The 57671-nt window shown below is 41.8% G+C and carries 44 protein-coding genes (1 of these 44 running past the window's edge); 27 read left to right on the plus strand and 17 right to left on the minus strand.

What is annotated here, in order from left to right; genetic code table 11:
* Nucleotides 1-212: 212 nt before the first annotated feature.
* From tkt to H6G18_RS13875, 4 genes are all read right to left on the minus strand, one after another.
* Complete coding sequence (gene tkt, locus H6G18_RS13860) at nt 213-2225, minus strand: transketolase (RefSeq protein ID WP_190407683.1); 2013 nt, start codon at nt 2223-2225, stop codon at nt 213-215.
* A gap of 249 nt (nt 2226-2474) precedes the next feature.
* A complete protein-coding gene (gene fabF / locus H6G18_RS13865; RefSeq protein WP_190407684.1) occupies nt 2475-3725 on the minus strand; it encodes a beta-ketoacyl-ACP synthase II in 1251 nt (416 codons plus the stop codon).
* Between the two features lie 174 nt (nt 3726-3899).
* The gene (locus H6G18_RS13870) at nt 3900-4154 is read right to left on the minus strand and encodes an acyl carrier protein (protein WP_190407685.1); all 255 of its coding nucleotides are present in this window, start codon (nt 4152-4154) and stop codon (nt 3900-3902) included.
* Between the two features lie 23 nt (nt 4155-4177).
* On the minus strand, nt 4178-4513 hold the full coding sequence (locus H6G18_RS13875; protein WP_190407686.1) for a hypothetical protein: 336 nt from the start codon (nt 4511-4513) through the stop codon (nt 4178-4180).
* A gap of 78 nt (nt 4514-4591) precedes the next feature.
* On the opposite strand from H6G18_RS13875, the gene H6G18_RS13880 reads away from it, so the two are divergent.
* Nucleotides 4592-5497 carry a CoB--CoM heterodisulfide reductase iron-sulfur subunit B family protein gene (locus tag H6G18_RS13880; protein ID WP_190407687.1) on the plus strand — a complete coding sequence of 302 codons (906 nt, stop codon included), beginning with the start codon at nt 4592-4594 and terminating at the stop codon, nt 5495-5497.
* Nucleotides 5498-5667: 170 nt separating this feature from the next.
* Here H6G18_RS13880 and H6G18_RS13885 read toward each other — a convergent pair whose 3' ends face one another.
* From H6G18_RS13885 to H6G18_RS13895, 3 genes are all read right to left on the minus strand, one after another.
* On the minus strand, nt 5668-6741 hold the full coding sequence (locus H6G18_RS13885; protein ID WP_190407688.1) for an anthranilate phosphoribosyltransferase family protein: 1074 nt from the start codon (nt 6739-6741) through the stop codon (nt 5668-5670).
* A 98-nt stretch (nt 6742-6839) separates the two neighbouring features.
* A complete protein-coding gene (locus H6G18_RS13890) occupies nt 6840-7778 on the minus strand; it encodes a LysR family transcriptional regulator (protein WP_190407689.1) in 939 nt (312 codons plus the stop codon).
* A gap of 285 nt (nt 7779-8063) precedes the next feature.
* Nucleotides 8064-9932, minus strand: coding sequence for an aspartate kinase (locus tag H6G18_RS13895; protein ID WP_190407690.1), 1869 nt, complete (start codon nt 9930-9932; stop codon nt 8064-8066).
* Nucleotides 9933-10250: 318 nt separating this feature from the next.
* On the opposite strand from H6G18_RS13895, the gene H6G18_RS13900 reads away from it, so the two are divergent.
* The 6 genes from H6G18_RS13900 (at nt 10251) to H6G18_RS13925 (ending at nt 16495) form a co-directional block, all read left to right on the plus strand.
* Entirely contained in the window at nt 10251-10919 is a 669-nt protein-coding gene (locus H6G18_RS13900) for an AIM24 family protein (RefSeq protein ID WP_190407691.1), read from the plus strand.
* A 177-nt stretch (nt 10920-11096) separates the two neighbouring features.
* Nucleotides 11097-11999: a hypothetical protein gene (locus H6G18_RS13905; protein ID WP_190407692.1), complete on the plus strand. Its 903-nt coding sequence runs from the start codon at nt 11097-11099 to the stop codon at nt 11997-11999.
* A gap of 9 nt (nt 12000-12008) precedes the next feature.
* The gene (locus H6G18_RS13910) at nt 12009-13931 is read left to right on the plus strand and encodes an Hsp70 family protein (RefSeq protein ID WP_190407693.1); all 1923 of its coding nucleotides are present in this window, start codon (nt 12009-12011) and stop codon (nt 13929-13931) included.
* Nucleotides 13932-14382: 451 nt separating this feature from the next.
* Nucleotides 14383-14940 carry a WGxxGxxG-CTERM domain-containing protein gene (locus H6G18_RS25260; protein WP_190407694.1) on the plus strand — a complete coding sequence of 186 codons (558 nt, stop codon included), beginning with the start codon at nt 14383-14385 and terminating at the stop codon, nt 14938-14940.
* 193 nt (nt 14941-15133) lie between these two features.
* Nucleotides 15134-16099: an acetamidase/formamidase family protein gene (locus tag H6G18_RS13920; protein WP_190407695.1), complete on the plus strand. Its 966-nt coding sequence runs from the start codon at nt 15134-15136 to the stop codon at nt 16097-16099.
* A gap of 24 nt (nt 16100-16123) precedes the next feature.
* Entirely contained in the window at nt 16124-16495 is a 372-nt protein-coding gene (locus H6G18_RS13925) for a sulfite exporter TauE/SafE family protein (RefSeq protein WP_190407696.1), read from the plus strand.
* A 47-nt stretch (nt 16496-16542) separates the two neighbouring features.
* Here the strand turns inward: H6G18_RS13925 and H6G18_RS13930 are convergent, their stop codons facing one another.
* Together H6G18_RS13930 and H6G18_RS13935 are read right to left on the minus strand one after the other, a co-directional pair.
* Entirely contained in the window at nt 16543-17352 is an 810-nt protein-coding gene (locus tag H6G18_RS13930; protein ID WP_190407746.1) for a type 1 glutamine amidotransferase, read from the minus strand.
* Nucleotides 17353-17406: 54 nt separating this feature from the next.
* Complete coding sequence (locus H6G18_RS13935) at nt 17407-18750, minus strand: Mur ligase family protein (protein ID WP_190407697.1); 1344 nt, start codon at nt 18748-18750, stop codon at nt 17407-17409.
* A gap of 116 nt (nt 18751-18866) precedes the next feature.
* Here H6G18_RS13935 and H6G18_RS13940 point away from each other — a divergent pair, with 116 nt between their 5' ends.
* Entirely contained in the window at nt 18867-19454 is a 588-nt protein-coding gene (locus H6G18_RS13940) for a thylakoid membrane photosystem I accumulation factor (protein WP_190407698.1), read from the plus strand.
* 186 nt (nt 19455-19640) lie between these two features.
* A complete protein-coding gene (locus H6G18_RS13945; protein WP_190407699.1) occupies nt 19641-20249 on the plus strand; it encodes a hypothetical protein in 609 nt (202 codons plus the stop codon).
* A gap of 141 nt (nt 20250-20390) precedes the next feature.
* On the opposite strand, the gene egtD is transcribed toward H6G18_RS13945, so the two are convergent.
* The 3 genes from egtD to egtC all read right to left on the minus strand — a co-directional run bounded on the left by egtD (nt 20391) and on the right by egtC (nt 23629).
* Nucleotides 20391-21404, minus strand: a complete 1014-nt coding sequence (gene egtD, locus H6G18_RS13950) for an L-histidine N(alpha)-methyltransferase (RefSeq protein WP_190407700.1) — start codon at nt 21402-21404, stop codon at nt 20391-20393.
* A gap of 178 nt (nt 21405-21582) precedes the next feature.
* The gene (gene egtB, locus H6G18_RS13955) at nt 21583-22866 is read right to left on the minus strand and encodes an ergothioneine biosynthesis protein EgtB (protein WP_190407701.1); all 1284 of its coding nucleotides are present in this window, start codon (nt 22864-22866) and stop codon (nt 21583-21585) included.
* Nucleotides 22841-23629 carry an ergothioneine biosynthesis protein EgtC gene (gene egtC / locus H6G18_RS13960; RefSeq protein WP_190407702.1) on the minus strand — a complete coding sequence of 263 codons (789 nt, stop codon included), beginning with the start codon at nt 23627-23629 and terminating at the stop codon, nt 22841-22843. Before egtC ends, egtB begins: the two co-directional genes overlap by 26 nt.
* Nucleotides 23630-23950: 321 nt before the next feature.
* On the opposite strand from egtC, the gene H6G18_RS13965 reads away from it, so the two are divergent.
* Nucleotides 23951-25192 (plus strand): HhoA/HhoB/HtrA family serine endopeptidase, encoded by a 1242-nt coding sequence (locus H6G18_RS13965; RefSeq protein ID WP_190407703.1) that lies wholly within the window; start codon nt 23951-23953, stop codon nt 25190-25192.
* A 90-nt stretch (nt 25193-25282) separates the two neighbouring features.
* Here H6G18_RS13965 and H6G18_RS13970 read toward each other — a convergent pair whose 3' ends face one another.
* The 3 genes from H6G18_RS13970 to H6G18_RS13980 form a co-directional block, all read right to left on the minus strand.
* The gene (locus H6G18_RS13970; protein WP_190407704.1) at nt 25283-27016 is read right to left on the minus strand and encodes a peptide ABC transporter substrate-binding protein; all 1734 of its coding nucleotides are present in this window, start codon (nt 27014-27016) and stop codon (nt 25283-25285) included.
* 36 nt (nt 27017-27052) lie between these two features.
* A complete protein-coding gene (locus H6G18_RS13975) occupies nt 27053-32800 on the minus strand; it encodes a HAMP domain-containing protein (protein ID WP_190407705.1) in 5748 nt (1915 codons plus the stop codon).
* Nucleotides 32801-33555: 755 nt separating this feature from the next.
* Nucleotides 33556-35145 carry a helix-turn-helix domain-containing protein gene (locus H6G18_RS13980; RefSeq protein WP_190407747.1) on the minus strand — a complete coding sequence of 530 codons (1590 nt, stop codon included), beginning with the start codon at nt 35143-35145 and terminating at the stop codon, nt 33556-33558.
* Nucleotides 35146-35866: 721 nt separating this feature from the next.
* On the opposite strand from H6G18_RS13980, the gene fdxB reads away from it, so the two are divergent.
* From fdxB to H6G18_RS14015, 7 genes are all read left to right on the plus strand, one after another.
* Nucleotides 35867-36160: a ferredoxin III, nif-specific gene (fdxB, locus tag H6G18_RS13985; RefSeq protein ID WP_190407706.1), complete on the plus strand. Its 294-nt coding sequence runs from the start codon at nt 35867-35869 to the stop codon at nt 36158-36160.
* A 599-nt stretch (nt 36161-36759) separates the two neighbouring features.
* Nucleotides 36760-37737: a cytochrome c oxidase subunit II gene (locus tag H6G18_RS13990; RefSeq protein ID WP_190407707.1), complete on the plus strand. Its 978-nt coding sequence runs from the start codon at nt 36760-36762 to the stop codon at nt 37735-37737.
* A gap of 52 nt (nt 37738-37789) precedes the next feature.
* Nucleotides 37790-39463, plus strand: a complete 1674-nt coding sequence (gene ctaD, locus H6G18_RS13995) for a cytochrome c oxidase subunit I (protein ID WP_190407708.1) — start codon at nt 37790-37792, stop codon at nt 39461-39463.
* Nucleotides 39464-39605: 142 nt separating this feature from the next.
* Entirely contained in the window at nt 39606-40190 is a 585-nt protein-coding gene (locus H6G18_RS14000; protein ID WP_190407709.1) for a cytochrome c oxidase subunit 3, read from the plus strand.
* A 68-nt stretch (nt 40191-40258) separates the two neighbouring features.
* The gene (locus H6G18_RS14005) at nt 40259-40744 is read left to right on the plus strand and encodes a hypothetical protein (RefSeq protein ID WP_190407710.1); all 486 of its coding nucleotides are present in this window, start codon (nt 40259-40261) and stop codon (nt 40742-40744) included.
* Nucleotides 40745-40965: 221 nt separating this feature from the next.
* Nucleotides 40966-41577, plus strand: a complete 612-nt coding sequence (locus H6G18_RS14010; protein ID WP_190407711.1) for a cysteine dioxygenase family protein — start codon at nt 40966-40968, stop codon at nt 41575-41577.
* Nucleotides 41578-41682: 105 nt separating this feature from the next.
* Nucleotides 41683-42183: an ArsC/Spx/MgsR family protein gene (locus H6G18_RS14015; protein ID WP_190407712.1), complete on the plus strand. Its 501-nt coding sequence runs from the start codon at nt 41683-41685 to the stop codon at nt 42181-42183.
* Between the two features lie 77 nt (nt 42184-42260).
* On the opposite strand, the gene cysK is transcribed toward H6G18_RS14015, so the two are convergent.
* Nucleotides 42261-43220, minus strand: coding sequence for a cysteine synthase A (gene cysK / locus H6G18_RS14020; RefSeq protein WP_190407713.1), 960 nt, complete (start codon nt 43218-43220; stop codon nt 42261-42263).
* A gap of 1124 nt (nt 43221-44344) precedes the next feature.
* Here cysK and H6G18_RS14025 point away from each other — a divergent pair.
* From H6G18_RS14025 to H6G18_RS14050, 6 genes are all read left to right on the plus strand, one after another.
* The gene (locus tag H6G18_RS14025; RefSeq protein WP_190407714.1) at nt 44345-44770 is read left to right on the plus strand and encodes a hypothetical protein; all 426 of its coding nucleotides are present in this window, start codon (nt 44345-44347) and stop codon (nt 44768-44770) included.
* A gap of 111 nt (nt 44771-44881) precedes the next feature.
* The gene (locus tag H6G18_RS14030) at nt 44882-45157 is read left to right on the plus strand and encodes a hypothetical protein (RefSeq protein WP_190407715.1); all 276 of its coding nucleotides are present in this window, start codon (nt 44882-44884) and stop codon (nt 45155-45157) included.
* Nucleotides 45158-45159: 2 nt separating this feature from the next.
* Nucleotides 45160-45471, plus strand: a complete 312-nt coding sequence (locus H6G18_RS14035; protein WP_190407716.1) for a hypothetical protein — start codon at nt 45160-45162, stop codon at nt 45469-45471.
* A 378-nt stretch (nt 45472-45849) separates the two neighbouring features.
* Nucleotides 45850-46212 carry a hypothetical protein gene (locus H6G18_RS14040; RefSeq protein WP_190407717.1) on the plus strand — a complete coding sequence of 121 codons (363 nt, stop codon included), beginning with the start codon at nt 45850-45852 and terminating at the stop codon, nt 46210-46212.
* 21 nt (nt 46213-46233) lie between these two features.
* Nucleotides 46234-47235: an LLM class flavin-dependent oxidoreductase gene (locus H6G18_RS14045; RefSeq protein ID WP_190407718.1), complete on the plus strand. Its 1002-nt coding sequence runs from the start codon at nt 46234-46236 to the stop codon at nt 47233-47235.
* Nucleotides 47228-47599 carry a hypothetical protein gene (locus H6G18_RS14050; RefSeq protein WP_190407719.1) on the plus strand — a complete coding sequence of 124 codons (372 nt, stop codon included), beginning with the start codon at nt 47228-47230 and terminating at the stop codon, nt 47597-47599. Before H6G18_RS14045 ends, H6G18_RS14050 begins: the two co-directional genes overlap by 8 nt.
* 175 nt (nt 47600-47774) lie before the next feature.
* On the opposite strand, the gene H6G18_RS14055 is transcribed toward H6G18_RS14050, so the two are convergent.
* Nucleotides 47775-51461, minus strand: a complete 3687-nt coding sequence (locus H6G18_RS14055; RefSeq protein ID WP_190407720.1) for a WD40 repeat domain-containing protein — start codon at nt 51459-51461, stop codon at nt 47775-47777.
* A gap of 442 nt (nt 51462-51903) precedes the next feature.
* On the opposite strand from H6G18_RS14055, the gene H6G18_RS14060 reads away from it, so the two are divergent.
* From H6G18_RS14060 to H6G18_RS14075, 4 genes are all read left to right on the plus strand, one after another.
* Nucleotides 51904-53757 carry an adenylate/guanylate cyclase domain-containing protein gene (locus tag H6G18_RS14060; RefSeq protein WP_190407721.1) on the plus strand — a complete coding sequence of 618 codons (1854 nt, stop codon included), beginning with the start codon at nt 51904-51906 and terminating at the stop codon, nt 53755-53757.
* Between the two features lie 44 nt (nt 53758-53801).
* Nucleotides 53802-54617: a PD-(D/E)XK nuclease family protein gene (locus tag H6G18_RS14065; RefSeq protein WP_190407722.1), complete on the plus strand. Its 816-nt coding sequence runs from the start codon at nt 53802-53804 to the stop codon at nt 54615-54617.
* A gap of 60 nt (nt 54618-54677) precedes the next feature.
* Complete coding sequence (locus tag H6G18_RS14070; RefSeq protein ID WP_190407723.1) at nt 54678-55319, plus strand: GNAT family N-acetyltransferase; 642 nt, start codon at nt 54678-54680, stop codon at nt 55317-55319.
* Between the two features lie 108 nt (nt 55320-55427).
* Nucleotides 55428-57671 carry the 5' portion of a single-stranded-DNA-specific exonuclease RecJ gene (locus tag H6G18_RS14075; RefSeq protein WP_190407724.1) on the plus strand. 165 nt of this gene lie beyond the right edge of the window, so only the first 2244 of its 2409 coding nucleotides appear in the window; its start codon is at nt 55428-55430; its stop codon lies beyond the right edge, outside the window.

Genomic DNA, 57671 nt, shown 5'->3' on the forward strand with positions numbered 1-57671 from the left:
ATAGCGTTCCAAAGTTTATGCTAGTCATGGGGGAAGTTTGATTTGAGAAGCTGGTAACTTTCATCTTCTTACTTCTCCCGCCTTTTTTCTTAATTCACATTAGGCGTAATTTTGAATTTTGAATTGGTATAATCTCTCTCCTCCCTCTAAATAAAAAAAGGGCAGGCATCATGCCCACCCTAAAAGTAATGTAAGAGAATATTCTGTTGCTATTAACCCAACAATTGTTTAGCTTTAGCTAATACATTATCAACGCTAAAACCAAATTTCTCCAAACAAATACCACCAGGAGCCGAAGCACCAAAGCGATCAATCGTTACAGTATCACCTTCACTACCAACGTATTTGTGCCAGCCAAAGCTACTAGCAGCTTCTACCGCCAAACGCTTGGTGACAGCTTTAGGTAGAACAGATTCTTTGTAAGCTGCATCTTGTGCATCAAAAAGATCCCAAGCAGCTAAGGAGACAACACGGACTTTCTTACCTTCAGCTTTGAGTTTCTCGGCTGCGGTGACGCAGAGGTTCAATTCTGAACCAGTACCAATCAGAATTAAATCTGGAGTGCCATCAGAATCTACAACGATGTATCCACCCTTCGCTACATTCTCAATCGATGTACCCGCCAAGTTGGGAACATTTTGACGAGTGAAAGCCAACAAGGTGGGAGCGTTATTTTTGGCTCTTTCAATTGCCACTTTGTAAGCACCGGAGGTTTCGTTACCGTCGGCGGGGCGAATTACTGTCAGGTTAGGGATAGCGCGGAGGGAAGCCAGGGTTTCGATTGGTTGGTGAGTGGGACCGTCTTCACCTTGACCAATGGAGTCGTGGGTCATTACCCAAATCGCGCCAGCTTGAGACAGGGCAGATAAGCGGATGGGAGCGCGCATATAATCGGTAAAGATTAAGAAGGTAGCGCCGTAGGGAATTAATCCCGAACCATGCAAGGCAATACCATTACAGATTGCGCCCATACCGTGTTCCCGAACACCAAAGTGAATGTTAGGGTTTTGGTATTGTCCTTTTTGGAAGTCGCCCTTGCCCTTGATTTCGGTGAGGTTGGAGTGGGTTAGGTCAGCTGAACCACCGATGAGTTCAGGTATAACCGCCGCCAACTTATTGAGGCAGGTTTCTGAGTGCTTCCGGGTGGGCAATCCTTTATCTTCAGGAGTGTAGGATGGTAGTACTTTATCCCAACCGTCAGCCAGTTTACCGCTCAGATAACGCTCAAATTCAGCCGCTTCTTGGGGATACTTAGCTTTGTAGTCGCTAAAGGTTTTGTTCCAGTCAGATTCGTAGCCTGCACCGCGCTCTACAGCTTTGCGGGTGTAGTCGAGGACATCTTGAGGAACCACAAAAGGCTCATGTTCCCAACCGAGTGTTTCACGAGTCAGTTTTACCTCGTCTGCACCCAAAGCTGCACCGTGAACACCAGCAGTATTAGATTTATTGGGAGAACCGTAACCGATAGTGGTTGTCACCTTAATCATGGTTGGTTTATCGGTGACAGCTTTTGCTTCTTCAATAGCTTTGTGGATGGCTTCTAAATCGGTGTTACCATCTTTGACGTGGAGGACGTGCCAGCCATAAGCTTCAAACCGCTTAGAAACATCTTCGGTAAATGCTACATCTGTAGAACCATCAATGGAGATGTGGTTGTCGTCGTACAGAGCGATTAGTTTACCTAATCCCAGGTGTCCAGCGAAGGAAGCGGCTTCACCGGAAACGCCTTCCATGTTGCAACCATCACCTAGAATTACATAGGTGTAATGATCAACAATCTTGGCATCGGGTTTGTTGTATTTTGCTGCTAAATGAGCTTCGGCGATCGCTAAACCAACACCATTGGCAATACCTTGCCCTAATGGCCCGGTGGTAACTTCTACACCTGCGGTCATGAAGTTTTCTGGGTGTCCAGGGGTTTGGGATTCCCACTGCCGAAATTGCTTGATATCCTCAATGCTGACGCTGTCGTAGCCTGTCAGGTAGAGCAGGGCATACTGCAACATCGAACCATGACCGGCTGATAAGACAAAGCGATCGCGGTTAAACCACTTGGGATTTTTCGGGTTATACCGCATAAAGCGATTCCATAGCACAAAAGCCATTGGAGCCGCGCCCATCGGTAGTCCTGGGTGTCCTGATTTTGCCTTTTCTATAGCATCAACAGCCAAGAAACGGATCGCATTAATAGAAAGTTCTTCGAGGGATTGGGTTGCAACAGCCATAATCTCTTGTTCTTAACGACGGGTTAGCACTCTTCGAGCTACTCTTATCGGGGTTATTTAATTCCCCTACGTTATCCTCATCATCCCATTCCCGATTGTCGATGGACAAGCGGGATCTCCTGAGTTTGTGGTAATTTATCCAGCCAAGAATTAGGTCACGCCGAACCCTTGGCTGAGTCGGGAATGATGTCTATGATACTTTTAGCTGGTTGATTTCAGGAGAGCCGAGAAGCGGCATAATTAAGGATTTTAGACGTACTTTTTGAAGGCTAGCGTGACATTATGACCACCAAATCCAAAAGAATTGGATAGGGCTACCTGGACTTTGTGAGCGCGGCTAGAGTCAGGCACGTAATCTAGGTCACACTCTGGGTCAAGGTTTTCAATATTAATTGTAGGTGGAATTTGGTCATTAGCAGTTGCTAATACTGTGGCTACAGCTTCAATGCCTCCAGAACCGCCTAAAAGATGACCTGTCATCGATTTGGTGGAGCTGACTGCTATTTTATAAGCATGGTCTCCCAGCGCTCGTTTAATCGCTGCGGTTTCAGTGGTATCGTTAGCTGACGTGCTGGTACCGTGAGCATTAATGTAGCTGACTTGTTCCGGAGTGATGTTTGCGTCTTTGAGTGCCAGTTGGATGGCTCTGGAGGCTCCTTCACCACCGGGAACTGGCGAGGTCATGTGGTAGGCATCACAGGTCATACCATAACCAACAATTTCGGCATAAATGCGAGCGCCGCGACTTATGGCGTGTTGCAGCTCTTCCAGAATTAGGACTCCCGCACCTTCACCCATGACAAATCCATCGCGATCGCGGTCAAAGGGACGACAAGCATGAGCCGGGTCATCATTACGAGTTGACAATGCCCTTGCAGCTGCAAATCCTGCCACACCCAAAGGTGTAATTGCTGCTTCAGCCCCACCGCAAATCATCGCTTGGGCATAACCTCCTTGAATCAGGCGGAAAGCATCTCCGATCGCATTAGAGCCTGCGGCGCAAGCAGTGACTGTACAGTTATTTGGCCCTTTAGCACCAGTGTGAATTGCCGTTAGTCCAGCCGCCATGTTGGCGATCATCATGGGAATCATGAAGGGACTACAGCGATCGGGGCCACGATTGAGGTAAATGGTTTGCTGATCTTCCATGACCTTGAGTCCGCCTACCCCAGAACCAATAATAACCCCTACCTGTTCGGCGTTCAGTTCATTAATGACTAACTGGGAATCCGCAAGTGCTTGTTTGGCTGCTGCGACTGCAAATTGGGAAAATCGATCCATGCGCTTGGCTTCTTTGCGCTCCAAGTACTCATGGGGGTCGAAGTTTTTCACTTCTCCTGCAATACGACAATCATGGCTAGACGCATCAAAATGAGTGATGTAGTCAATGCCATTGCGTCCGCTTAACAATCCTTCCCAATATTCAGTTGCCGTGTTACCAATAGGTGTAATCGCGCCAACACCCGTGACAACAACGCGTTTACGATTATGATCTGTCATGACTCAGTTAAAGGTGGCGAGAAAGCTGCAAATTAAAGTACCGAGTACTGAATACTGAGTAGTGAGTTAAGGAAGAGAGAGGGATCAGGAGATAGAGAGAAGAACTCTAGACTCTAGACTCTTGTCTTTTAACTCTTGTCTCTCAGCACTCATAACTCAACACTCAGCATTTTCTTAAGCTGATGCGGCAACTTGGTTATTGATGTAATCCACCGCATCTTGAACGGTTGTGATTTTTTCTGCGGCTTCATCGGGAATTTCGATATCAAATTCTTCTTCCAAAGCCATTACTAGTTCTACTGTATCGAGGGAATCAGCCTGTAAATCGTTGGCAAAACTAGCTTGTGGTACTACTTTTTCAGGGTCATCCACACTCAGTTGTTCGACAACAATTTTCTTGACTTTTTCAAAAGTTTCTGATTGGCTCATAGATAAACGTCCTTAACCAGTTGCTATTGTCCGCGCTTTATGGGCGACATGGTTTTGAGCATATACATCTTATCGGAAAGCGCGATCGTCCGTATAGCTTCCCAGTTCCAAATATAGAACAGGGTGGGATCATTGCGGAGTAGTAAGTACTGAGTTTTGAGTAAATGTTTTAACTCAGCACTTATTTTTGCTACTTGGCATTCTTCATACACCCTCTGGGAGCAAATTTTCTTGCTAGTCCAGACAATGCTTTGTGCAGTGGACTTTGCTACGTCGTAGTCGATTGCGCTTACGTTCTGTAAATGCTGTTGTTGATCAATTTTTACTAAATTTTTGGCGAATGTCCAAAAAAAATACAATCCTTTTTCCGTATTACCTGTGAGGGGTAACTAGAAAAGTTATCATCGGGGCAGTTGCCCTAAAATAAACCTACTTTTATGCTACATCAGACATTAAAATACGCTTACTTTCCTGGTTGTGTTGCCCAAGGTGCTTGTCGAGAATTGTATCAGTCTACTCAAGCCCTGACTCAAGCTTTGGGCATTCAACTAATTGAATTGAAAAAAGCTGCCTGCTGTGGTTCCGGTACGTTTAAAGAAGATTCCCAATTGCTAGAAGATACAGTCAATGCTCGAAATATTGCTCTAGCAGAAGAATTAAATTTACCGCTACTGACTCATTGTAGTACTTGTCAAGGTGTGATTGGTCACGTTAATGAGCGTTTGCAAGCATCTCAGACAAGTAATCCTGCTTATCTGGAACAAGTAAATAGTCTGTTACACAAAGAAGGTTGTTCACCCTATCAGGGTAGTACAGAAGTTAAACATCTGCTTTACGCTTTAGTGACAGATTACGGCTTAGAGGAAATTACCAAACGTGTCACCCGTAAGCTATCTGGCTTGAAATGTGCCGCTTTTTATGGCTGTTATCTACTCCGCGCCCAAAAGTTAATGCCTTATGACGATCCTTTCAACCCACAAGCGATGGAAAATGTTTTTCAGGCAGTGGGTGCAACACCAATTTATTATCGTGGACGGACACAATGTTGTGGCTGGCCTCTTGCTAGTTATGCCACTACCCAATCTTTTAAGATGGCAGGGATGCACATTCAAGATGCTTTAGCAGCAGGGGCGGATTGTTTAGTTACGCCTTGTCCTTTATGCCATCTCAATTTAGATTCTCGCCAACCGGAGGTGGAAAAAGTTATAGGTCATAAACTGGGTTTGCCAGTGTTGCACCTACCACAGTTAATTGCTTTGGCTTTAGGCGTTAGTCCTGAAGAATTAGGATTAGAACGCCACATTGTTTCTACAACATCAGTGCTAGAAAAATTAGGTTTTTAACTGTCATACCATTTTGGATTGACAACCGTTTGTTGTATCTGGTTTTTGTCTGCCCATTTGTCGCGATCATTTTTCAAATTGGTGTCAGTTTGTTAAATCATTAACTAGGCTCTTGCAGCTTAAATTATCATCTCATCTGTAAGAGCTTTGCTCATTTTGAAGTTGTATGCTTAGTGCGTGTGTTGAAATGTTTTTTCTGATAATGAATTAACTACTTGAATCAGTTCTTGCAATTTGATAGCTATTACTCCACTAGTTAATAATTCTTCCGCCTGGGCAATACCCGATCGCATATCCGCACAAATCCCACTCCGCCAGAGGTAAAATCCCCCATTCCACAAGGCTGTTTGCTGTAATTCACTTGATTTGCCAACAAGTACATCCTTGATCTGGGTGAGCAATTCTTCAGTGCTACCCAAGGGTACATTCTTCGTAGTAAAACCATAGTCATGGGGTGAAAGTAATACTCTTTCTAGGTCTGGAGATGCGTGGGATAGACTAATGATAGCTGTGCGATCGCGTGGTAAATCACAACTCCCTTCTAATCCCTTCACCAAGGTAAATTTAGTTACTCCCCGCATTTGCAATGCAATCTGGAACATTGCTTCTGTTGGTGGATGAACGTACCCAGCAATTACATGAGCATCTCCAGCATAAGGACACCAAATTAATTCCATTGTGGCAAAGGGTGGGCGCTTGCCAAGTTGATCCCGGTATTCCCAAATACTATTAGTTAAGGGAAAGTGCTGTGGTGTATAAACAAAGCCAATTCCTGTTTGCTTAAATACTTCTTGAGTCTTTTCTAGTGGTAAGGTAGCCCAATTAACCCCTAATCCTTGCCAAATCTCTATCAAGGGTAATCCATATTTTGTAGGCAAGCGATCGCTTCCGTGCATTACCACTGGTTGTCCCACTGCTGACAGGATTAAGGCTGTGACGGGGCTGATTGGTGCAGTGCGTGTTCTGCCATCATAAGGTAGACCAAAAACTATGACTGGACTTGCAGACGAGACTGGTTGCAGTTTTGGCCCCAGTTCATCGAAAGCGTCCAACATACCCGCTAACTCTTCTCCCGTAGGACGCTTAATCCGGTGGGCAATCAAAAATGCTCCAATCTGGGCTGGGGTGGCTTCACCCAATAACATCATCTTAGTAGCGGTGGCAGCTTCAGCACGAGTTAAATTCTCTCCCGTGTGGTTCCCACTCCCTACTTTTTTTAGCAGTTCCCTGAATAAAATGCTCATAGAAGTCAATGTTCAATGGTCATTAGTCATTAGTCTTTAGTCAACACAACTTTAGTTTCTGGACTTTGGACTCTGGACTTTGAACTCTAATCCTAACTCTATGATGCCGATCGCTGCTGCTCCATTAGTGGCGGGATATTTTCTCTGACTAGTTGCCAAAAATGCTTGATGGGAGGAATTTGTAGACGGTCTTGGGTTGTTACCATGACTACCCGACGAGTTAAGCCAGCATTTTCTGGTAATGCGCTGTTAGCTAAGGGTCGCACTGCTAAGGTAGGGTCGAGGCGTGCTTCTACTAATGCGGAAGTAGGGAGGAGAGCGATTAATTCTCCTTGGCGTACCACTCCCCGGAAGGCATCTAAAGTATTAACTTCTAAAGCTGCTTGCAGTGTGGCTTCCAGTCGCTCAAATTTTTCTTGGACTAGGCGTTGCATTCCATACCCATCTTTAAAAACCACTTGGGGATAACGTACCAACTCCGACCAAGGGACACGTTCATATTCAGCTAAGGGATGATTAGCTGCGGTTAAGACTTCTATTGGTTCATCATAAAGGACTTCCACTACCATCTCTCTACCAGTGGTGAGAAAGCGATTATTCATCACAATTGCCAAATCTACCAAGCCATCTTTAAGGACTTTGAGAGCGCGATCGCTACCTAATGATGTGACTCGCAATTGGACTTCAGGATATTCATGACAAAACTTTTGTAACACTGGTGGCAAGTAAGAACCACATAGGGAATGAATGGCGGCAATGCACAATTCTGGCTGCTTACCGGCGATTAAATCTGCTAACTCTTGTGTAGCAGTGTGCCACTCTTGACAAATTTTCCGGGCGCGAGGCAGCAAGCGTTCACCCCCCAGGGTCAGCTTGGCATGATTTGTTCTATGAAATAGTTCTACCCCCAAATCAGCCTCTAATGACTGAATTTGCCGACTGATTGTTGATTGGGTGACACCACATTTGCCGGCGGCTTTTTGAAAGCTGCCGGTTTCCGCGATCGCCAAAAAAGCTTGCAACTGCTCTAGCCGCATTTGTATGTAGCCTGAATTACATTTATGGCATTCAATTAAGTTAGCTGATTTTGTTACACAATTTCGTAGATTTTGTTACAGGTTTAGCTATTTGATCAAATTTCATGAAAATTTTTCAGTAGTGCGTTGCTTCTTAGCGGGTGACAAGGCAACTCTAAGCTAAAGAATATTACTGAAAATACTAGCTTTTCGATCTGTATGGACAACAAATGTAGTTACACCCATTTATCGTTTAGTGCAGATAGTGCAATGCCATAGATCAGGTCAAAACGTCCCACTCGTCAGCTATGCAGGTACGACAAATTTTTCGGTACCGGCTAACTCAAAAGCAGAGTGAATAACTTGTAAAGCTTGTACACCTTGCTCTTGTGTAACAACACAGCTAATTTTAATTTCGGAAGTAGCAATCATTTGAATGTTGATTTGGTGTTTAGCTAATGCTTCAAACATTTTTGCAGCTACACCTGGTTGTCCTACCATACCTGCACCGACAATACTAACTTTAGCGATCGCACTATCCAAGACAACATCGCCCCAACCTAAATCTACAGCTACTTGGCAAAGTAATTGTTGGGCAGTTTCCCCATCCATGCGGGGGACTGTAAAGGCAATATCCCGCCGAGGAACGCCATCAATGATGCGACAACGTTGAGACTGAATAATCATATCCACGCTGATATTGTGTTTTGCGAGGATACCGAACAATCGCGCCGCCATCCCCGGACGATCTGGTACTTGACGAATAGCCAAACGGGCTTGGTTTAAGTCCAAGGCGACACCACGCACGGGGGGGGTGGGGAGATATGGGGGAGATAAATAAACTACTCTATCTTCCCCCACTTCCCCTGCTCCCCCTGCTTCCCCTGCTCCCCCTGCTTTCCCCACTTCCCCTGCTTCTACTTCAAAGGCTTTTCGGAGTGCGGTAATGGCGCGATCGCCATCTAGAGCATCAATGACGCAACTGACTTTAACTTCGCTGGTGGAAATCATTTGGATGTTTACCCCGGCTTCAGCTAGGGTGGCGAACATTTTGGCGGCTACCCCAGGGCGGCCAATCATCCCTGCACCAGCAATACTTACCTTGGCAATATTTTGTTCTACCATCACCTCGGCTTCGTCTGAGTTGGGGTGAGATGGACTACGTAGGGATGGGGCGATGGCGGCGGCTACGGCTTCTGCTCGTTTTAATATGGGTGTGGTGACAGTAAAGGCAATGTCATTACTGTTACCTTCATGGATTGATTGAATAATTAAATCTACGTCTACTTTTTGCCTGGCAATTTCCCCAAATAATCTAGCTGCCACGCCTGGTTTATCGGGTACACGTAACAGAGCTACTTTGGCTTGGTCTGTATCCAGTTCTACCTCATCCACAGGACGGGCTAGTTCTAAATTAATGAGCGATCGCCCTTGGGGTTTGGGTGTTGTTACCCAAGTACCAGGGTCATCTGTCCAGCTAGACTTGACGACTAAAGGCATACCATAGTTACGGGCAATTTCCACAGCACGGGGATGTAACACTTTTGCCCCTAAACTTGCCAATTCCAGCATTTCATTACAGGTGATTTCACCCATTAATTGGGCTTCGGGAACTAGGCGGGGGTCTGTAGTTAAAATTCCTGGTACGTCTGTATAAATTTCACAAAAATTTGCTTTTAATGCTGCCGCCAAAGCTACGGCTGATGTATCGGAACCACCACGTCCCAGAGTAGTAATTTCCAGTTTTCCATTGCTGGATATACCTTGAAACCCAGCTACAACAACTACTTTCCCGTCATGAAGATGGTGTTCTACGCGTTCAGTTTCGATGTGTAAAATTCTAGCGCGGGTGTGTTCAGCTTCAGTAACAATCCCTACTTGAGCGCCAGTCATGGAAATCGCTGATTGTCCAAGTTCTTGCAATGCCATACTGAGTAGAGCAATTGTCACTTGTTCGCCTGTGGAAAGTAACATATCCATTTCCCGGCGGTTAGGATTGCGAGAAATTTCATTAGCTAGTTTGACGAGTCCATCGGTAGTTTTGCCCATTGCGGAAACCACTACAACCAGTGAATTTCCGGCTTTTACCGTTTGATTGACACGCTGTGCTACTGCTTGAATACGTTCGACTGAACCGACAGATGAACCACCGAACTTCTGAACTATGAGCGCCATAACTTTTATTTAATCAATTTGCCTGCTTCTTTCAATGCTTCCGCCGCGTTAGGAAGCTTTGAAGGCTTATTAGTTACTTAGTTTACTAAATATTGAGCAGGATGCTTAATCATAAGTAATTCAAATTTTACTGATTATTGGTAGCAAAACCTCCAACAGTACTCCTTTTTTAGGGCAAGACTGTTTCATTTCCGAAAAAAAAGCTGATTTACCAGCGCATTAGCTTTACTTTGTCAGGAGGTGACTTGCCATTTGTAAAAACCAGTGCCAACAATATGGATAAATTCTGCGTATTTAGATACAAATAGGGTAAACAAAATGGCAAATTTTGAAATTATTGAAAGAGAAAGTTTACACTTAGTTAAAGTAACGTTGCAAAACGAAACAATACGTACTGAATCTGGTGCTATGTACTATATGCGTGGCAAGATTACAATGCAATCTCAAGCCCCTTCGGCTGGTGGATTTTTGAAATCTTTAGCCACAGGTGAAAATATTTTTCGCCCCACTTATACAGGCACAGGTGAGTTATATTTAGAGCCTTCCTTGTCAGGATATTACATTCTAGAATTAGATGGGAGTGAATGGATTTTAGATAGTGGCGCTTACTGGGCAAGTGATGGCAGCGTTGAAGTGGGAATTGAGCGTAATAAAATGATATCTGGCTTAATTGGTGGCGAAGGTTTGTTTCAAACCAAAGTCAAAGGCAGAGGTAAAGTAGTTATGGTAACGCAAGGGCCTGTAGAGGTAATAAATTTGCAAAACGACAGATTAGTAGTTGATGGTAATTTTGCGATCGCTCGTACAGGTGCAATCAATTATCGTGTGGAAAAAGCTACTAAATCTCTATTAGGTTCCATGACTTCTGGTGAGTTTTTAGTTAACACTTTTGAAGGAACTGGTACAGTTTTATTAGCTCCTGTTCCTTATTGGCAAGTTATGATGTTACGCCAAATTACAGCATCAATTCCTAAAACTTCTAGATGATCATTATTGCTCAATAGTCAATAATCAACGAGATAAATTTCTTGTGTTCAAGCTCGTAGTAAGGACTTCAGTCCTTCTTTTAGGACTAAAGTCCTTACTACAAACATTGAATTATTTATTTTGAATTTTGAATTGATTTATGCTGTTCCAGAAAAAAATTAAATTTTAAGCAAGCTAATGAAAACAATAATTTCAATTTTTAGCGAAGGACGTAAAGAACTACAAACAGAAATTGATAATTTAACTAATATTGAAGATGTCGTAAAATTATTGCAAAATCACATTGATAATCTCGAAAGAATTTATATTAACGAACTCAACATAACTCAAGTAAGGTTAGCTGCGTTCTTTTTAGATATTCTGCGTCAGTCAGTTGGCAATATTACAGCAATTAAAATTGCTCAGATTGCTTCAAAAGAACACAAAAAAAATATTACTAATCAATATTTTAAATCTTCTCCCAATAGGTTAATTTTAAAACTACTAAAAATACTACTTTATGTAGGTATTTTAGGCTGGTTATTCTATCTAACAGAAGCTACTCCTAGTGCATGGATGGGTGTTTTGCTGGCTTTTGTACTGCTAGGATTAGAAGTTGTGCTGCAACTTGACAAAAATGATTCAACCTCACCAGAGATTATAGAAGTAGCTCAACCTGTCCTGAAAATTGATAGCACAATTCTTTTAGATAACTTGGCTGATGCACTCAACACCATAGATTTAGTAGTTGCTAGATTTGCAGAATCCGACAAATACAAAGATGAGCGCAACATGGAAGAATTGCCAGAACTATTGAATTTTCTGCAAAGGCTCATGGGCGCATCATTTCTGAATAAACCCCAGATGATGATTGAACTAACGAAACTTCTGCCACAAATTTTAATGTCTCAGGGGATTCGCGCTCAAATTTACCAACCACAAGCACCCCATAACGATCGCACTTACTTCGACTTTGAGCCAAGTATCGACCCTGATACTCAAGATTATGTCACGATTGCGCCAGCTTTGTTAAAAGGCGATCGCTTGCTCAGACGCGGTAGGGTAATTGAGCCAGCCTACTCGGAAGTCAGAGAATCATAGATAAATAGTATGGAAATTTTAGAAACAGTCGGTTTTGATTTGGGACATGGTGAAACGGCAGTAGCTAAAGCCATTGTAGAGAGCATCGAACCGCCCCAAATGTTGGAGGTTAATCACAAAAAGAACCAAATCACAGCCCTTGGTTGGCATCCCCAACTAGGCTATTTAGTCGGAGAACAAGCCTTAATTCAAGCTGGCGTTACCCAATTAGCAATTACTTTTAAGCAAAAACCAAATAATGACCCTAAATATCGTAAAACAATTAGTACTTTTATTGCCACTTACTACCACCTATTAAAAGAAAGTAGACAAATTGAAGCTCAGGAAACCACTTACTTTTACGTTGGTTGTCCTTCAGGATGGTCAGTTAAAGAACGTTCCGAATATCAAAGACTGCTACAAGAGGCGGGGATTCCTTTACTCAATGTTGTACCCGAATCACGGGCGGCTTTTATGCAGGCGAAGGAAGCCGGAAAATTGGAATATGACAAACTACTTTCGTCTGTGCTAATTGTCGATATCGGCTCATCGACTACAGATTTTACCTTAGTTAAAAGCTTACAAGAAATTCCGCTAGATTTTGGCAGTAACACCTTAGGCGCATCTTTAATTGATAAGGCTATTTTTGCTCATACTCTCGCCAAGCACGAACAAAAGTCATTACTCGAAAAAGTATTTCAGGAATATCCCCATCATCAAGCACGTTGTGAATTAGCCTGTCGCAAAGCCAAGGAAGATTATTTTTCCAATGAACAGCTTTATAGTGACCCTCAATCCTTTGCTCGTGGTTTTGAATCTATCAACGAACAGATTTATTTTATTCCCCAAGTCAACAAATTGATGATGGAGGAAATATTAAACCAACCTCTACCAGAGCTTGAGCAGAAAAGTTGGATGCAATCATTTCACATAGCTTTAAGCGAAGCTAAACAACAGCTAAACAAGCAAGGTGCTATCCCGAAACTAGTACTAATGACTGGTGGTGCATCCCGGATGAAATTTACCCACCAACTGTGTCAGGAATTATTCCCTGAACCAGAAACTCTACTGCGTCCAGACCCAGAGCCGGAAAGGTGTATTGCACTCGGTTTAGCTCGTGTCGGACGGTGGGATTTACGCGCTAATGCTTTTAAACGAGAAGTAAATAAACTACTGGAATCAAACAAGCTCAAAGAATTGATTGGTAAACATATTCCAGAGTTAATAGAATCATTGACTAAACCATTAGCGGATGGGTTAATTGAAAACGCAGTCAGACCAGGGGTAAAAGACTGGCAAAAAAACCAAATACGGACTTTAGCCGATTTAGAAACATCAATGAAAGCGCGAGCAGAACAATGGCTACAAGGCGATATCGCGCAACAGATAGTTAATAATCAATGTATCAGTTGGTTTAATCATAAAATCCAGCCTGATTTAGCCGCAGAAACAGACCCAATCTGCCGAAAATTCCAGATACCCAGGAGCAGTTTGAGATTTGAAGATAGTATCGAGCCAGCTTTAGTCAACCCAGAATTACGCATTGGTGATGCTATTCTGGGCGAAACGGTAGCATTTATTGTCAATGTATTGATTGGTGGCGGTACTGTCGCCAGTATCATTACTCTCATACTGACTGGACATTTGACATGGCCTATTGCCTTAGTCTATGGGGCATCGGTCATTGCCGCAGGAATGGAGCTAAAACGCGAGAGTGTAAAAGATGTAATTAAAACAAATGTCAATGTCCCTGGTTGGATGCGCTCTAGTTTTTTAAGTGACCAGAAAATTGATGATATATGCAAACAAGTTAAGCCTGAGTTAGACAAAGTGATTCAAGAACAACTAACGGCTAATCAAGAGGCTTTTGACAAACTAATTAATAAAGTCGAGCAAGGGCTGCAAAAAGCTTTATCTACTAAAGTTCAAGAGGCAATAATTTTGATTCAATAATGTATCTAAATTGCCAATTTAATCATGTAACTGTCTCAGGGCTTAATTCGTTATAGAGACTATAATTGTTGCATTAAGAAGTCACAAATCCTTGTCAATTATGGGTTAGGATATCCCACCAATATTTTTACACCTGGGATTTTGCTGTTTATTAACCAATTTCAACTTATCTCTACAGAAAGAGGTTCTAGATTTAATAGTTAGTCACAATTTAGGCTGAAAAGATTACATTGAGTTTGCATTGTTTATTTTCCACAAGGCTAATGAATCTACTTAAATATTTGTTGATGAAGAAAATTATTTATATCTTCTAATTGTTCTGACTTATGTCCTTATAAGAATAAGTCTACTTTAGGAAGAAATCGCATCACAGTGATGAAAAATAATCACTAATAGCTGCTTTTAAAAATCAACAAACCACACAATTTCAAGTATACAAGGAAGTAAAAGCATGAAACCTCTTGATTTTTTATCCAAATCTGTTTTGGCTGGTGTATTCGCTGCAAGTGTTGCGGCTGTACCTTTATCTATGCCTGTTTCTGCTCAAACCGGTACTACAGGTACAGATACTACTGGAACCACAGGCACTGACACTACAGTACCCGGAACCGGAACTGGAACTACAGTACCCGGAACTGGAACTACAGTACCCGGAACTGGAACTACAGTACCCGGAACTGGAACTGGAACCACAGGTACTGACACTACAGTACCCGGAACCGGAACCACAGGCACCACAGTACCTGGAACCGGAACCACAGTACCCGGAACTGGAACCACAAGAACTACAGTACCCGGAACTGGAACCACAAGAACTACAGTACCAGGGACTACAGATACTACAACATACCAAGGAACTGATGACGTGAGGGGACGGGAAGGTTCTAGTTGGGGTTGGCTAGGTTTACTTGGTTTAGCTGGTTTAGCTGGTTTGTTTCGGAATCGCCAAGAACCCAAAGCTTACCGCGACCCTAATCAAGTAGGTTCTGGGACTAGCTCTAGATATTAGAATCATAAGTATTTTGTATCAAAATTTTTGATAGGTTCGTAGTCGGGACTTTAGTCCTGAGAGAATAAGGACTAAAGTCCTGACTACAAACAACCCTCACTTTATTTAAGTGGGGGTTTTAGTTATGATAGACGTGAAAAAATCACAAACTCGCTATTCTAGGCAATAATACTGAATAACTAGCATAGCGGCGATGACTCACCACATCTTAAAAGCCACTAAATCAACGGTGCATTTAGGTGGTTTCTCCCATCTATTGGAACCAGCACTAAAAGTTGATTCAGGCGACACTGTTGATATAGAAACTTACACTGGTTATTACATCCACGATAAAGCCCCAGCAGAGTTTCTCACACCAGAATTTCTGGATATCTGCCAAAATTTACCACTAGAGCGCAAAATTGCGGCTGGGCCACATTTGCTCACTGGGCCAATTTACGTCAAAGATGCTGAACCGGGGGATGTTTTAGAAGTAAAATTAGAAGCGATCGCACCTAGTTTACCAGTTGGATTTAACGCTATTCGTTCAGGTTGGGGAGCCTTACCAAATCAATTTACTCAACCAGTTTTAAGATTTCTCCCCTTAGATTTAGTCAACAACACTGCTGAATTTCCTGCGAATAGCGGGATTAAAATTCCCCTCAAACCTTTTTTTGGTATTCTTGGTGTTGCCACCCCAGATGATTCTCGCTCATCTATTCCCCCTGGCTACTATGGCGGTAATATTGATAACCGTGAACTCCAAGCAGGTTCCCGCATATTTTTACCTATTTTCGTCCCTGGTGGATTATTTTCCCTTGGTGATGGACATTCGGCTCAAGGAGATGGGGAAGTTAACGTCACCGCCATTGAAACTTCGATGAATGGTCGCATTCAGTTAACACTCCGCAAAGATTTGCATTTTGCCACACCCATTGCAGAAACATCAACTGATATTATCACAATGGGGTTTGCACCAACTTTAGATGCAGCATTAGAACAGGCTCTGAAAAATATGATTGATTTTCTGGAACGTTTTGTTAATTTATCTCCAGAAGATGCCTATGTTTTGTGTAGTTTAGCTGTGAATTTTCGCATCACTCAAGTTGTGAATAGCCCAAATAAAGGGGTACATGGTTTGCTATCTAAGGCCATTTTTTCACCTGAAATTAGTTTGTAATTAACAAAAAACTCAGAATTTTCTATGTCTAATTTACTTGTTCAACTGTTACTAATTGGATTAGCTGCTGGGGTTGCTGGGGGAATGTTTGGTATTGGTGGCGGTGCAATTATGGTTCCAGCAATGGTTTTATTAATGGGACTTGATCAAAAATTTGCGACTGGAACTTCCATTGCTGCTCAAATTTTACCGATTGGACTTTTAGGTGCAGCAGTTTACCATCGTAGTGGCAATATTAATTTTAAATATGCTGTGATTATTGCAGTAGGTTTGTTAGTTGGTAACTTATTTGGAGCGATGTTTGCCAATCAGCCATTTATTACTAGTGAAACTATGAAAAAGCTTTATGGCATTTTTTTGTTAGCCATTGGTTTTAGATATTTGTTCATTCGTTAATTTTGCGGGGAGAGTAGAGACGTGGGAATTTAACGTCTCTATTCTCATCATTTAGCTACTACAACAGATTTTGGCACGTTAATTTGCAACTTTTTAAACATTGCTTCCCTTGCTTGCATAGCCAAGGTGTCCTCTAAAGGTTGTAAAGTAATTGGCTGCTGATATTTTAATCGTAGTGCTGTTTGGATTAACCAGTCAGCAACAAAGGGGTTTTTGGGTAATAATGGCCCGTGGGAGTAGGTAGCGATCGCATTCTGGTAAAATGCTCCTTCTGTACCATCTTCACCATTATTGCCTAAACCATAGACGACTTTTCCTAAAGCCTCTACCTTACCTAATTTAGTCCGGCCGCCGTGATTTTCAAAGCCTACCAAATAGGGTGTACTACCTGTCATTTCTCTTAAATCTTTAGCTAGGCGAGTGGCTGTAACTTCAATTACTAAGTTACCAATACAACGCTTCGTATTTTCGCCAGGATGGATGGAAACTAAATCAAGTATTCCTAACCCTTCAATACGTTGTCCTAAACCTGGTTCGTAATAGTGTCCTAATAGTTGGGGTGAACCACAGGTGAAAACGCCTGGTGTCCCATTGTCAATTTTTTCGCGCATCGCGTCAGCTTTCGCGCCTTGCAAATCGCGCATAACAATCTCTTGCTGTCTGTCTTGCGCGCCACCACCAACTATCACATCTACAGATTTAATATCATCTGCTGTAGCATTTTGGTCTAAGGGTAATACTTTCACGCCATATCCCCGCCATTGGGCGCGACGTTCTATAGTAATCACATTACCGCGATCGCCATAGGTACTCATTAATGTAGGATAGAGCCAACCGATAGTTAATTCTAATGTCATTTTTTTAATTGGTATTTCGTAACGGGGCTTGGTCACAACTAACAATCAACAAATTCACAGAATTTTTCGACCTGTGAGGACTTCCCGCACTTCTAGCATGGCTGAATAAGTGGGGAGGATGTGGAGAGTTTCAGTTGTGGGGGTGTGTTCTAAAGCTGTGGCGATCGCTTGACGTAAATCTTCTTCGACAATTAAATTGAGATTACTGTGCGCCGATTTTTCACTATAGCGTAGACGTAGCGCCAGATCATAGACGCGATCGCCACTGACTACTAAAGTTCCTCCCCGTTCGACTAATTTTTCTGTATCTACATCCCAAATCCAAGATACATCTGTACCATCGGGTGTGCGATCGTTTAATACTAATAAAGTGGTTTTGTCTGTGCTTTGAGTGACGACGCGAATTGTTTCATTCGTTCCCACGGGATTTTTAGATAATAAAATCCTCACTCGTTTACCATCAATAACTAAATCTTCCGCACGACCAAAAGCAGCTTGAAAATTATTAATGGTATCTCTAATTGTGGCTTCATCAACACCTAATTCTATGGCGGCGGTTGCTGCGGCTAAGGTGTTGTATTTATTGTATAAACCAACAAGAATTTGTGACCATTCACTACTTGTTAATGTCGGTTCACTCTTAGTAAAACCACAACTAGGACAAGTGAAATCTCCCAAATGGGATAAATACACACCTTGGTAATCTAAAGAATGTCCACATCGAGGACAGTAGATAGAATCAACAGCGTGAGGAATGGCTTCTAAATAATTTTTTGGTTCATTCAACCCAAAGAATAGAACCTTTTGGGGTAGCTGTTGACCGAGATAGGATAAAGTCGGGTCATCGGCGTTGGGAATGACTACCGTTTCTGGTGGAAGGGTGGAGATGACCTTCGTCCACCGCTTACTGATGGTGTCTACTTCGCCGTACCTATCAAGTTGGTCACGGAACAAGTTTAGACAGAGGATAATTCGTGGCTGGAGTGGTTGTAAGACCTTAGGAACAATATTCTCATCTACTTCCAGAATTGCATAATCAACATCTAGCGTCCCCACCAAGCTGGTGTTGTCCAGCAAAGCCGTCATCAAACCATTTTCCAAATTTGCACCCGTAGAGTTATGGGCGACGCGGTAGCCCTTGTTTTCTAAAATTGTGTGTAACAGTAGCGATGTTGTGGTTTTACCATTAGTACCAGCAATGATAATCACCCCATTTTTCACCTGCTGACTCAATAATTGTAACAACCGAGGTTCAATCCGCCGAGCAATAGACCCTGGTAATACACTAGCAGCACCGAGACGGAGCGATCGCACTAAAAACGTCACGCTTTTCGCCACCAACACCGCAAAACCTAAACGCACTCTATCTATAAGTTTGATTTTATTTCCCACATCCATAGATCCCTGTAAGCGTTATCTTAAAAAATAGTATACGGGCGTAATTATATATCCAGACTAGGTTGCCTAATTCAGCACAAGCTTAAGACAAATAGTAACTTGCAGGGTTCCGGTTGATGAGTAGTATAAAGTTTTCTTTTTTACATAGACAAATTGCTGACTGGCGGAGGTTGGTTTCTAAATGCCTGTTATTGGTTACTTTCTTGTTGATTGTTGGGATACAGCCCGCATTTGCAGGTGTTAACGATGACATATACGATGGCAATATGTTTGTGGTTTATGCTGGTAATGGATCATTAGTCCCATCCAAATTTACCCTAGCTCAATCATTAGCAGACAAAAGACCAACAGTTTTAGCATTTTATTTGGATGACAGCCGTGATTGCAAACAATATGCCATCGTCATTTCACGGATACAGGAATTTTACGGTAAAGTCACAGAAATTATCCCCATTAGTGTGGATACCATCACATCCAAAAAGACTTATGAACCAACTGAACCAGGATATTACTATTCTGGAGGTGTTCCTCAAGTTGTAGTTTTTAATCAGTCTGGTGAGGTAATTTTAAATAAGCAAGGTTCAGTCCCCTTTGAAGAAATCGATGATAAGCTGCGCGAAGTGTTTGATTTATTGCCCCGTACAGAAACAGTACAATTAAAGCGGCGATCGTTCAATGAATTTAGCAGTGAATTAGCCAAGTAATCTTGGGGGTAGACCAATTTGGTCTGCCCTGATTTTAGTGATATCTGTTACTACATTCCCCATAATACCAAGAGATAATGTCGAAATATCAATAGTCGATAGTCAACAATCAATAGTCCAAAATCATAACTAATGACCATTGAATGACTAATGACTAATGAAGATTGACAAATTAAATGTGTTCTAATGTCAAAGGTTTATACTACTGAGGAACTAATCCAAATTTTGGCTGCTGAACGTCAAGCTTGCCTTAAAGGAGAACGTCTGAAATTAGAAGTAACAGTCTCAGGTAATCCGTTAATTGACCAGTTTATTCAAACAGATGGTCTACAAAAATTTACTGCCTATCAAGATTTTAAAAATGCCATTCATGACCATCAAAGAGAATATCAAATTTCTGGTATTATTTGGAAGGAAGTATCAGTAAAAGGTAAAACTTTACGTTATCCAGAAGTTGATACTCAATTAATAGCTTTAAGCAGTGACTTAGCAATATTACAAGCTGCTAAAGATTCCATTTTAGAATTCTGGTATGAAGTCTCAGCCGGGATGGATTTATATTTGAGTTTTAATAATAGTAAACAACATCAGCTAATTTCCATAGCTGATGTAGCAAGAATAGTCCAAAGAACAGAATGGGCTAGTTTATGTAAATGGGAAAATTCTAACTTTTTAGAAATAGTTTTACAGTTGGGATGGGGAAAACCAGAAGAAGCGAGTTATAAACGCGGTAGACCCCAATCAGGTAGTGAGTTTATTCATGCAGTTAATCCCGGTAATCATCCTATTGGGTAAGTAGTAAGAAAATTGGTAAGAGAGTGATAAATCTCTCACTACAAACAAAAGTTTCATCTAAAGGGAATGCTAGAAGATAGTTGACAAGCCCTAAGTAGGGAGATTAGGAAAGATATGACTCTAATCTCCCTATTTAATGATTTATGCTTGGAGTTGACAAAGCAGTAAACCAAACCACTGATTTGTATCAGTCCATGTTTGGATGGGTACTAAACCTTTGGCTGTGAGTTGTTTCTGGATGGTTTCGAGGTTAAATTTGCGAGAAATTTCGGTGAGAATGGTTTCACCGGGGGCAAAATTAATAGTGAGGTTGAGAGATTTTAATTGCACTGTTTGCGATCGCTCACTTTTTAAGTGCATCTCGATTTGCTGTTCAGTTTCATTATAAAATGCTCGGTGTGCAAACTGTGTCAGATCAAAATTACCCTCAAACCGCCGATTTAAATGCTCCAACATATTTAGGTTAAACGCTGCGGTTACTCCTTGGCTATCGTTATATGCTGGTTCCAAAATTTCTTTTGGCTTTTGCAAATCTATCCCCAGCAGGAAATATTCACCCACTTCTAAACTTGTACTAATTTGAGACAAAAAGACATCACACTCTTGCAGGTTCAGATTACCTAACGTACTACCGATAAAACACATCATCCTACTAGCTAATTTTTTAGCAGTGAGTTGTGCAAGTGCAGATTCATAAGTCCCCGCTAGTGCATAAACTTCTAGGGAAGGATACTCTTGGAGTAACTGCTTGGCGCTACTTTCCAAAATTCCTGCACACACATCAATCGGTAAATAATGCAGGGGTGAATCTAGTTGCTGATAAGCGTCTAGTAAAATACGAGTTTTGGCAGAATTACCACTACCAAGTTCCACTAATTCACAAGCACCAGTAATTTGAGCAATTTCAGCAGCATATTTTTGTAAAATAGCAGTCTCTGTGCGTGTCAGATAATATTCTGGTAACTCACAGATACGCTCAAATAACTCAGAACCCCTGTCATCGTAAAAGTAACAAGGGGGTAAGGCTTTTGGTGTTTGAGTTAACCCTTTCACCACATCACCCCCAACCTTAGATGCAACTATGGGTGTTGGTGCTTGCAAACTCTGTATTTGCAGACGTTCTTCAATTTTGTTAACCGCTTTAAGTACTGACATTTAACCTCCGTATGCTGGATGTAAGAGATTCCCGCTAAAGGCAAATCCTTACGCTAGCCAGTGAAACACATAGCCATACTAAATGACATCACGCTTAAGCCGTAATAATCAAGCTTTAAAGCTATATTTAAGGTTTTTGTCTTAGAGAATGCTGAATGATAAATAAGAATTTCTCCCCCTACTCCCTCATCTCCCCCATTCCTTCATCCCTAGCACAACGAAAGCCAGCAAAAACTTGACGAACTTGGGGACTATACCAGTTGCGAAAACTAGAGCGCAGTACCCACGGACGAGTTACCCAACTACCACCTTTTAAAACACGATGTTTCTGGTCAAAATAAACTTGTGAATAACCTTTGTATGGATAAAATTGAAACCCGTTATAGCCATCAAACCAAGATGCTGTCCATTCCCAGACATTTCCCAAAGTATCGTATAAACCATAAGCACTTTGCCCAATCGAGTAAGCATTAACTGGGGTAGTTTTGTCAAGTAGCCCATCGCAATTACAGCATTGAGGTGTTGGTGTATCTTCACCCCAAGGATAGGTGCGGCGACAGTTAGCTTTGATATCCCAACTGGCGGCTTTTTCCCATTCAGGTTCTGTCGGTAGGCGCTTACCGACAAACCGCGCATAAGCTTCTGCTTCGTAGTAATTCACACCATACACTGGGTGATTATCCTTGATAGGGTTTAGCTCATCGCTATTCCAGTACAGTGGTTGGATTACCTGCTCACTTTGTAACCATTCCCAACCTGCTGCTGACCACCACTGAGGATTTTCATACCCTCCAGCCTCCATAAATACCCGATATTCACCACAAGTCACAGGATAGCGGTCAATCCAGTAAGTATCTAAATAAACTCTATGTGCGGGACGCTCATTATCTAAAGCATTTATTGAATCGCTCCCCAACTCAAATTCACCAGAGGAAATTTGCACCATTTCCCCAACGAAATTTAACTCTTGACTATCGACTGTTGACTGTTGACTGTTGATTATTGACTCTTGACCCTTGACCAATGCCAACACCATACTAATAATTTCGCAGTGTTGGCTTTCATGCTGAATTAAAAACCGCCAAAGTCGTTCTTGCTCTTGGATATCAGCTACTTCTAGATATTCTAGAACTTTTGCTCTCACTGTATCCAAATAATAAATAATTTCTTCTATGTGTGGTAATTGGACTCGTTGCGATTTGGGTAAACCATCTGCTGCAAATAGCCGGCGATATTGAGGAAATAAACATGGTAAACCTGCAATATGTTCTAATATCCAAAAAGATTCTATATAGGCGATGTGTCCCAAATGCCAACCCACAGGACTAAAGTCAGGATGAGGTTGACTACAGAATGTATCTGCATCCATACCCACAAATAAATTCAGGGTTTTAGTGCGACATTCCCCCAAAGCAAAAGCAATAGACTCTTTCACACTAGATACTTTCAATTTTGATATCACAATTTTCTCCCACACTGATAATGCTATTTTCGGGACAAGCAGTCCAATTGGCAGTAAATAATGGTTCAGAAGCAATGATGACAGAATTAGGAAACTTTAAATCATCTTTTAGCCAATACAGCGATGGAGGTGATGAAGATGAAGCAAAGCGGGAAGCTATCAGGCGATGACCATCACTAAAGACTACGTTTGCAGAAGCATCAATTTGATGGCGTTTTGCCATGTCCCAGAGTATGAGTAGAGTATTACGTAAAACCGCTTCTAAGGGGCGATGTTTATTACTTTGAATTTGGGAAAGTAGCAACGCAAAGATGTGTTCAGAATCCGTACTACCATTAATATATTCGTAAAAATCAGGGGTTAAAGTACTGCGGATTTTTCGATGTAATGTTTTCCGAAAATTCTCAATCCGTCCATTATGAATAAATAACGAATTTCGGTAGTGAAAAGGTTGACAATTAGCAAAATCTAGAGCTTGTCCTGATGTAGCACTGCGAACATAAGCTAAAACACACTGAGATTCAACATAACGACTAAGGTTTGGTAAATTAATATCATTCCAAATAGGGAGAGTATTTTTATAGGTAAAAGGTTCAGTATCTTTTTGATTATGATACCAACCAATACCAAAGCCATCTGCATTTACTACCCCAGAGGTCATTTCGCGGGGTTGATAACTTTGCACTATCAATGAGTGTTCTGGCTTATACAAGAGATGTTCTAAAGAAACAGGTGAACCAAGGTAAGCAAGTAGACGGCACATAATGAAAGAACTTACTCCTAATTTTGTATAGAATATAGAAGGGATTGGGGATGAATCAATTCACAATTCAAAATATCCTACAGGAAGCGTAAGCGCTACAAAATATAAAATTTAAGAATCTCCAGGCATCTACTCAGGAGCGTAAGATGCGGGTAAAATTATTTACTATCTTCTGACTTGATTTATCTCCTAACTCCCTACCGCTCACATAAAAGAAAGGGAATTTATTTAACTTTTCACAAAAAAGCAATAGCAACGCAACAAAACTGTCATAAATGCTATCTAAAGTAGTAATAAGTATAGATTTTCTTGCTAACGGCCATGCAAAACCAAGTACACGATGAATCTCAACCGTTAAATCCTCAAAAACATAATTATGCACCTTGGAAAAAAGCGGCTGCATCTCTATCGTTAGTGTTGCTGGGATCTGGTATGACTTTAGCTGGCGGCTATTTAGCTGGAAACCAGCAACAGTTGGCACAGAAAGCCTCTAACTTGGCGATGAGTCGAGTAGATGCAGCGCCACCATTGCCCAATAATGCAGATCCCAACTTTGTGACTCAGGTAGTAGAAAGAGTGGGGCCTGCTGTGGTGCGGATTGAAGCTTCTCGGACTGTCACCTCTCGATTACCTGCCGAATTTAACGACCCATTTTTCCGTCGCTTCTTTGGTTCACAACTACCTCAACAACAGGAGAGGGTACAACGGGGTACTGGTTCCGGCTTTATCACTAGTGCCAATGGGAGCATTCTCACAAACGCTCACGTTGTCAATGGTGCAGATACTGTGCGAGTCATCCTGAAAGATGGGCGCAGTTTTCAAGGTAAGGTAATGGGTACAGACAATTTAACAGATGTAGCCGTTGTCAAGATTCAGGCAAATAATTTACCGACAGTAGCAGTAGGTAATTCTGATCAACTACAACCTGGACAATGGGCGATCGCCATTGGTAATCCTTTAGGTTTAGATAATACAGTTACCACAGGTATCATTAGTGCTACTGGACGCAGCAGTAATCAAATTGGCGCACCCGATAAACGCGTTGAATATATTCAAACTGACGCAGCAATCAATCCTGGTAACTCCGGTGGTCCCTTGCTGAATTACCGTGGTGAAGTCATTGGTATGAATACAGCTATTATTCAGGGCGCACAAGGACTAGGTTTTGCCATACCGATCAAAACAGTACAACGTATTTCTGATCAACTAATAGCTACAGGCACAGTACAGCATCCTTACCTGGGTATTCAAATGGTAGGGTTAACACCGCAAATCAAGCAAAACATTAATTCTGACCCCAATAGCGGTTTGAATGTAGATGCAGATAGGGGTGTTTTAGTTGTGAGAGTTATGCCCAATTCTCCAGCCGCCAGAGCCGGATTACGTGCTGGTGATGTCATTCAAAGGCTGAATGGTCAAGCGGTTACAGATGCTAGTAATGTGCAGCGAGCTGTGGAAAATACTCAAGTCGGCGGACAAATGCAGCTAGACATACTACGTAACGGGCGAAGTGTCAATGTAGCTGTACAAACTGGTGCTTTCCCCACTCAACAGGTGCAGTAGGGAAAGAGGTAAGGGAGCAGGGAGCAGGGAGCAGGGGGAAAAGGAGAAAGCTCTTACCTTGCTGCTCACTGCATCAATTTTCTGCGATAGTTAGGGTTTTCCCTGCCAATCTTTGATATTCCAAGTATCGGTATCCCAAGGAGTCAAATTCACACCAATTAATCTATTGCTCACACCATTGACATCAGCACGAGCAATAAAAGGAATTATTGCTACATCTTTAATTAGCAAATCATTCATTTGAATAAATAATTGTCGGCGTTTTTCCGGATTTAATTCGGCGTTGGACTGTTGCCAAAGTTTGTCATATTCAGGATTGCAGTAACGTGAATAATTAGGCTTTGACCAATTATTGCTTTTCTGGGTAATTTCCTCACAGGTGAATCCCTTCATATAAGCACCAGGGTCTATGTTGGCATTACCCGTACTAAACATTTGTAAATCAGCCTGAAAGCGGTTAAGTGCATCTGGATTAGATGGATCTCCAGAGAAAAAGATGCTACCATCAATACTTTTGAGTTCTATCCCCACACCAATAGATGTCAGTCCTTGTTTAATAATTTCCTGAGTTTTTTGTCGCAATGGATTGACAGATGTCTGAAATAAAACGTTCATTTCTACGCCATTTTTATCTCGGATGCCATTGCCATTAGTGTCTTTCCATCCAGCTTCATCTAATAAATCAGCAGCTTTTTTAAGATTAAATTCGTATTTAGTATTGGGCGAATTATAAATATTTGGTGCTACTAAAATATTAGCCGCAGGACGACCACTAGACCCGTATAGTTGTTGATTAATTGTGTCCCGATCAATTGCGTAGTTAAATGCTTGACGCACTCTGATGTCTTGGAAAAAAGGATGGGGAAATTCCAAGCTAGAGCGTTCACCGTCTTTGGTTTGTTTGTTAGGGTCGGTATGATTAATAACAATCCGTTCTAAAAAAGAACCGAAACTAATATCTAATCTCCCTTTCCCTGCTGCTTCTAGTTGCTTCAAAACAGGAGCTTCCACTTGCAGGTTCCAAGCGTAGTCTACATCTCCAGTTTGCAGCACGGCTCTAGCGGCTGAGGTTGCATCACCGCCACCTTTAAGTTCTACTCGCTTAAAGAATGGTTTATTAGCTTCGCGGAAGGAAGAATTAGCTTCATAGATAATGATGTCGCCGGGTTTAAATTCCACGACTCGGTAAGGGCCTGTACCCACAGGTATTAAATTAGCTGGAGCCTCCCTAGCGTTGCTACCGTTAAATTTAGCAAAAATGTGACGGGGGAGAATCATCCCGTTTAAGCCAACGAAAGGTAGTGACCAAGCCGGGTTAGGACTCTGGAAATTAATTTTAACGGTGTGGTCATCAATGGCTTCGACGCTGGAAATACCTTTATAATCAGCAGATGTGGTAGCTCCAACAGTCGAATTTGAGAGAAATTGGTAAGTAAATACCACATCCGCAGCCGTAAAAGGTTGACCATCAGACCATTTCACTCCTTGTTTCAGCTTCCAGGTAACTGATTTACCATCTTTAGCAATACCACCATTTTCTTGGGTGGGGATTTCTGTGGCTAGAAACAGAACTAATTTACCGTCTTTATCGTGGCTGGCCAGAGGTTCATAAACGATCCGACTGGCTTCAAAATCCTTGGTTCCTTGGGCTAAGTGAGGATTGAGAATAGTTGGTGCTTGCCAATAAAGTAGGCGTAAGGTGTCGGCAGCAGTGGCAGTTGTGGGAGATTGAGCCTGTGGGGAAGAACAAGCAGCTAGTAAAAAGATGTTAAGTAACGACCAAGCAAAAATTTGACCCTGAAAAAACCGAGCAAAGATGGTCATGTTGGATGTTCTATGGATGTTGATTGATTGTGCAACTTACTTATATAGCCAAACTCGTAAGAGAGACAGGAGTTGTTCTGTATCTACAGGTTTAGCGATGTAGTCAGATGCGCCGGCGGCAATGCACTGATCGCGATCGCCTTGCATGGCTTTAGCTGTGAGGGCGATAATCGGCAAGGACTTAAATGGTTCTTTTTGGCGAATTAGTCGCATGGTTTCGTAACCATCCATTTCTGGCATCATCACATCCATTAATACCACATCAATATCTTGTGTATTTTCTAACAAACTAATCCCTTCCCTACCGTTTTCGGCGTAGATGACCAGCATTTGGTAGCTTTCTAGCATACTGGTGAGGGCGAAAATGTTGCGGACATCATCATCGACAATCAGCACTTTTTTACCAACCAAGGAATAATCTTGAGAATGGAGTTGTTCTAAGATTTCGCGTTTGGGTGCGGGTAAGTTTGCCTGGACGCGGTGGAGGAACAATGCAGTTTCATCAAGGAGACGTTCGGGCGATCGCACATCTTTGAGGATAATTGTCTCAGCGATGCGTCTGAGTTCTGTTTCTTGGGTTTTACTGATTTCTCTGCCGGTATAAACAATGATTGGTAAAGTCGCGCCGTTGGTTTCTTGCTTAATCTGCTCGATTAGTTCAAAGCCTGTCATATCGGGTAAACCTAAATCGAGGACTAGGCAATCAAACTGCTGGTTGCGAATGGCTGTGAGGGCAGCTGCACCAGTACCTACTGACACGGTTGCCACATCGCTATTACCAATGAGTTCCACAATGCTTTGGCGTTGTAGTTCATCATCTTCGACTACTAGTAAATTCTTCACTCGCCGTTCCACGAAACCGCGAATTTTGTCTAGGGCTGCGGATATGGCTTCACTGGTGACTGGTTTTTGTAGATAAGCGATCGCACCTAATTGTAAACCCCGTTGCCGTCCTTCCTCAACGGTCATGATGTGTATGGGAATATGGCGGGTTGTCGGGTCATGTTTGAGGCGGTCTAGGACTGTCCAACCGTCCATTTCTGGTAGGCGGATATCTAGTAAAATCGCCATTGGCAGGAAGTCCTTAGCCAGTTTTAGACCGGCTGTACCAGTTTGGGCTGTGAGTACCTGAAACCCATGTTGCCGTGCCATGTCTACTAAGATGCGGGCAAAATTAACGTCATCTTCAATAATCAGCAGGACGTTATTATCTTCTGATGTATCGGTAATAAGGGCGCGATCGTCAATTATGAGTGGGCTTGTCCTGACCGCAGTCGAAGGGGAGTTGGGAGTTGGGAGTTGGGAGTGGGAGTATTGGGGTAGGTAGAAGGTGAATGTGCTACCTTGATCGGGATTGCTTATAAGTTTAATTTCGCCACCCAAGAGGTGAGCGATTTCTCGGCTAATAGACAAGCCTAGTCCTGTACCGCCATATTTGCGGCTGGTTGTGCCGTCGGCTTGCTGGAATGCTTCAAAGATAATCTTTTGTTTGTTGGGAGCGATGCCAATACCTGTATCACTAACGGCAAATGCAATCACACTCTCAGCGCGGGTTAAGGTTTTTTGGCTGGGACTCCATCCTTGCTTGGCTACCTCAATCTGTAGGCGGACTTCTCCTCGTTCTGTAAATTTAAAAGCGTTGGAGAGGAGATTTTTCAGCACCTGTTGTAGGCGCTTGATGTCAGTATTAACGTTAGTTGGTAACTCAGGTGCTAAGTCAACTGCAAAAGCCAGTCCTTTATTTTGCGCCACTTGTCCAAAACTGCGTTCAATTTGTTCAGCCAATTCATCCAACGCCATTGGGGTTGTATGAATTGACATAGTACCCGATTCGATTTTGGCAAGATCCAAAATGTCGTTGATTAATGCCAATAGTTCATTGCCGGCTGAGTAAATTGTTTGACTATATTCGACTTGCTTCGCCGTCAGGTTGCCATTGACGTTATCTGTCAACAATTTCGCCAAAATCAACAAGCTATTGAGGGGTGTCCGCAGTTCGTGGGACATATTAGCCAAAAACTCAGATTTATATCGGGATGAAAGAGCTAGTTGTTCGGCTTTCTCTTCTAAAGACCTTCTTGCTTGCTCAATTTCTCGATTTTTCCGCTCTACTTCTTTTTTCTGTAGGGCTAACAATTCTGCCTTTTCTTCTAGTTCGGCGTTGGTTTGCTGTAACTCATCTTGCTGTCCCCGTAATAAATCTTCGGAAGCTTTGAGTGATTGGGCTTGTTGTTCTAGACGCTTGTTGGTTTCCCGCAGTTCATCTTGCTGGGTTTGTAGTTCCTCCGCTAGAGATTGGGATTGCTTGAGTAATTCTTCAGTACGCATCGAGGCGGCGATGGTGTTGAGGACGATCGCAATACTTTCGGTGAGTTGGTCGAAGAATGTTAAATGAATCTCGCTAAAGCGGCGGAAGGAGGCTAATTCAATTACGGCTGTGACTTGACCTTCAAAGAGAACAGGTAACACCACTGCATTTAAGGGAGTGGCTTCTCCTAAACCAGAGGTAATTTTGACATAATCACTCGGTACTTCCGTTAACAAAATCCGTTCTTTTTCTAAGGCGCATTGTCCAACCAAACCTTCACCTAATTGGAAGCGGTTAGCTAGATGTTTGCGTTCGCGGTAAGCGTAGCTGCTAAGTAGTTGGAGGTAGTTTTGATGTTCTGCGGCTTCCATTAAGTAGAATACGCCGTGTTGTGCGCCTACTAAGGGTGCTAGTTCTGAGAGAATTAATTTAGATACGGTTTCTAAGTCGCGCTGACCTTGCAGCATTCGGGTAAATTTGGCAAGGTTGGTCTTCAACCAGTCTTGCTCGGTATTTTTCTGGGTTGTTTCCCGGAGATTGGCAATCATCTGGTTGATGTTGTCTTTGAGGATTGCCACTTCACCCAGGGCTTCTACAGAGATGGAACGGGTTAAATCGCCCTTGGTGACTGCTGTTGCTACTTCGGCGATCGCTCTTAATTGGGTGGTCAGTGTAGCCGCTAGTTCGTTCACGTTGTCGGTCAAATCTTTCCAAGTCCCAGCCGCACCCGGAACCCTGGCTTGACCGCCTAATTTTCCTTCAATCCCTACTTCCCGCGCTACTGTTGTCACCTGATTGGCAAAGGTGGCTAGGGTATCAATCATTTCGTTGATGGTTTCTGCCAAGGTTTCGATTTCACCTTTGGCATCTAACATCAGTTTGCGCTTCAAGTCACCATTCGCCACCGCCGTCACAACTCTGGCAATTCCCCGCACCTGGGCTGTCAAGTTCCCCGCCATCGAGTTGACATTATCAGTCAAATCCTTCCACGTCCCCGCCACGCCTTGCACCACAGCTTGACCGCCTAATTTCCCCTCGGTTCCCACCTCCCGCGCTACCCGTGTGACTTCCGAGGCGAAGGAACTGAGTTGATCCACCATTGTATTGATGGTGTTCTTCAAGTCGAGAATTTCCCCTTTCACATCGACGGTGATTTTTTTCGACAGGTCGCCATTTGCTACCGCCTTTGTCACTTCTGCAATATTCCGCACCTGGGCTGTGAGGTTTCCGGCCATGGAGTTGACGTTATCAGTCAAATCTTTCCACGTACCGCCCACACCCCGGACATAAGCTTGCACCCCCAGTTTTCCCTCGGTTCCCACCTCCCGCGCTACCCGCGTGACTTCTGAGGCGAAGGAGTTGAGTTGATCTACCATTGTATTGATGGTGTTTTTCAACTCCAATATTTCCCCCTTGACATCAACGGTGATTTTCTTCGACAAGTCGCCATTAGCCACAGCCGTTGTCACCTCGGCAATGTTCCGCACCTGTGCTGTTAAACTACCCGCCATGAAGTTCACACTGTCGGTCAAGTCTTTCCACGTCCCCGCCACGCCTTTGACTTCTGCTTGTACCCCTAATTTTCCTTCGGTTCCCACCTCCCGCGCTACCCGCGTGACTTCTGAGGCAAAAGAGTTGAGTTGATCCACCATTGTATTGACGGTGTTTTTCAACTCTAATATTTCCCCCTTGACATCAACCGATATTTTCTTCGACAGGTCGCCATTAGCCACCGCCGTTGTCACCGCCGCAATGTTCCGCACCTGTGCTGTTAAGCTACCCGCCATGAAGTTGACGCTGTCGGTCAAGTCCTTCCATGTCCCCGCCACACCCTTGACATCAGCTTGTACGCCTAACTTTCCTTCACTACCTACTTCCCGCGCCACCCTAGTTACTTCCGATGCAAAGGAGTTGAGTTGATCCACCATGATATTGATGGTGTTTTTCAACTCCAATATTTCTCCATTGACTTGTACCGTAATTTTTTTGGATAAATCACCGTTGGCGATCGCTGTTGCCACCTCGGCAATATTTCTGACTTGGTCGGTGAGGTTCCCTGCCATCATATTCACCGCACCAGTCAAGTCCTTCCATGTACCAGCAACGCCTTTAACTTCTGCTTGTACTCCCAGTTTTCCTTCGGTTCCCACCTCCCGCGCCACCCGTGTGACTTCTGAGGCAAAGGAACTGAGTTGATCCACCATTGTATTGATGGTGTTTTTCAGTTCCAGAATCTCACCTTTGACATCAACAGTAATTTTTTTCGACAAGTCACCAGTGGCTACGGCTGTTGTCACTTCCGCAATATTGCGTACTTGGGCTGTTAAGCTACCCGCCATGAAGTTCACGCTGTCGGTCAAGTCTTTCCACGTCCCCGCTACGCCTCTGACTTCTGCTTGACCGCCTAATTTCCCTTCTGCACCCACCTCACGGGCTACCCTTGTAACTTCTGATGCAAAGGAGTTGAGTTGATCCACCATGATATTGACGGTGTTTTTCAGTTCCAGAATCTCACCTTTGACATCAACAGTGATTTTTTTCGATAAGTCGCCAGTGGCTACGGCTGTTGTCACTTCCGCAATATTACGTACTTGGGCTGTCAAATTCCCTGCCATCAAGTTGACATTATCGGTTAAGTCCTTCCAAGTACCCGCGACTCCTCGCACTTCCGCTTGTACGCCTAACTTCCCTTCCGTTCCTACTTCCCGCGCAACTCTGGTAACTTCTGAGGCAAAGGAGTTGAGTTGATCCACCATTGTGTTAACGGTGTTTTTCAGTTCCAGGATTTCACCTTTTACATCAACGGTGATTTTTTTGGATAAGTCGCCGTTAGCGATCGCTGTAGCAACTTCGGCAATGTTCCGCACTTGTCCGGTGAGGTTCCCCGCCATTAGGTTGACGTTATCGGTTAAGTCTTTCCAAGTCCCTGCAACTCCTTGGACTTCAGCCTGCACGCCTAGTTTTCCCTCGGTTCCCACTTCTCTGGCAACTCGCGTCACCTCACCAGCAAAGGAACTCAGCCTTGTCACCATCGTATTCACAATGTTGGCTGTTTGGAAAAATTCTCCTTTGAGGGGTCTGCCTTCAATTTCTGTAGCGATCGTTTGAGATAAGTCACCATTGGCTACAGCCCGAATTACCCGCGTAGTTTCTGCCGTCGGCTGGACTAAATCTGTAATGAGAGTATTGACAGAAGTAACACAATCTGACCATGAACCGCGAACATTTTCCAGAGAAGCACGTTCAGTAATTTTGCCTTCTTTCCCGACAACATTGCTAATTCGCTTTAACTCTGCTGCCATGCGTTCATTTTGGTCAATAATATCGTTAAGCGTATCTGCAACTTTTCCGGCTATACCTGCTTGGTCTATGGGCATCCGAGCCGAGAAATCTCCCTTTTTTACAGCATTTAAGGTATTTAATAGCTGTTTTAAGTCGATTTGTTCGCTTTCTCTAGTTAGATCTTCGGTTGCCATAGTCTAGCCTTTCAATAATTGCAGTGTTTTTTTACTCTCATAAATATTTGAGAGTAATGTGAGGTGAAAATTTTGTCCTACTTCACCTTCAGGATGACTTAATCCCATGCCCATGCTAGATAAAAAATGCGATCGCTAACAACTTTCACAACACAAGTTTGGAAAAGGGAGTGAGGGAAAGACGTTTTTATCTGTGGTTGTGGGTTTTTCCGGTGATTGACTGACTGGAAAATATTTTGTGCCTTATTGGTAAGAAATATTGAACCACAGGGAACAGAGAGAAGACACATAGAGAAAAATGGTTTTTTTATCACAGTTACTTAGCAAATCATAGCCGCTATTTAGTCTCTGGAGAGGTTGCTAGTAAAGTTTTTTCGATATCTCCAAAATAATAGTTTTATTACCTACTACCTATGACATATATATTTTGATATAGAAAATTTGACTAGGGAACACCAAAAAATAAATTATTCCAAATTGGCGGTTAGTAGGTAGGGTGCGTCAGTATGAAGATTTTCTTGGTACAGCTAGGTTTTTTGGCACTGACGCACCTTACATTTTGGGTATTTTTTTATCTGGAAGTCCCCTATAGGATTCATCCTTGGGGAACACCAAAAAATAAATTATTCCAAATTGGCGGTTAGTAGGTAGGGTGCGTCAGTATGAAGATTTTCTTGGTACAGCTAGGTTTTTTGGCACTGACGCACCCTACATTTTGGGTATTTTTTTATCTGGAAGTCCCTAACTGCCTACTATTAAGCGATGTGTAACACTTTTCGTAATAGTGCTTGGTCTTCTAACTTCGCTTTTAATCGACCATTTTCGATATCTCGAATCCAACTTTGGCTTTTACCTGTAAGCTTTGCCAATTCACGTTGGGAGAGATTTAATGTTTTTCGAGCTTGCAAAATTTGCTCACCGACTAAATCACCTGCGGGTTTCAATTTTTGTCTAGTCTTCGCTGTTCGCCGTTGTTTTTTCTCGGATTCAGCGATTTGTCTTTCCCATTCTGGCGGCAATTCAAAGGATAAAATCCGCGCATTCATCAATAGATTCCATTTGCCACGAGGGCCGCTATCTGTGAGGCGGGTTTCACCACCAGCATCATTAATCCAAAACTCTAATGCTTCATCGGGATCTTCGGGAATATCTATCAATTTAGCCCATAAGGGTTGAATTGCTAGAGGATAGGTAATGGGGTCGAAAATAGGTTTAACGCCTAGATTATTGAGCATTTCTAAATCGTTTTCAAATGTTCGCAGTAGACGTTTGCGTTCTTCTCGATGTCTAGCGGCAAGAGAAACTTTTTCTTGACCATAAGCAATGCGTAGTAAGGTAGGAACGGTGATGCGTTGTTCCTTACCCATTTTGGTTTTAAATAATAACCACAGCATTAGTCTGACGGCTCCTTCATGTTGCTGCCAGATACTCATGACTGTAGTTAACACGGTCTTCGGTAGGCTACCATATTGATAGAATGCGCGTCTTTCTTTGCATCCTTGTTTGTTTAAGAAATACTGACTCCATATCCCGGCTTTGACTTTAAAAGTTAGCCCAATGAGATATTTACAACCCAAATCATCTTCTTGAAAGTGGTGCTGAATACTTACTAAGTGCCACAAGCGGCTATTGGTGACTGAAAACCCCTTAACTTGTCCTTGCTGGGGCCAGTCCATAGATATCATAAGTGAGCAGGCTTGTTGCACCAGATTTTTCATTAAGGCTAGTTTGGCAGCTTTACTCAGGTCTTTGCGTTTCTCTAAGCCTAAATATTTTTCTAGCTGTCGTTCGTCGATAGCAAACTCTTGCTCCCAAGGTTTATCTAAGACTGTAGCGTGGGCAGCTAGAATTAAATGGATACAAGCGGCTCTAATATCAAAAGCCTCAATGGCTACCAAATCTTTAGCCTTTTCATTGACTTGGAACGGGTCTTGGATGTGAAAAGCAATTCTACCTCGTCCTTGATTGACTAGTCGGCTGTAGCAGAGATAGCCTGCTTCGTCTGTTTCCCAATTCAGGGATGTACGTTGCGCTAGTACGTTGCAGGCTTCCCAAATTGCGATCGCCGATGCAAATGGGTTATTCTTCCCATTAGAAAATAAGTCTGGGCTGGTAGCATCTCGCGGTTCTACTTTACATCTCCCCTTCTTCGCTTGCCACGGTATAGGAGACTTGGTTGGACAAGCTATTACACACTGGGGTTCAGGATAATAGCCCTCACAATTATTACAAAGAAAAGGATCTATCCAATATTCATCATCTTCTAGTTTGATCGCACCCGTAGGACATTGGGGACGGCAGTTGTCACATCCAACGCAACTGTTGTTAGGAATTGTATAAGGCATATAACTTTCTTCCCACCCTAATCGTTGAGATGTTTGGCTCAAGTCTCCCCCTGGATGTGTCCTATTGATTAATAACTAACTACTCAATTAGCTATTCAGCAAGAATACTTAATTCTTGCTGAAATAACTACTCACATCCATCTTGAGATTTTGCATCCATTTGGAAGCTATGTCAGACTTTGAACTAGAGCCTAAAATTACTTCTTCATTCAATAAACATTTCATAGCTAGTTTTATAAATTTGTTCATAGTGAGCCTACAAATAGTTCTTAAGAATTTAAAAAATGCTTTGTTCACAAAGAGTTTTATTTGACCTTAAATCCTTAACCAAATTATTTTTGGTGAACATTTACATTTATAAGAATCGTAATTAATTAACATTATTAATAATTCCATGTTTAATGCAAATTAATAATCTGCTACAAAAATTACACATTGAGTCATTAACATATCACTAACTTCTTGAAAATGTTGATGATACTGTTGTTTATGAGTAAAACACACAAATGACATCCCATAAGTATTTTTGCTAATTTATTATTAATAATAAAATTTGTCATTTATTTATGAAACATCAATCTAGCTAGTAAATTGTATAAAGTCATGGAATTTTGATTCTTATAAATTAATCGATTAATAACAAAAGAAGTAGATAATCTTAAGTTAAGATAATGATCAAAGCGCAAGGAAATTTATTGGCATAATCGCCAGGAGAAGATACATGGCCGTACTCACAGGATTGACCTTTGGAGGCAACACTTGGACACCTAAATTTGCCCAATCAATTGACAAAGACAAATGTATCGGTTGTGGCAGATGTATTAAAGTATGTGGTTATCCTGTGTTGGATTTGAAAGCACTTAATGAAGAAGGTGAATTTGTGGACGATGAAGAAGATGATGAAATCGAGCGTAAAGTAATGGTAGTTGCTCATCCAGAAAACTGTATTGGATGTCAAGCTTGTGCGCGGATTTGTCCTAAGAATTGCTACAGCCACGCCACTTTAGATAATTAAGGTTTTCACCAAAAGACATGGTTATTTGCAAGGTAAAAAGAGGGGAAACTGGAAGTCACAAATCAAAAGTCAAAAATCAAAAGTCAAAAACTGGAAAAGAAAATAGTTTTTATGATTTTGATGAATGATATATTGATTTTTGTTTTTTTGTTGTACCGAATAATACCGAGAATGGGTAAAAAGTCCACGGTCAACAAATGCGTAAATCACTAATCGTTAAATTTTAGACAAAACATACTTGCTATTAGAAATAATGGTGTCTTTTTGGCGTAACTAGCTTTAAGAGAAGCAAAAGCTACTTTGTCAGATGGCTAAAAATATATTGTTAAGTTTTTGGGGGAAAGATATGAAGATATCTGGAATAATTCCCCCAATTTTTATGGGCGTAAGTTAGAAAGTTAATAAGTGAAATAAAAGGGGCTGGGGATTGGTGACTAGTAAAAAATCAGTGCTATTAGCAGTAGTGGGGCGTTGAGCAGCGTAATGAGTTCCGAGTTGGAAATTTCACTCAATACTCATCACACCCTACGAAAAAGCTTTCAGCGAACAGCACTTAGCACTCATAATTCCCCATATCAATAAGTAAATGAGTAGGTAGTATGCAACAAATTCCTGTTTCACTATGGACTCTAATTGCTGGGATAGTGGTTGGAGTCGCCAGTCTTTGGATTGGTCAAAATCACAATTTACTGCCTATTGAAGCATCACAACAAGCGCCTTTGGTAGACGGATTTTTTAATATTATGTTTACCATTGCCGTGGCGCTGTTTTTGGTAGTAGAAGGCACAATTTTGATTTTCTTGTTCAAGTATCGTCGTCGTCGGGGTGATGATACCGATGGCGTACCAGTGGAAGGTAACGTTCCCCTAGAAATTTTTTGGACGGCAATTCCATCAATAATTGTCATTTGCTTGGGTATTTACAGTGTAGATGTCTATAACCAAATGGGAGGATTGGAGCCTGGAAGTCATCCCCATGCTTCGTCTCATCTGGCTCACTCTTCTGGAACTGCAATGGCTGCCACTCTTGAAGATACCACAACATCTGCGATCGCTCCGGGGATTGGTATTGGTGCAAATCCTACTAATCAAGGTAAGACCGCAGACTTAGTTGTAAATGTCACTGGGATGCAATTTGCTTGGGTATTCGACTATCCGAGTAACGGTGTTTCCGCCGGGGAATTGCACGTTCCCGTTGGTGCTGATGTGCAACTCAATCTCTCAGCACAGGATGTCATTCACTCCTTCTGGGTTCCCCAATTCCGGCTCAAGCAAGACGCAATCCCTGGTATCCCTACGGAATTAAGATTCGTGGCGACCAAACTAGGGACATATCCGGTAGTGTGTGCCGAACTGTGCGGTGGTTATCATGGTTCGATGCGGACACAGGTTATTGTCCACACACCAGAAGAGTTTGATAGCTGGCTAACAGAAAATCAGGTTGCTCAACAGCAAAATCTACATCAGGTTGTTGCAGTTAACCCGGCTAATTTATCAACATCAGAGTTTCTCGCACCCCACACTCAACATTTGGGGATTAGTGCAGCCACTTTAGAGTCATTGGTCAATAGTCAATAGTTATTGATCACTGTGGACTTTGGACTCTTCACAAAACCTTGCAAAATAGCTTATGACACGAGTTGAATTTCCACCACACATTCCGCCGGATGACAATCAGCCGAAAAATTTGGCAATTGGACATGGCTTAAATCTTCCAGCTTGGAAATGGAAGGATTACTTTACTTTCAACGTAGACCACAAGGTAATTGGTATCCAATACCTAGTGACAGCGTTTGTGTTTTATCTGATCGGTGGGTTGATGGCGATCGCTATCCGTACCGAGTTAGCAACACCTGATGCAGACTTCATTGATCCGAATCTGTATAACGCTTTCATGACTAATCACGGAACAATCATGATTTTCCTCTGGATTGTTCCCAGTGCCATCGGTGGGTTTGGTAATTATCTCATACCCTTGATGATTGGGGCGCGGGATATGGCGTTTCCCAAACTGAATGCGATCGCCTTTTGGTTGAACCCACCAGCCGGATTACTTTTGTTACTCAGTTTCATCTTTGGTGGTTCCCAGTCTGGTTGGACTGCTTACCCTCCTTTGAGTTTGGTGACTGCACCAACAGCGCAAACTCTATGGATATTGGCGATTGTTTTGGTAGGGACTTCTTCAATTTTGGGTTCGGTGAACTTCGTCGTCACCATCCTAATGATGAAGGTTCCCAGTATGAAATGGGATCAACTACCTCTATTTTGTTGGGCAATCTTAGCAACTTCTGTACTAGCACTACTCTCTACACCAGTGTTAGCAGCCGGTTTAGTCTTGCTATTGTTTGACCTCAATTTTGGTACTTCCTTCTTCAAACCAGATGCAGGCGGTAACGTCGTTATTTACCAACATTTGTTCTGGTTCTACTCTCACCCGGCAGTATATTTAATGATTCTGCCCATCTTCGGCATTATGTCGGAAGTGATTCCCGTCCATGCACGGAAACCAATTTTTGGTTATAAGGCGATCGCCTATTCTAGTGTAGCCATCTGTGTTGTCGGTTTGTTCGTCTGGGTTCACCATATGTTTACCAGTGGTACACCAGGCTGGATGCGGATGTTCTTCACTATCTCCACTTTGATTGTGGCTGTGCCGACGGGAGTGAAAATTTTCGGTTGGGTGGCGACTTTGTGGGGTGGTAAGATTCGCTTTACTAGCGCTATGCTGTTCGCTGTTGGTCTGTTATCCATGTTTGTCATGGGTGGCTTGAGTGGCGTAACGATGGGTACAGCGCCTTTTGATGTTCACGTCCACGATACCTATTATGTGGTGGCACACTTCCACTATGTATTGTTTGGTGGTTCTGTGTTTGGGATTTATGCCGGGATTTATCACTGGTTCCCCAAAATGACAGGGCGGAAGTTGAGTGAAGGTTGGGGAAGGATACATTTTGCCCTGACCTTAGTTGGGACTAACTTGACTTTCTTACCTATGCACAAGTTGGGGTTACAAGGTATGCCTCGACGGGTAGCGATGTATGATCCCCAATTTGTTGATTTGAATCAGCTTTGTACTATCGGGGCGTTTATTTTGGGATTATCCGTGGTTCCTTTTGCGATCAATGTTATTTGGAGTTGGAGCAAGGGTGAAGTGGCTGGTGATAATCCTTGGGATGCTTTGAGTCTGGAATGGACTACTAGTTCGCCTCCTTTGGTAGAAAATTGGGAGGTTTTGCCTGTGGTGACTCATGGGCCTTACGACTATGGTCATAGTTTGGAAGCCGCACCGGAAGTAAGTGTATAAACCTAACCCCCTTGTAAGGAGGGAGGAGCAGGGGAAGCAGGGGAAGCAGGGGAAGAAAGAGGGTTATTTTCAGAATTTTCCCCTGCTCCCTTTCCCCCTACATCTTCCGGTCAAGAACTGAGAAATTGATGGAGAAGTAAATATGACTGTTGTGACGGCGCATGAGGATCATGAGGCGCATCCAGATTTACGGGTTTGGGGGTTGTTGACTTTCCTCTTTTCTGAATCTTTGATGTTTGGTGGCTTTTTTGCTACTTATCTGTTTTTTAAGGGAACTACAGAGGTGTGGCCGCCTGAGGGGACTGATGTAGAGTTGTTTGTCCCGGCGATTAACACCGCTATTCTGGTGTCTAGTAGTTTTGTCATTCACTTCGGTGATATGGCGATTAAGAAGGGTAATGTTTGGGGAATGCGGTTTTGGTATCTTGTCACCGCGATTATGGGGGCAGCTTTTTTGGCTGGTCAGGTTTATGAGTACCAAAATTTGGGGTACGGTCTGACTACCAATGTGTTCGCTAACTGCTTCTATATCATGACTGGCTTCCACGGACTGCACGTATTTATCGGGCTGTTATTGATTTTAGGTGTGTTGTGGCGATCGCGTCGTTCTGGTCATTATTCCGCAACTAAGCACACCGGCATCGAAATGGCAGAAATTTACTGGCACTTCGTAGATATTATCTGGATTGTTCTGTTCACCTTGGTTTACATTCTCAACATTCTTTAAATACAGGGTAATCGGTAATCGGTAATAGTTTTTCTAATTACCCATTACCAATTTCCTCGGAGGTTATTTTGCACACCAACACTCAAAAATTTTCTTGGTTTCAAGTTCCAGAAGATATCAAAAAGTTATTAATTTTAGCTGCACAAAATTGGGAAAGTACTTCAGAATCAGAGAAATATATTCAAGAAGCTTTAGCTAAAGCTGGAGACAATACTGATGTCTTAGTAGCAGCCTATAGGTTTTTTTACTATAAAAATAATTATTTGCTGGCATTGCAAACAACTTATGAATTATTAGATAAAATTAAAAAATCAGAGAAATTTCCTGATGAATGGGAGCAGCTTAAACCATTGTTAATCAATCGGAGAGAAGAATCCCAAATCAGGCTGTACTTGAATGCCTATGCAGCTGCTGGATTAGTATTAGCTAAATTAGGGGAAATCGAGCCAGCTAAGGAAATCAGCATGAGAGTCAAATCAATTGATGACAAGCATGATTTCGGCGCAGGAATCCTACTGGATGTTTTAACGCGTCCAGCAGAAGAAGATGATTGATTAGTCCATCGTTAACAGTCAATAATCACACATCACCAGCCATGAATATTTTCTCTTTTTTCAGCGCATCTTCTCCTCAAGTTCTATCTACATCTTCTACTAATAACGACCTGTTTCCCTCCACGATTGTTGTTCCTAATTTTCCCCGTGAGCCTCTTCCTAGCATAACTGCTCCCGTGTTTGTGTATCCCAAAATTTCTTAACTTTAGAACTCAAATATCATGCAAGGTAGGGATTGGCTCCTGATGAGAGACGGTCAATATCAAGTGTGTAAAACTGCGAGAAGTTGGGATTTATTACAAGAGAATTATCGTCTTTATCGGTTTTTAACTGAGATAGAAGATGTTCTCAATCAGGTAAGCGATGAATCTACTCGTTTACCAGAAATCCGAATGCTCGTCAGACGCTTGATTGTTAATTCATACTGGGTGCGAAGTCAGTATTTAGAGCCTTCCCCAACAACAGGAACCTCTGTTCTACTCCTATATGATGAATTAGGTTTTCCGTTGACTGTGCAAACAGTCACGTTTGCACCAGGAACCCTATCCACTATTCACAATCATGGAACCTGGGGAGTTGTGGCGGTATTAAAAGGACAAGAAAAAAATACTGTTTGGCGACGCACAAAAACCCCAGATTTTCAAGACAAAATTGAACCAACGGGAGAAATTACGCTATCCCCTGGGGACATTATGAGCTTCACTCCCGATGCAATTCACAGTGTCCAATCAATAGGTGATGAACCAACTGTCACCTTCAATATTTATGGTGAAACTGACCCCAAACAAAGATTTGAGTTTGATTCAGTCACCCATAGAGCCAAGAAGTTTTAAGGAAACAGGGGGTAGAAGGTAGGGAGCAGGGAGCAAGAAGAAAACCAAGATTTCTCTCCCACTCCCTCATCTCCTCCCACTCCCCAATTACTAGGAGATAATTCAATGGCTAGAGTAATTTTCTATGAAAAACCTGGTTGTAAAGGTGGTACTCGCCAGAAGGTTTTATTAACTGCGGCTGGTCATGAAGTAGTCACTTACAACCTATTAACAGAACCTTGGACAGTGGAACGTCTGCGTTCGTTTTTTGGCGATCGCCCCATCACCGAATGGTTTAATCGTTCCGCGCCACAAATCAAGTCTGGGGAAGTGGTTCCCGAACAACTGGACGAACAAACCGCCTTATTTTTAATGCTGAGAGAACCTCTATTAATCCGTCGCCCTTTGCTGCAAGTAGGCGATCGCCGTGAGGTCGGTTTTGATGTGGAAACCCTCGAAACTTGGATTGGTTTAAAACCTGTAGACGAATCCTTCCGCGAAATGAGCGAAAACCTCATGAGCCAGAATTTACAAGGCTGCGCCCACGGTAATGGTCATAGTCATGACCATCACCACGATCATCAAGGTGGTTGCAACCATCACGGTCAACAAGAACACCACAGATAAGGGTGTAATCATTAAACATTGACCGAATTGACTTAGAGACGTAGCATTGCTACGTCTCTAGCAAGTATTTTGGGTAACTACCGCACACCAGCAGTTTCATTCGTCAACTCTTGAAACAAAGGCGTACTTAAATAACGTTCACCGAAGGAAGGTTGAATCATCACAATTAACTTACCAGCATTTTCTGGACGTTTCCCTACTTGCAAAGCTGCACACAAAGCAGCGCCAGAGGAGATACCAGATAATAAACCTTCTTCTCTAGCTAAACGCCGTCCATAGGTCATGGCTTGGTCGTCACTGACTCTGATGACTTCATCGACCAATTCCAGACGCAGGACATCGGGGACAAAGCCTGCACCAATACCTTGGATTTTGTGCGGCCCGGCTTGTCCACCAGAGAGGATGGGGCTATTGCTGGGTTCAACTGCGATCGCCTGAAAACTGGGTTTGCGTTGCTTTAGTACCTCTGCAATACCAGTAATCGTTCCTCCAGTACCCACCCCAGCAATCACCATATCGACTTCGCCATCGGTATCATGCCAAATTTCCTCGGCGGTAGTTTCTCGGTGAATTTTGGGGTTGGCTGGATTGCAAAACTGTTGTAGCATATAAGCATCAGGGGTACTCGCCACAATTTCTTCCGCTTTGCGAATGGCTCCCCGCATACCTTCTGTACCTGGTGTCAACTCTAAAGTTGCGCCATAAGCTCTGAGCATAGCCCGTCTTTCTTGGCTCATAGTTTCTGGCATAGTCAAAACTAAGCGGTAGCCACGGGCTGCGGCTACCATTGCCAAAGCAATTCCCGTATTACCAGAAGTGGCTTCTACTAAAGTAGTTTTTCCTGGTGTAATTAAACCCTCAACTTCTGCTGAGGTGATCATACTCACCCCAATTCGGTCTTTTACAGAAGAGGCTGGATTCATTCCTTCTAGTTTGACAACGATCCTGGCAACTACTCCTTCTGCTTGCGGAATTTTATTGAGCTTCACTAAAGGAGTGCTTCCAATAAGTTCTGTTACATCATTAGCAATACGCATTAATTTACTCCTAAAATTTTCAATCTATAGTCAAATGTTTACTTATATCAATCAGCTTATAACAATTAGCTTGGATGTATTTAATTTACTAATAAATTTGCGTGAAACTATAGGTATATACTCTTACTAAAGCACATAATTGATGAACAAAGAAAGCAAATTAGTAACATTTACTAAGAGATTTTATTTTTCAATACCTTTTGTCACTGCGAATACATTTCACATTAAAAAGTGTTAACTATTTCTTTGTATTGGAACTCTGTTTTTGTGGCTATCGTCCATTAACAAATAATTGCATAAATTACTTTGTGTCTAAACAAACTTTTTAACCTTGTTTTCAACATTTTATAGCCAGACGCGACAAGTATTGTTCCTGACGAAGATATAAGAATTCATCTTCTCTCCTTTCTAGCTACTGTTTCCCAATCAGTCTGAAAACCTAAACTTATTCACCAATATTTAATGGTTTTTTAGAGATTCTTTGTATATACTCGCCAATAAATATATTTTGTTTGAGTACAAGTTTCCAGCATAAATCACTCAAACACAAACTTGCTTTTATCAGCAGCCTAGTTAGCTTTGAGCTTGATTTGAGAAATGCCAGAACCCTGGTCAATTAATGCTAGTACCCCATCTCAAAAATACTAGTACCCCTACCCCAAATAATTTTTGTAATCTTTATGGAGTCTGGGTTTGACGATTTGAGTACAAATATAATAAATTTAATAATCTTGATCCGACTCAACTAAACTGTGAGTAAGAAGGTCGGCTGATATAAAACTAATAGGATTTACGCAGAGATTCCCCTCTACCCCCCGAAATTCAATGGGTTAAACCAAAGAACAAGGGGGGACTTCTTAATCATTAAACAGTTATCAATGAACAGTAATCAGTAAATAATTTTGATAATTAATAACTTAGGTGATTTATTGCCAGTATATTTTTTAGCCAAAATATATCTTGTTTTTTTATTATTCTAATTTCTAAATTATGACACATTTTTTTCTGGGTGTTAGCTATCTAGCTAGACCATAAAGCTTAACTGAGAACGAGAGTATGAAAGTTTGTCACCCTACTCCTCATGTCCCATTTCCTAATTTCTTTGCCCAACTAGGAGAGCAAAGATGAAATTCAAACTCTTCAATGTTCTCACAGTTTGTCTAGTTACTTTAGCGGTGTTATCTCCAGGGCTAGTAGTATTCAGTGTAGTTTGGGTTAAGCATATAGAGTTCGTTAAAACACAGAAATTAGCTTTGGAAGTAAATAAGATTAATCCAGCAAATACAACTCTGTCTACCATAATTACAACTCAAAAGTTAGAGCAACCTCAAGTTAGCACCCAATTTTCTGATCGAAATATCGTGAATCAACTGCTGACTGCTGAACATTATAAGCTTGCTGTTTTTTTGCAATGGTTCTTTTTGCTAACCCCTGTGTTTATTGGGTTAAGCATTATTGTTTATGACAGGTATCTTGTTTATCGTGCTGCTGTTTTAAGAGAACAAATTGAAATGTTAGAAAGGCTTTGGCAACAAAGTATTGAACAATAAATATTTTGTCAGTAGTCAGTAGCATTTGCGTAGTGTGTCTCCTTGGAACAAGATTTGTCTTGATAAACAAATAACAACTCCACAATTTTGTAAAAAAAAAACAAATTCACCATGACTGAAGCAACACAAGAACGCCAAACTTCATACTTTAATCTCATTGATGAGTTATTACAATGTCCTAATGGTCAAGAGCCAGAAATTTTAGAAGCTAAAGCAGAATTAATTGATGCTGGTTTTGTGGAAACTATTGTACAAGTAGCAACTGCATTTGCACATCAAGGTAATCAAGATGGGGCGCAGTTTTTATTTTTTTTAGCTCGTGAATTAGCAAAGAGTTTGGGATTGTATCCTGATTTTCAACAATCTGAAGGTGCAAATGAGGGGTAATAATGCTACTAACTGCAACTGATGCTGGACACATAGCGTTAGAGTTTCTCTTGGCAGATTGGAATATTGTAGATGATTACAGAGATTGGTTTACTATCTTTAATTCTCGCCTCACAGGTCAGAATTGGTACATTGTGGAGTTAGGCGTAGAAGGATTTCCCGATAGATGGTATATCCAAGTTTACGACACAGCAGAATGTGACCCTAATTACACTTTTGTTTCCCCTATTCGTGGTTCGGAAGGATTTGCCGATTTGAGTCATTTGCCAGAAATTGTAGCTGAAGTATTAGTTGCAGAGCGTAAGTCTAGGTAAAATAATAGGAAATAATTTTACTTTCTGAGTTACAAGAACCTTGACTTCTTAAATAAGTCAGGGTTCTAAATTTTTAGATGATTATATAGAATTCATGCTTGACTTTTCAAATACATATAATAGAGTAGTTATTGTCCACAAGAAACATTAGATAGCGGGCAATACAAAATACTAAATTTACTGGAATTTTTAGTGTAAATATAAGCTACATACAGAATCATTAAATTAAATTTATATCAATATAAATCCATGAAAAATATCAGTGGTAAAAATACAGAATCATTTCTTATTTTTATACATTAATTCTGCTTTTAGTATGAATAAATTGACTCAATTGTCAATATTAAATGACAAAAATATGTTATATTAGTTAGCGTGATGTACGCTACAAAAATATCAGTTGCAATGATTGCGGAAGATATCCTAGCTAAAGAATTCACAAGAGTCGTCAGTCACTACTACCCAAAAGTTGGGGAATTATTAGACGGGTGTCATGTGAAAGTCATCACCTGTTTCTGGGGACGACCTGCTAGACGCTTGCAATATATAGGAATTTATTGTTCTAGTGAAATGCTTCCTTATGTGCAAGCTCAAAAAGACATACTCCGAGAAGTGGCTGAAAATATGGGTCTAGTGCAAGTAGTCTGTATGAATGCTAAACGATTATTGCGAGATCCTAAGTCGAAGTTGAAAGATAACGACCCACGCCTATGGCTGGAGTTGCAGATGGTAGCAAAGTAGAGTAGGAATCGCTAGCAAATAATGAAAACTGGACTGTTCTGCAATTACGAAAATCATCACCAAGACTCACGACGCGCTATTTTTGAACAAGTGGCGCTAGTGCGACAGGCGGAAAAGTTGGGTTTTGAAGAAGCCTGGGTAACGGAGCATCATTTTAATGAAGTAAATCTCAGCTCGTCAATATTGCTGTTGATGGCACATTTAGCTGGTGTCACCTCAACTATCAAATTAGGTACGGCGGCGGTGTTATTACCATTCCATAACCCGATTAGGGTGGCGGAAGATATTGCTACTTTAGATAATTTGTGCAATGGACGATTATTATTTGGTGTGGCGAAAGGGGGGCCATTTCCCCAACATAACAAGCATTTTGCTACACCAATGGGCGAATCTCGCGCCATGATGCTAGAGGCGTTGGCATTGATTCAAAAGCTTTTATATGAAACTGATGTATCATTTAACGGAGAATATTATCAATGCGATCGCCTGACAGTTTACCCTAAACCTTTACAAAGAGAAATTCCCGTTTATCTAGCCACTGGTGATGATGCAGGTATCGAATTTGCGGCGAACAATTCCTTTGCTTTGATGGGAGGCCCACCGTTTGCTCTGGAGAGATTAAAAAAAACGGTGGACACCTATCGAGCCTTAAATTCTAGTGGTGGGGAAAAATTTGTTTTAGCACGCTTCTTTTATGTGGGCAAAACATACCATGAAGCAGTGAATGAGGCTTTACCTTTCATTAGGTATTTTAGCCAAAAAATGCAGGCTAATTCGTCCCAAGTAATGCAGAATAGTTCTAGCGGTCATCAGCCATTTGACCGCACCAATATTTGTTTTGATGAAGACTACTTGATTGAAAATTCCATCATTGGTGATGTTGCTACTTGTCGGGACAAAATCAAGAAATTTCAAGACGAATTGGATCTAGGTACATTAGCGCTCAAACCCTCATCTTTTTCTCTGCAAAGAAATCAGGAAAGTTTGCAGCGCTACAACCAAGAGGTACAAAATTATGTCTAAGTTGAATCTGCTTCCACCTGATGATTTACCACCAAAGATGGTGACCAAAGAGGATGGAATGCTGCATCTGGAACTAGAACAATCTATTGGCAGATGCTTTTATCAGGCGTGCGATCGCATTACCCAAGCATTGCTAAATAATTGCCAGTGGTATCTTACCAAAAAAGACACCATCATCACGCTCATAGTTGACTGTCCAGATATTGTCTCTTACTGGCATATAGTCAGCAATATTCCCCAATTAGGGAACCGCCTAGAAAGGTTTACCAAAAATGCCAAAATCCGCGTTTACCCCCCTTTTGGTAAAGGTGGGCCGTTAGAAATCAGTGTGAATGAAATTTCCGCCTATCGAGATTGGCTGTAGAGTTTTACAACAATTCGATTCATCTCCCCAGTTTTCTAGAAAAAACTGGGTTTTTTGTTTTTACTTTATTTCATTAATTAATTTCGTTTTTTTACCAATGCTGAATTCACTAATTTTTAGTATTTTCAACCATTTTATCAACTTTTAAAACACGCCCTAGTTCCCCCTTTTTTCATTAAGTTTCAACTGCTCCCAATGCCAGCAGCGCTAACCTCTGGGCAATTGTGATCCCAGTGACGTTGGTAATGTTCGTACCTTTGTAGGGTTTATCGGGATGCAAGGTTTTCACACATTGTCCGGTTTGAGCATCCCAAATTTTAATTGTGCCATTGTGACTACCACTGGCAAATATATAACCTTTTACTTGCTCTGTATTCTGCTGGCTCAAGGCGATTGATGACCGGACTGTATGAGTGAGGACGGGTAAAGTTTTGCGGCAAGTGCCTGTGTTGATGTTCCAGAGTTTCACGGTTTGATCTAAGCTGTTACTTACTAGCATCTCGCCATCTGGACTAAAGGCAACAGACCATACACTGTTGTCGTGTCCTTGTAAGGTTTTTAGGCATTCTCCTGTGCTGACTGACCATAAACGGATGGTTTGGTCACTACTACCACTGCTGAGAATCTCACCATCTGGACTAAAAGCAACGGACTGGACTTTACTAGTATGACCGTGGAAGATGTTGAGACATTCTCCTGTACTAATCGACCACAAACGAATTGTTTGGTCTTCGCTGCTACTAGCCAGAATTTTCCCATCTAGACTGAAGGCGACAGCCCAAATCCAACTGGTATGACCGTGGAAGATATTTAGACATTCTCCTGTACTGACTGACCACAAGCGGATAGTTTGGTCATCTCCGCTACTGGCGAGAATTTCCCCATCTGGGCTAAAGGTGACAGATTCTACCCAATTACGATGACCTAGCAAGGTTTTGAGACATTTTCCTGTACTGACTGACCACAAGCGTACAGATTGATCAACACTACTGCTGGCTAACAGATGGCCTTGGGGATGAAAAGCAACGGACGTTACCCAACCACTGTGTCCAATAAAGGTTTTGCTGCAACTACTTGTTTTGAGATCCCAAAGTCTCACTGTTTGGTCTGTACTACCACTAGCTAAGGTGTCACCTTGAGGACTGAAGACTACGAAAAACACTGAGTTGGTGTATCCCTTTAAGGTTTTGAGACATCGGCCTGTATGAGAATGCCAAAATCTGACGGTTTGGTCTGTACTACCACTTGCTAGGGTTTGACCGTCTGCATTGTAGGTAACGGAGAAAACTGAATTGCTATGTCCTCGTAATGTGTTGAGACATTGCCCAGTCCTCACAGACCAAAGCTTTACTGTTTGGTCATCACTGCCACTGACAAGGGTTTGAGCATCGGGACTGAAGGAGACAGAACGCACGCGATCGCTATGTTCATCTAAGATATTTAGGCAGTTACCATTATGGATATCCCACAAGCGGATAGTGCGATCGGCACTACCACTAGCTAGGGTATGATCGCCACTAAAGGCTACAGACCACACCCGGTCTGTGTGACCGTAGCAGACATGATGACACTCTCCTGTATTCATATCCCAAAGTTGGATTGTCCCATCGTCACGACCACTTGCTAAGGTTTGACCATCGGCACTAAAGGCAACTGAAAGGATTGATCCTGTTTGTCCTGAGAGAATTTGGCGACATTCCCCAGTGCTAATATCCCAAAGTCTCACGTTGGCTTCATCACTACCACTAGCAAGGGTCTGACCATCCGCACTAAACGCCACAGACCAGATGGAACTGGTGTGACCTTGTAAAATTTTCTGACACTCACCCGTATTTACAGACCACAGACGGATGGTTTTGTCACTGCTACAACTAGCTAAGGTTTGACCATCTGGACTGAAAGCAACTGACCAAACCCAGCCAATATGACCTGTAAAATTGAGTAGTGGTTGTCCGGTTGCTACTTGCCAAAGACGTAATACACCCTCAGCGTCTCCCGTGGCTAACAGGGTTCCATCTGGGCTAAATGCTATACCGAAAACAATACCTAATGTTTCTGCAAATATGGAATGTCCTAAATCAGCATGAGCAAAATTGATATTGTGCAGATTTACTCGTTGTAAGTAAGCTTGCCAAATTGTCAGATGGGAAAAGTCATAATTTTGCAAACACGTTTGTCTTTGACAGAGTAAATTGAGAACATTGCCCCCAGCATATCCAGTTTCCAGTGATGTTTTACCTCGCAGTTTTGTCAAAAGACCAATTAAAAAGTCTTCAATGGTAATTTGCCCTGGTAATTGGTTGAGTAGACGGGCGATCGCTGGTTGCAGTAAAAAACGTATTTGAGTTTCGCGGATATAGTCTTTGGACTGGGCTTTTAACAAAGCATGGGTTTGGAATAGGTGGTGTTTGGGGGGCGAAACTGGCGTTAAATCTGAGCAGAGTTCTTGACAAATTTGTTCTAGCAATTGCTCGGTGACATACTCCATCACCACAGGTAGGAGTGAGAACTGGGCAGCACTTTTTTCAATGAGCGATCGCTGCTCTAAAGATTCGAGAATTTCAATGAGTTTGGGGACAGATATGGCAGGAAAAATATCAGCTAGTAATTCCCGAAATGTCGCAGCTTCCCGATAAATTGCCAACCAATATATAACTGTTTTTTCTAACTCTGATAGACGGATAAATTGCTGTTCAATTAAATTATAAATATTGCCAAAAACAATAGTACTATGTTGTAAAAAATCAGATATACTACCATCAAATAAGTTTTGAATTGTTGCTGCCACAATTTTTAAAGCCAAAGGATTACCAGAGTAATAGTCAATTAGCTGACTCCATTCGGCTGCTGAACCTTGAAAATTACCTTTTAAGTTTAATAGTTCCTGTCCTTGGGTTTGCTCTAATCCCCGCAGTAGGAGAGAGCGCACAGGTAGGCTGGCTCCTTCCAATATTCCCATTTCTGGAGGCTTTTCTCGACTTGTCAGCACCAAACAACTTTGATGGATAGTCTCGCCTATTTGTTTGAGTAATTCACCATATCCCTCATACCCCACACAGTAAGCCCCAGTGCTACGACGAGTAACTTCGCCCAGGTTGGTTGATGGATGTGGCGTACCACCTTGGAGAATTGTCTCAAAATTATCCAGTACTAATAAACAGCGATGCGATCGCAGATAATACATTAACCGGGAAATTTTCCCCTCTACGGTTTCTGGAATGTCCTGTTCCTGCTTGAGCGAGAGAAACGTCAATAACTCCGTCAAAGTCTCTTGTATGGGGGGTGCATTGCGGAGCGATCGCCAAATCACACACTCAAAATCATTCTGTAAATGTTGCCCTAGCTTGACAGAAATTGAGGTCTTCCCCATCCCTCCCATGCCCAATAATCCAATGAGCCGACATTTTTCTTCAACAATCCATTGCTGCAATTCGGTTAATTCTTGTTGCCTGCCATAGAAAAAACTAACATCAATTGCCTCTCCCCAATCCTGCCTTTTTGTAGCAGTTACTTCATCATTATGTATGGTTATTTCTGGAGTTTGAACAACCACTTCCAACACAGTTTTTTCTGGTTGGGAAACGCGATTTTCTAAATTAAATTGACGTTCAATAGCTGCCCGAAAATTTGTTTTATTAACTTTCTCCCCTAAGACTTCTGAAAGCCGTTTCCACAACTTAGGCCCGACATCATGCTTTAAATAAATCGGAGAATAGCTATATGTTTCCGCGATTTTATCATAACTTTGACGTTGCCAAGACCAAGATTCCCGCAACATAGCTTGTTGCAAATCACTCAAATGCTCGCCAAATTTGTCAAAAAATAAAGTATCAGTAAATACTATGGCTTGTTCTAAATCCATGTCTAATAAATAACAGCTAACAACTAATATAGAATCCTATTTGATTATTGTCGGCGTAGCCTGCGCTTAAAAATTTAAGTATCTGTAGGGTGGGCATTGCCCACCAAAACCATGATACGGTGAGAATTGCCCACCCTACCTACGTCTATTCAACATTTTCGCGTAGCGTCCCGCAGGGAAGAAAGCCAGACATAACAAGACAGCAAGTTAAAAACTATTGACTTTGACTATTGACTCAATGAGAATACAAATTAAGTAATTACTATCATAGGTGATGCTTAATGGGATACCAATTCCTTTGACAAATTATTACAGTATTTATACTAAATGGGTTAATTGAGGAATGAAATCATTCCTGAACACCCTAAAGCTTGCTTACATAAGCAGAGTTAATTTAAAAAAATATGTTACTTTTGCCACAAGTTTTTCCATTGTGAATGTTATGCACCAGTTAATTACTAATACTTGGAACTGGCTCCTGCGCTTTCTTCTGAAGCGAATTATTCTTGTGCTAACACTCATGTTTTGCCTGGGAGTAGGGATAGCCTTGGCAAATATGTCTCGCCTTTCGTCAAATTTAATTGAATCACAAGCAATTCAAAATGCAGCCTTGTATATTGAATCTTTGAATCAAGGAATTAACTTGTACAGTGATAGCGCTGTCGAGCGAGCTAAGACAGTCAACGGAATTACTGTCACCCATGCTTATCTCACCGAAAAAGGGGGAATTCCCTTACCCTCAACATTTGCCATTGAACTAGGAGACCGTATCAGCGAACAAAATAAGGAAGTCTCGGTTCGATTGTATAGTGATTACCCCTTTCCTTGGCGAAAGGATAAAGGAGGGGCGCAAGATAAATTTGAGCAAGATGCACTAAGTTTTTTAAGAAAAAATCCCAATCGCAACTTTTTCCGTTTTGAAAAGAATGATGGACATACCGTGTTGCGATACGGGAAAGCCAGCATTATGAAGGCTAGTTGTGTTGCTTGTCACAACACTCACCCGGATAGCCCTAAAACGGATTGGGAAGTAGGAAATGTGGGTGGTGTGTGGGAGATTAACCAGACTTTAGATAGTTTAGTTGGCAAGGTAAGCAATAACCTCCAAGGAACCTTCATCATGCTGGGAGGAATGTCCTTTTTAGGACTTTCTGGATTGACTCTCGTAATTGGTAGACTACGACAAACTACCAAGGAATTAGAACAGCGCGTCAAAGAACGTACTACCGATTTGGTACAAGCTAACACTGACTTAGAAAAAAGAAACAGACTGATTCGCAAAGTTTTTGGACGTTATCTGAGTGATAACATCGTTGCCAATTTGTTAGATAGTCCTGAAGGATTGAAGCTTGGCGGTGAACGGCGCAAAATCACAATTCTAACTTCTGATTTAAGAGGATTTACTGCTTTATCAGAACAATTACCGCCAGAAGAAGTAATTACAATTCTCAACTTATATCTGGAGTATATGGCAGATGTTATCAACAAATATCAGGGAACCATAGATGAATTTATGGGAGATGGAATCCTAGTATTATTTGGCGCTCCTTTCCCTAGAGATGGCGATGCACTCAGAGCCGTGGCTTGCGCTTGTGCAATGCAGTTAGCAATGGGTACAGTCAATATAAAAATGAAGGAGTTAGGTTTGCCCTCATTAGAAATGGGGATTGGCATTAATACTGGTGAAGTTGTAGTGGGAAATATTGGCTCAGAGCAACGAACTAAATATGGAATTGTTGGCAGTCAAGTAAACCTAACTTATCGTATCGAATCTTATACCAAGGGAGGGCAAATTCTCATCTCCAACCAGACTTTGAATGATGCTGGAGGGAGTGTAAAAATTGAAGGACAAAAGCAGATACAACCGAAAGGATTTAAACAACCAATTACAGTTTATGAAGTTTATGGAGTTGGTGGATTTTACAATATTTATCTACCAAAACAGGAGGAATCATTCTTTATGGTTCCCGAAGAAATTCCTCTCTATTATACAATTTTACAAGAAAAGCATATTACTAATACCCTATTTAGAGGAGCTTTAATTAAGCTCTCAAATAAAGGGGCAGAAATTCGTATAGATGAGAATATTCTAGTAGAAGATAGCTTGCCACCAGAGCTAACAAATATCAAAATAAATTTATTAATCTCAAATAATCCACAGCAATTAAGTGATGATATCTATGTTAAGGTTTTAAAAACCTTAGCTAACAAGAGAAGTTTTTATATTCACTTTACTACTATACCCACAAAGATAAAATTGCAGCTTGACGCTATCTATAAGTCAATTAGTCAGTAAATTTGGGATTGTTAAAGTCAGGCGATCGCTTCTAAAATAGGAGAATGCTGACAACTCATACTCAACTATTACGACTGTCTCAAGGACATCTGAATTTACTCGAAACCTGTCCGCGTAAATTTCAACACACGTACTTAGAACAACTCAATTCTCCTTCAGACCCAGACCACACGGAGAAACAAACTTTGGGTAGCCGCTTCCACTTGTTAATGCAGCAACAAGAAATGGGCTTGCCAATTAATAGTTTTTTAGAAGCTGATACCCAACTGCAAAACTGGATGTCTGCTTTTGCTAGTGCAGCACCAGAAATTCTCATACCTACAACCGATGGGCAAACTTTCCGAGAAAGTGAACACTATCGTACCCTACAAGTTGAAGATTATTTGCTCACAGTTATCTATGATTTATTAATTGCTGATAATCAGCAAGCCCAAATTCTAGACTGGAAAACATATCCTAAACCACCAGATAAACGTAAATTAGCTCAAAATTGGCAAACTCGTTTGTATATGTACGTATTAGCTGAAACTAGCGAATACCTGCCCGAAAATATTTCAATGACTTACTGGTTCGTACAATCTGATGGCAAACCACAAAACATTCAATTTACTTACAGTAATAGTCTGCACTCCCAAACAGATAAAAAACTTCATCAATTATTAAATCAGTTAACTAATTGGCTAAGAAACTATCAAAATGGAGAGTTATTTCCCCAAGTATCAGAAAATAGTAAAGCCTGTAATTATTGCCAATTTGCTAAAAGATGTGAACGTGACTTATCCAAGCCCAAAGAACTAACAGAAACAGCCGTAAGTAATTCTTTTTCAAATTTCGATACTATTCAAGAAGTATCACTATAGAAATTAGTAATCAAAATTATCACCTTGCATAGGGATAAAAGACTCTACTTTTTAAAAAATATGACCTCATTTGATGAAACTGACGTTATTTACGTGCGCGAATTAGGCATAGATGATATTGCCCCCGTTTATCATTTAGGAGAACAATTATTTACTAGTGATTTATATCCTTACCTATACCGTACATGGGATGAATGGGAAGTAATTGGACTCTATAACACAGACCCAGAATACTGTTTAGTTGCTGAAACAGACGGAGAACTAGCAGGATTTATTTTAGGAACTATTATTACCAAAGCATCTTGGACTTATGGTTATATTTTATGGCTGGCCGTAAATCCTCAATTTCAACGTCAGGGAGTTGCTGACAAATTAGTTGATAAAGTTGTAGCGCGCATGATTGAAGATGGAGCGCGATTTATGTTAGTAGATACTGACCCCACCAATACGCCAGCAGTCAAATTTTTCAACCGCAAAGGTTTTGGCAATATCCGTCAACACATTTTCTTGTCAATGAATTTAAGCAAACATCCATATTATGGCAGATTAATTGACTACGAACACCAAAAAGCTGAAAGAGCAGGTTATAGGCGTTCTCGTCCTGCCATTCGGGCGCGTAAAGCTGATGGAGGAGCTAATGAAGTAATTATTAATCCCTTAATTAATGAAATTAAAATTAATGATGAACAAAACCAGATTTAATCTGTTTATCATGTAAACCAAAAGATCCCCGCCTTCTTCAAGAAGTCGAGGATCTGAGCCTCTCAACGTTCAGAAATCAAATAGGATTGCTATTTTTGAATTAATATAATGCAGTGGATTTTAACAGCAACTGAACAACCACCAGAATGGTTTATCCAAGCAGTGAAACAATATGTTCCTAAATCAAAAGGAATATATGCAGCACAATTATTGTGGCAACGGGGAATCAAAGAAGAATCACAACTAGCAGCCTTTATTAACTATCAAACCTATCAACCATCTGACCCATTTGAATTTGGGCAAGAGATACAGTTAGCAGTAACAAGATTAAAACAAGCACGTGTTACTGGTGAAAAAATTGCTATTTGGGGAGACTTTGACGCTGATGGTATTACTTCTACTGCTGTTTTGTGGGATGGTTTGGGTCAATTTTTTCAGCAACATCAGCAGTTAGATTATTATATTCCCAACCGATTGAAGGAATCTCACGGATTAAATGAGTCCGGTATTGATAACTTAGCAAAACAAGGTTTTACATTAATCGTCACCTGCGATACAGGCAGTACAAATATTGAGGAAATTATCTATGCCCAGAAATTAGGTATAGATGTCATAGTTACAGACCATCACACTTTACCAACCGAACGTCCACCAGTCACGGCAATTATTAACCCCCGCTATTTACCTAAAGAACATCCACTATTTCATTTATCTGGGGTGGGAGTAGCTTATAAGTTGATAGAAGCCTTGTATCAGACCTTCCCTGATATACCCAAAAACCCTTTAGAAGATTTATTAGATTTAGTTGCAGTAGGATTAATTGCCGACTTAGTACAACTTAGTGGTGATTGTCGTTATTTAGCACAGTTGGGTATCCAAAGATTACAAGCCGACTTTCAACAACCACCAGCCGCCAGACGAAGACCAGGGGTAGGGCGATTATTAGAATTATGTCAGAGGAGTGGCGATCGCCCCACAGATATTTCCTTTGGTTTGGGGCCACGTATTAACGCCGTCAGTCGCATTCAAGGCGATGCTGGCTTCTGTGTAGAACTCCTAACCAGTCGTGACATCAATCGTTGTCACCAATTAGCTGAAGTCACAGAACTTGCAAACACCCGTCGCAAATCCTTACAAAAAGATGTACAAGCACAAGTCACCCAAAAACTCGCGCATTTAGACTTATCCACCACCAGCGTCATCGTCCTTGAAGACCCCCAATGGCCTGTAGGCGTATTAGGCTTAGTCGCCGGACAAATCGCCCAAGAAACAGGTCGCCCCACAATTTTGTTAAGCACTGAAGGAGTGGGGGATGAAGAAGAACGAGGAATTGGGGCAGGGAGCAGGGGGAAAGGGGAAGAGTCTTTGAGTAAGTTCTCTCCTCTGCTCCCCTGCTCCCCTGCTCCCCTAGCCCGTGGTTCCGCCCGTTCGGTGAACTCTGTTGATTTATATCAATTGGTAAAACACCAAGCACACCTGTTACATCGTTTTGGTGGTCATCCTTTTGCGGCTGGGTTGAGTTTATTAGCAGAAAATATTCCCTTATTTACCCAAGCAATTAATCAACAACTGAAACAAACTTTGGGTAGTATCAATCTCATCCCAACAGTACAAGCAGACATAACAGTCACAGTTGCCGATTTAGGTAAAGAATTATTTTTAGAATTAAAATTATTAGAACCTTGTGGTATGGGAAATCCAGTTCCCAAACTCTTGATTCAAAACTGTTGGTTTGAAAATGCTTGGCATCGCAATCAACAAGATTCGCAAGGTAAAAAAGTACAGTATATTAAAACCGAATTTGATATCCGCGACAACTCCAGCAAAAACCCCTTTCCCGGTATTTGGTGGGGACACTACAAAGATGAATTACCCGTAGGTAGATGTGATTGCATAGCTGAATTGGACTACAACACCTTCAAAAAACGCTATGAAATCAGACTAATTTCTGTCCGTCCCAGTGAAGATGCAGAACTCAAAACCCAACACACAACCCAGATTCTCGACTGGCGCAATCTCCCCACACCCCACACTCCACACCCCACAACTCACACCCTCATTCTTACAGAATGCCCCAGCAATTGGAATGATTTACGCGCTTGGTGGCAAAAATCCCTGTACAATCAACAACAATTAGCCCTGGCTTGGAATAAACCTCAACACCAAGCACCACAAGAAATTTGGCTTACCCTAGTAGGTATTGCTAAATATCTCAGTCGGACAAATCAATTAGCCACCCGCACACAACTTTTAGAAAAACTGCGGATTAGTGACCAAAGCTTATTTTTGGGGATTAAGGCTTTGAAATATTGGGGATTTACAGTGAGAAGACAAGACCGTTCTTTAGAAATC

The organism is Anabaena subtropica FACHB-260 (genome assembly GCF_014697105.1).
Classification (GTDB): Bacteria; Cyanobacteriota; Cyanobacteriia; order Cyanobacteriales; family Nostocaceae; genus Trichormus; species Trichormus subtropicus.

What these genes read in the sequence shown, in the direction of transcription:
- tkt (WP_190407683.1), bottom strand. Translation starts at nt 2,225, where the DNA reads ATGGCTGTTGCAACCCAATCCCTCGAAGAACTTTCTATTAATGCGATC.
- fabF (WP_190407684.1), bottom strand. Translation starts at nt 3,725, where the DNA reads ATGACAGATCATAATCGTAAACGCGTTGTTGTCACGGGTGTTGGCGCG.
- H6G18_RS13870 (WP_190407685.1), bottom strand. Translation starts at nt 4,154, where the DNA reads ATGAGCCAATCAGAAACTTTTGAAAAAGTCAAGAAAATTGTTGTCGAA.
- H6G18_RS13880 (WP_190407687.1), top strand. Translation starts at nt 4,592, where the DNA reads ATGCTACATCAGACATTAAAATACGCTTACTTTCCTGGTTGTGTTGCC.
- H6G18_RS13885 (WP_190407688.1), bottom strand. Translation starts at nt 6,741, where the DNA reads ATGAGCATTTTATTCAGGGAACTGCTAAAAAAAGTAGGGAGTGGGAAC.
- H6G18_RS13890 (WP_190407689.1), bottom strand. Translation starts at nt 7,778, where the DNA reads ATGCGGCTAGAGCAGTTGCAAGCTTTTTTGGCGATCGCGGAAACCGGC.
- H6G18_RS13895 (WP_190407690.1), bottom strand. Translation starts at nt 9,932, where the DNA reads ATGGCGCTCATAGTTCAGAAGTTCGGTGGTTCATCTGTCGGTTCAGTC.
- H6G18_RS13900 (WP_190407691.1), top strand. Translation starts at nt 10,251, where the DNA reads ATGGCAAATTTTGAAATTATTGAAAGAGAAAGTTTACACTTAGTTAAA.
- H6G18_RS13905 (WP_190407692.1), top strand. Translation starts at nt 11,097, where the DNA reads ATGAAAACAATAATTTCAATTTTTAGCGAAGGACGTAAAGAACTACAA.
- H6G18_RS13910 (WP_190407693.1), top strand. Translation starts at nt 12,009, where the DNA reads ATGGAAATTTTAGAAACAGTCGGTTTTGATTTGGGACATGGTGAAACG.
- H6G18_RS25260 (WP_190407694.1), top strand. Translation starts at nt 14,383, where the DNA reads ATGAAACCTCTTGATTTTTTATCCAAATCTGTTTTGGCTGGTGTATTC.
- H6G18_RS13920 (WP_190407695.1), top strand. Translation starts at nt 15,134, where the DNA reads ATGACTCACCACATCTTAAAAGCCACTAAATCAACGGTGCATTTAGGT.
- H6G18_RS13925 (WP_190407696.1), top strand. Translation starts at nt 16,124, where the DNA reads ATGTCTAATTTACTTGTTCAACTGTTACTAATTGGATTAGCTGCTGGG.
- H6G18_RS13930 (WP_190407746.1), bottom strand. Translation starts at nt 17,352, where the DNA reads ATGACATTAGAATTAACTATCGGTTGGCTCTATCCTACATTAATGAGT.
- H6G18_RS13935 (WP_190407697.1), bottom strand. Translation starts at nt 18,750, where the DNA reads ATGGATGTGGGAAATAAAATCAAACTTATAGATAGAGTGCGTTTAGGT.
- H6G18_RS13940 (WP_190407698.1), top strand. Translation starts at nt 18,867, where the DNA reads ATGAGTAGTATAAAGTTTTCTTTTTTACATAGACAAATTGCTGACTGG.
- H6G18_RS13945 (WP_190407699.1), top strand. Translation starts at nt 19,641, where the DNA reads ATGTCAAAGGTTTATACTACTGAGGAACTAATCCAAATTTTGGCTGCT.
- egtD (WP_190407700.1), bottom strand. Translation starts at nt 21,404, where the DNA reads ATGTCAGTACTTAAAGCGGTTAACAAAATTGAAGAACGTCTGCAAATA.
- egtC (WP_190407702.1), bottom strand. Translation starts at nt 23,629, where the DNA reads ATGTGCCGTCTACTTGCTTACCTTGGTTCACCTGTTTCTTTAGAACAT.
- H6G18_RS13965 (WP_190407703.1), top strand. Translation starts at nt 23,951, where the DNA reads ATGCAAAACCAAGTACACGATGAATCTCAACCGTTAAATCCTCAAAAA.
- H6G18_RS13970 (WP_190407704.1), bottom strand. Translation starts at nt 27,016, where the DNA reads ATGACCATCTTTGCTCGGTTTTTTCAGGGTCAAATTTTTGCTTGGTCG.
- H6G18_RS13975 (WP_190407705.1), bottom strand. Translation starts at nt 32,800, where the DNA reads ATGGCAACCGAAGATCTAACTAGAGAAAGCGAACAAATCGACTTAAAA.
- H6G18_RS13980 (WP_190407747.1), bottom strand. Translation starts at nt 35,145, where the DNA reads ATGCCTTATACAATTCCTAACAACAGTTGCGTTGGATGTGACAACTGC.
- fdxB (WP_190407706.1), top strand. Translation starts at nt 35,867, where the DNA reads ATGGCCGTACTCACAGGATTGACCTTTGGAGGCAACACTTGGACACCT.
- H6G18_RS13990 (WP_190407707.1), top strand. Translation starts at nt 36,760, where the DNA reads ATGCAACAAATTCCTGTTTCACTATGGACTCTAATTGCTGGGATAGTG.
- ctaD (WP_190407708.1), top strand. Translation starts at nt 37,790, where the DNA reads ATGACACGAGTTGAATTTCCACCACACATTCCGCCGGATGACAATCAG.
- H6G18_RS14000 (WP_190407709.1), top strand. Translation starts at nt 39,606, where the DNA reads ATGACTGTTGTGACGGCGCATGAGGATCATGAGGCGCATCCAGATTTA.
- H6G18_RS14010 (WP_190407711.1), top strand. Translation starts at nt 40,966, where the DNA reads ATGCAAGGTAGGGATTGGCTCCTGATGAGAGACGGTCAATATCAAGTG.
- H6G18_RS14015 (WP_190407712.1), top strand. Translation starts at nt 41,683, where the DNA reads ATGGCTAGAGTAATTTTCTATGAAAAACCTGGTTGTAAAGGTGGTACT.
- cysK (WP_190407713.1), bottom strand. Translation starts at nt 43,220, where the DNA reads ATGCGTATTGCTAATGATGTAACAGAACTTATTGGAAGCACTCCTTTA.
- H6G18_RS14025 (WP_190407714.1), top strand. Translation starts at nt 44,345, where the DNA reads ATGAAATTCAAACTCTTCAATGTTCTCACAGTTTGTCTAGTTACTTTA.
- H6G18_RS14030 (WP_190407715.1), top strand. Translation starts at nt 44,882, where the DNA reads ATGACTGAAGCAACACAAGAACGCCAAACTTCATACTTTAATCTCATT.
- H6G18_RS14035 (WP_190407716.1), top strand. Translation starts at nt 45,160, where the DNA reads ATGCTACTAACTGCAACTGATGCTGGACACATAGCGTTAGAGTTTCTC.
- H6G18_RS14040 (WP_190407717.1), top strand. Translation starts at nt 45,850, where the DNA reads ATGTACGCTACAAAAATATCAGTTGCAATGATTGCGGAAGATATCCTA.
- H6G18_RS14045 (WP_190407718.1), top strand. Translation starts at nt 46,234, where the DNA reads ATGAAAACTGGACTGTTCTGCAATTACGAAAATCATCACCAAGACTCA.
- H6G18_RS14050 (WP_190407719.1), top strand. Translation starts at nt 47,228, where the DNA reads ATGTCTAAGTTGAATCTGCTTCCACCTGATGATTTACCACCAAAGATG.
- H6G18_RS14055 (WP_190407720.1), bottom strand. Translation starts at nt 51,461, where the DNA reads ATGGATTTAGAACAAGCCATAGTATTTACTGATACTTTATTTTTTGAC.
- H6G18_RS14060 (WP_190407721.1), top strand. Translation starts at nt 51,904, where the DNA reads ATGCACCAGTTAATTACTAATACTTGGAACTGGCTCCTGCGCTTTCTT.
- H6G18_RS14065 (WP_190407722.1), top strand. Translation starts at nt 53,802, where the DNA reads ATGCTGACAACTCATACTCAACTATTACGACTGTCTCAAGGACATCTG.
- H6G18_RS14070 (WP_190407723.1), top strand. Translation starts at nt 54,678, where the DNA reads ATGACCTCATTTGATGAAACTGACGTTATTTACGTGCGCGAATTAGGC.